Source organism: Streptomyces sp. CBMA156, assembly GCF_014596515.1.
Lineage (GTDB): Bacteria > Actinomycetota > Actinomycetes > Streptomycetales > Streptomycetaceae > Kitasatospora.
The window spans coordinates 1-57,671 of record NZ_MSJQ01000030.1; the positions used below are offsets into that span (position 1 = coordinate 1).

Annotated in this window: 45 protein-coding genes, 1 tRNA gene and 1 pseudogene (1 of these 47 running past the window's edge); 25 read left to right on the forward strand and 22 right to left on the reverse strand. The window is 73.6% G+C overall.

Features of this window, described 5'->3' with window-relative positions; genetic code table 11:
• Positions 1-229: 229 nt before the first annotated feature.
• On the forward strand, positions 230-1,213 hold the full coding sequence (locus tag BU198_RS01950) for a DUF5926 family protein (protein WP_188295056.1): 984 nt from the start codon (positions 230-232) through the stop codon (positions 1,211-1,213).
• Positions 1,214-1,428: 215 nt separating this feature from the next.
• Here the strand turns inward: BU198_RS01950 and BU198_RS01955 are convergent, their stop codons facing one another.
• Complete coding sequence (locus BU198_RS01955) at positions 1,429-2,064, reverse strand: bifunctional DNA primase/polymerase (protein ID WP_188295057.1); 636 nt, start codon at positions 2,062-2,064, stop codon at positions 1,429-1,431.
• Positions 2,065-2,681: 617 nt separating this feature from the next.
• Here BU198_RS01955 and BU198_RS01960 point away from each other — a divergent pair.
• Positions 2,682-4,163, forward strand: coding sequence for a PP2C family protein-serine/threonine phosphatase (locus tag BU198_RS01960; RefSeq protein WP_188295058.1), 1,482 nt, complete (start codon positions 2,682-2,684; stop codon positions 4,161-4,163).
• Positions 4,164-4,343: 180 nt separating this feature from the next.
• Positions 4,344-5,843: an aminopeptidase P family protein gene (locus BU198_RS01965; RefSeq protein WP_188295059.1), complete on the forward strand. Its 1,500-nt coding sequence runs from the start codon at positions 4,344-4,346 to the stop codon at positions 5,841-5,843.
• Between the two features lie 240 nt (positions 5,844-6,083).
• On the opposite strand, the gene BU198_RS01970 is transcribed toward BU198_RS01965, so the two are convergent.
• Together BU198_RS01970 and BU198_RS01975 are read right to left on the reverse strand one after the other, a co-directional pair.
• A complete protein-coding gene (locus BU198_RS01970) occupies positions 6,084-7,532 on the reverse strand; it encodes a hypothetical protein (RefSeq protein ID WP_188295060.1) in 1,449 nt (482 codons plus the stop codon).
• Positions 7,529-8,206 (reverse strand): SigE family RNA polymerase sigma factor, encoded by a 678-nt coding sequence (locus BU198_RS01975; RefSeq protein ID WP_223243802.1) that lies wholly within the window; start codon positions 8,204-8,206, stop codon positions 7,529-7,531. Before BU198_RS01975 ends, BU198_RS01970 begins: the two co-directional genes overlap by 4 nt.
• Before the next feature lie 235 nt (positions 8,207-8,441).
• On the opposite strand from BU198_RS01975, the gene BU198_RS01980 reads away from it, so the two are divergent.
• Entirely contained in the window at positions 8,442-9,575 is a 1,134-nt protein-coding gene (locus BU198_RS01980) for a helix-turn-helix domain-containing protein (protein ID WP_188295061.1), read from the forward strand.
• Between the two features lie 52 nt (positions 9,576-9,627).
• Here BU198_RS01980 and BU198_RS01985 read toward each other — a convergent pair whose 3' ends face one another.
• From BU198_RS01985 to BU198_RS02015, 7 genes are all read right to left on the reverse strand, one after another.
• Positions 9,628-10,401 (reverse strand): MerR family transcriptional regulator, encoded by a 774-nt coding sequence (locus BU198_RS01985; protein ID WP_188295062.1) that lies wholly within the window; start codon positions 10,399-10,401, stop codon positions 9,628-9,630.
• Between the two features lie 143 nt (positions 10,402-10,544).
• Positions 10,545-11,774 (reverse strand): hypothetical protein, encoded by a 1,230-nt coding sequence (locus tag BU198_RS01990; RefSeq protein ID WP_411293125.1) that lies wholly within the window; start codon positions 11,772-11,774, stop codon positions 10,545-10,547.
• A gap of 154 nt (positions 11,775-11,928) precedes the next feature.
• A complete protein-coding gene (locus BU198_RS01995) occupies positions 11,929-13,101 on the reverse strand; it encodes an LPXTG cell wall anchor domain-containing protein (RefSeq protein ID WP_188295063.1) in 1,173 nt (390 codons plus the stop codon).
• A gap of 320 nt (positions 13,102-13,421) precedes the next feature.
• On the reverse strand, positions 13,422-14,000 hold the full coding sequence (locus BU198_RS02000) for a flavodoxin family protein (RefSeq protein ID WP_188295064.1): 579 nt from the start codon (positions 13,998-14,000) through the stop codon (positions 13,422-13,424).
• Between the two features lie 144 nt (positions 14,001-14,144).
• Positions 14,145-15,029, reverse strand: coding sequence for an NAD(P)-dependent oxidoreductase (locus tag BU198_RS02005; RefSeq protein WP_188295065.1), 885 nt, complete (start codon positions 15,027-15,029; stop codon positions 14,145-14,147).
• A gap of 105 nt (positions 15,030-15,134) precedes the next feature.
• Positions 15,135-15,560 carry a hypothetical protein gene (locus BU198_RS02010; protein WP_188295066.1) on the reverse strand — a complete coding sequence of 142 codons (426 nt, stop codon included), beginning with the start codon at positions 15,558-15,560 and terminating at the stop codon, positions 15,135-15,137.
• A gap of 158 nt (positions 15,561-15,718) precedes the next feature.
• Positions 15,719-16,276 (reverse strand): GlcG/HbpS family heme-binding protein, encoded by a 558-nt coding sequence (locus tag BU198_RS02015; protein ID WP_188295067.1) that lies wholly within the window; start codon positions 16,274-16,276, stop codon positions 15,719-15,721.
• A gap of 316 nt (positions 16,277-16,592) precedes the next feature.
• Between BU198_RS02015 and BU198_RS02020 the strand changes: the two genes are divergently transcribed.
• On the forward strand, positions 16,593-17,855 hold the full coding sequence (locus BU198_RS02020; protein WP_411293126.1) for a sensor histidine kinase: 1,263 nt from the start codon (positions 16,593-16,595) through the stop codon (positions 17,853-17,855).
• A gap of 131 nt (positions 17,856-17,986) precedes the next feature.
• Positions 17,987-18,634, forward strand: coding sequence for a response regulator (locus BU198_RS02025; RefSeq protein WP_188295068.1), 648 nt, complete (start codon positions 17,987-17,989; stop codon positions 18,632-18,634).
• 544 nt (positions 18,635-19,178) lie between these two features.
• Here BU198_RS02025 and BU198_RS02030 read toward each other — a convergent pair.
• The gene (locus tag BU198_RS02030; RefSeq protein WP_188295069.1) at positions 19,179-19,658 is read right to left on the reverse strand and encodes a hypothetical protein; all 480 of its coding nucleotides are present in this window, start codon (positions 19,656-19,658) and stop codon (positions 19,179-19,181) included.
• Positions 19,659-20,010: 352 nt separating this feature from the next.
• Between BU198_RS02030 and BU198_RS02035 the strand changes: the two genes are divergently transcribed.
• From BU198_RS02035 to BU198_RS02050, 4 genes are all read left to right on the forward strand, one after another.
• Complete coding sequence (locus tag BU198_RS02035) at positions 20,011-20,793, forward strand: alpha/beta fold hydrolase (RefSeq protein ID WP_188295070.1); 783 nt, start codon at positions 20,011-20,013, stop codon at positions 20,791-20,793.
• 263 nt (positions 20,794-21,056) lie between these two features.
• Complete coding sequence (locus BU198_RS02040; protein WP_188295071.1) at positions 21,057-22,175, forward strand: nucleotide disphospho-sugar-binding domain-containing protein; 1,119 nt, start codon at positions 21,057-21,059, stop codon at positions 22,173-22,175.
• 137 nt (positions 22,176-22,312) lie between these two features.
• On the forward strand, positions 22,313-25,981 hold the full coding sequence (locus BU198_RS02045) for a BTAD domain-containing putative transcriptional regulator (protein WP_188295072.1): 3,669 nt from the start codon (positions 22,313-22,315) through the stop codon (positions 25,979-25,981).
• Between the two features lie 411 nt (positions 25,982-26,392).
• A complete protein-coding gene (locus BU198_RS02050; protein WP_188295073.1) occupies positions 26,393-27,706 on the forward strand; it encodes an MFS transporter in 1,314 nt (437 codons plus the stop codon).
• A 44-nt stretch (positions 27,707-27,750) separates the two neighbouring features.
• On the opposite strand, the gene BU198_RS02055 is transcribed toward BU198_RS02050, so the two are convergent.
• Positions 27,751-28,356 carry a cysteine hydrolase gene (locus tag BU198_RS02055; RefSeq protein WP_188295074.1) on the reverse strand — a complete coding sequence of 202 codons (606 nt, stop codon included), beginning with the start codon at positions 28,354-28,356 and terminating at the stop codon, positions 27,751-27,753.
• A complete protein-coding gene (locus tag BU198_RS02060; protein ID WP_188295101.1) occupies positions 28,353-29,669 on the reverse strand; it encodes an MFS transporter in 1,317 nt (438 codons plus the stop codon). The genes BU198_RS02055 and BU198_RS02060 overlap by 4 nt, the downstream gene beginning before the upstream one ends.
• A gap of 157 nt (positions 29,670-29,826) precedes the next feature.
• Here BU198_RS02060 and BU198_RS02065 point away from each other — a divergent pair, with 157 nt between their 5' ends.
• Complete coding sequence (locus tag BU198_RS02065; RefSeq protein ID WP_188295075.1) at positions 29,827-30,762, forward strand: LysR family transcriptional regulator; 936 nt, start codon at positions 29,827-29,829, stop codon at positions 30,760-30,762.
• A 54-nt stretch (positions 30,763-30,816) separates the two neighbouring features.
• On the opposite strand, the gene BU198_RS02070 is transcribed toward BU198_RS02065, so the two are convergent.
• Positions 30,817-30,890 (reverse strand) — tRNA-Gly (locus tag BU198_RS02070).
• A gap of 274 nt (positions 30,891-31,164) precedes the next feature.
• On the opposite strand from BU198_RS02070, the gene BU198_RS02075 reads away from it, so the two are divergent.
• Together BU198_RS02075 and dcd are read left to right on the forward strand one after the other, a co-directional pair.
• Positions 31,165-31,386: a hypothetical protein gene (locus BU198_RS02075; RefSeq protein WP_188295076.1), complete on the forward strand. Its 222-nt coding sequence runs from the start codon at positions 31,165-31,167 to the stop codon at positions 31,384-31,386.
• A 71-nt stretch (positions 31,387-31,457) separates the two neighbouring features.
• The gene (gene dcd / locus BU198_RS02080; protein WP_188295077.1) at positions 31,458-32,033 is read left to right on the forward strand and encodes a dCTP deaminase; all 576 of its coding nucleotides are present in this window, start codon (positions 31,458-31,460) and stop codon (positions 32,031-32,033) included.
• Positions 32,034-32,123: 90 nt separating this feature from the next.
• On the opposite strand, the gene BU198_RS02085 is transcribed toward dcd, so the two are convergent.
• The 4 genes and pseudogenes from BU198_RS02085 to BU198_RS02100 form a co-directional block, all read right to left on the reverse strand.
• Positions 32,124-33,020, reverse strand: a complete 897-nt coding sequence (locus BU198_RS02085; RefSeq protein WP_188295078.1) for a metal-dependent hydrolase — start codon at positions 33,018-33,020, stop codon at positions 32,124-32,126.
• A gap of 104 nt (positions 33,021-33,124) precedes the next feature.
• Positions 33,125-34,126, reverse strand: a complete 1,002-nt coding sequence (locus BU198_RS43675) for a Yip1 family protein (RefSeq protein ID WP_188295079.1) — start codon at positions 34,124-34,126, stop codon at positions 33,125-33,127.
• Between the two features lie 258 nt (positions 34,127-34,384).
• A pseudogene (locus BU198_RS02095) lies at positions 34,385-35,458 on the reverse strand (sugar phosphate nucleotidyltransferase); the annotation flags it as partial.
• Between the two features lie 341 nt (positions 35,459-35,799).
• Entirely contained in the window at positions 35,800-38,025 is a 2,226-nt protein-coding gene (locus tag BU198_RS02100; RefSeq protein ID WP_188295081.1) for a (Fe-S)-binding protein, read from the reverse strand.
• A gap of 309 nt (positions 38,026-38,334) precedes the next feature.
• Here BU198_RS02100 and dnaK point away from each other — a divergent pair, with 309 nt between their 5' ends.
• The 5 genes from dnaK (at position 38,335) to BU198_RS02125 (ending at position 43,827) form a co-directional block, all read left to right on the forward strand.
• On the forward strand, positions 38,335-40,173 hold the full coding sequence (gene dnaK / locus BU198_RS02105; RefSeq protein WP_188295082.1) for a molecular chaperone DnaK: 1,839 nt from the start codon (positions 38,335-38,337) through the stop codon (positions 40,171-40,173).
• Positions 40,170-40,787 (forward strand): nucleotide exchange factor GrpE, encoded by a 618-nt coding sequence (gene grpE / locus BU198_RS02110; protein ID WP_188295083.1) that lies wholly within the window; start codon positions 40,170-40,172, stop codon positions 40,785-40,787. The genes dnaK and grpE overlap by 4 nt, the downstream gene beginning before the upstream one ends.
• 145 nt (positions 40,788-40,932) lie before the next feature.
• Entirely contained in the window at positions 40,933-42,099 is a 1,167-nt protein-coding gene (dnaJ, locus tag BU198_RS02115) for a molecular chaperone DnaJ (protein WP_188295084.1), read from the forward strand.
• A gap of 7 nt (positions 42,100-42,106) precedes the next feature.
• Positions 42,107-42,634: a heat shock protein transcriptional repressor HspR gene (locus BU198_RS02120; RefSeq protein WP_223243804.1), complete on the forward strand. Its 528-nt coding sequence runs from the start codon at positions 42,107-42,109 to the stop codon at positions 42,632-42,634.
• A gap of 191 nt (positions 42,635-42,825) precedes the next feature.
• Entirely contained in the window at positions 42,826-43,827 is a 1,002-nt protein-coding gene (locus tag BU198_RS02125; RefSeq protein WP_188295085.1) for a helix-turn-helix domain-containing protein, read from the forward strand.
• 132 nt (positions 43,828-43,959) lie between these two features.
• Here BU198_RS02125 and BU198_RS02130 read toward each other — a convergent pair whose 3' ends face one another.
• A complete protein-coding gene (locus BU198_RS02130) occupies positions 43,960-44,253 on the reverse strand; it encodes a hypothetical protein (protein ID WP_188295086.1) in 294 nt (97 codons plus the stop codon).
• Positions 44,254-44,455: 202 nt separating this feature from the next.
• Between BU198_RS02130 and BU198_RS02135 the strand changes: the two genes are divergently transcribed.
• Positions 44,456-45,073 (forward strand): hypothetical protein, encoded by a 618-nt coding sequence (locus BU198_RS02135; RefSeq protein ID WP_188295087.1) that lies wholly within the window; start codon positions 44,456-44,458, stop codon positions 45,071-45,073.
• 190 nt (positions 45,074-45,263) lie between these two features.
• Here BU198_RS02135 and BU198_RS02140 read toward each other — a convergent pair whose 3' ends face one another.
• The 3 genes from BU198_RS02140 to BU198_RS02150 form a co-directional block, all read right to left on the reverse strand.
• Positions 45,264-46,238 carry a helix-turn-helix domain-containing protein gene (locus tag BU198_RS02140; RefSeq protein WP_188295088.1) on the reverse strand — a complete coding sequence of 325 codons (975 nt, stop codon included), beginning with the start codon at positions 46,236-46,238 and terminating at the stop codon, positions 45,264-45,266.
• Positions 46,228-47,220, reverse strand: a complete 993-nt coding sequence (locus BU198_RS02145; protein WP_317619925.1) for a LuxR family transcriptional regulator — start codon at positions 47,218-47,220, stop codon at positions 46,228-46,230. Before BU198_RS02145 ends, BU198_RS02140 begins: the two co-directional genes overlap by 11 nt.
• A gap of 718 nt (positions 47,221-47,938) precedes the next feature.
• Positions 47,939-49,048: a TDT family transporter gene (locus tag BU198_RS02150; RefSeq protein WP_188295089.1), complete on the reverse strand. Its 1,110-nt coding sequence runs from the start codon at positions 49,046-49,048 to the stop codon at positions 47,939-47,941.
• 70 nt (positions 49,049-49,118) lie between these two features.
• Here BU198_RS02150 and BU198_RS02155 point away from each other — a divergent pair, with 70 nt between their 5' ends.
• The 6 genes from BU198_RS02155 to BU198_RS02180 all read left to right on the forward strand — a co-directional run.
• Positions 49,119-50,045: a LysR family transcriptional regulator gene (locus tag BU198_RS02155; protein ID WP_188295090.1), complete on the forward strand. Its 927-nt coding sequence runs from the start codon at positions 49,119-49,121 to the stop codon at positions 50,043-50,045.
• A 163-nt stretch (positions 50,046-50,208) separates the two neighbouring features.
• Complete coding sequence (clpB, locus tag BU198_RS02160; protein WP_188295091.1) at positions 50,209-52,830, forward strand: ATP-dependent chaperone ClpB; 2,622 nt, start codon at positions 50,209-50,211, stop codon at positions 52,828-52,830.
• 435 nt (positions 52,831-53,265) lie between these two features.
• On the forward strand, positions 53,266-53,823 hold the full coding sequence (locus BU198_RS02165) for a YbjN domain-containing protein (RefSeq protein ID WP_188295092.1): 558 nt from the start codon (positions 53,266-53,268) through the stop codon (positions 53,821-53,823).
• 112 nt (positions 53,824-53,935) lie between these two features.
• On the forward strand, positions 53,936-55,096 hold the full coding sequence (locus tag BU198_RS02170; RefSeq protein ID WP_188295093.1) for a pyridoxal phosphate-dependent aminotransferase: 1,161 nt from the start codon (positions 53,936-53,938) through the stop codon (positions 55,094-55,096).
• A gap of 501 nt (positions 55,097-55,597) precedes the next feature.
• Entirely contained in the window at positions 55,598-56,128 is a 531-nt protein-coding gene (locus tag BU198_RS02175; protein ID WP_188295094.1) for a DUF2617 family protein, read from the forward strand.
• A gap of 155 nt (positions 56,129-56,283) precedes the next feature.
• Positions 56,284-57,671, forward strand: partial view of a polyamine aminopropyltransferase gene (locus BU198_RS02180; protein WP_317619926.1) — the 5' portion only. Its footprint extends 259 nt past the window's final position; only the first 1,388 of its 1,647 coding nucleotides appear in the window; its start codon is at positions 56,284-56,286; its stop codon lies beyond the right edge, outside the window.

Genomic DNA, 57,671 nt, shown 5'->3' on the forward strand with positions numbered 1-57,671 from the left:
GTCGCTGACCTCGCGCGGCGGCCGGGGCCTGAGCATCGTCGACCAGCTGGCCGGCGACTGGGGCGTGCGCGACGCGCCCGGCGAGGTCACGGTCTGGGCGGCGCTGCCCGCCAGGGCCCGGCACGCCCGGCGCACCGGAGGCGATGCCCGTAGCGCGTGAGCCGGGCCCGGGGAATGTGTCGTTAGGCTTCCCGGAACACAGGACCACCGTTCCCGGGAGAGCCGCACCATGGGCAAGAAGGCCGCCAAGAAGGCGCCGCAGCGCCAGTCCACCACCGCCGTCACGGGCGAGATCCCCGTGGTCGGGGCCCGGGAGGACTGCCCCTGCGGCTCGGGCCGCCGGTACAAGGCGTGTCACGGCCGGGAGGCCTCCCACGCGGTGCAGGAGCTGGTGCAGCGCCCGTTCGAGGGCCTGCCCGGCGAGGCCGACTGGGTGGCGCTGCGCGAGCTGGTGCCCGCCGCCACGGTGCCGCTGAAGCTGGCCGCCGGGGTGGCCGAGGGCGCGAGCGGCGACGTCCCGTCGGTGACGCTGGCCACCGTGCTGCCGCTGGCCTGGCCGGCCCTGCGCCGCCAGGACGGCTCGGTCCTGCTCGGCCTCCAGACCCAGTCCGCCTCCGGCGACCTCAGCCGCGACCTCGCGGACGCCCTGGAGCTGGCCCTGGCCACCGAGCCCGGCAGCCCGGTGCCGGCCCGCAGGACCGTCCCCGGCGGCCGCCGCCTCCAGGACCTGCTGGACACCACCGCCGGGTTCGAGCCCGTGGTGCACACCGGATTCGAGTTCTGGCTGGAGGACGCCGAGTCCGCCACCGGTGAGGTCGCCGCCTCCCTGGAGCGCGCCAACGCCTCGGCCATCCCGACCGAGAAGCTCGCCGGCGTCGACGCCGCCTACTGGTGCGGCACCCCGGACAAGAACCACCTGCGCTGGGTGATGACCGTGCCGGAGGAGCAGCTGCTGGACGCGCTGGCCCGGCTGAACGCGGCCGGCGAGGCCTCGCTCGGCCAGGACACCCGCCTGGTCGGCTCCTTCCGCGCGCACGGCCTGACCGTCCCGGTGTGGGACCTCCCGCTCACGATGACCGCCGCCGACTGCGAGAAGCCGGCCGCCGAGTTCGCCGAGCGGCTCGTCGCCGTACTCGCCGACGGAACCCCGCTGACCGCCGAGGAGCGGCGCTCCCGCGCGAACCTGGTGAACCGTCAGGTCACCCTGAACTAAAGCGCGCAGGATCCGCGTGATACGCGTCACATTGTCGCGCTGAACGCGCAATTTCCGGGCGTGGAGGGCGTCTTGGAAATTGGCGCGGGCGCGGATCCTTGTTACTGTCTAAAGAGTCCGGCCGCTGGTGCATCCCCCGTCGCCAGCGGCCGGATCTTTTGTTTTCCGGAACACCCCGGTGGACGGCCCCGATGCCGGCCCGGTTCCGGTGATCCTCAGTAGGCCGAACGTCCGTGGTTCAACCGGACCGTCGCCTCCACCAACTCCCCCAGCAGCGGCCCGACCTGCGGCAGCCAGACCCCGCCGCCGGCGCCCGGCCGCGGGGCCAGCACCCAGCGCACCGGCCCGGCCGCGCCGCCGGGCGGCAGCGACAGGAAGCCGCCGGGCCCGTGGTAGCGCAACGACCCGGGCACCCAAGGGAGTTGGGCGAGCATCTCACCGAGCACGTCCAGTGAGTACGGGGCCACCAGCAGTGCGTAGCGGCCCGGCATCGCCAGCACAGGACCGAGCGGCAGCCGCAGCGCGCCCAGGTAGACCAGCGCCCGGGCACCGGCCGCCGCGGGCAGGCTGACCGCCGAGACCGTGGGGCCGGTGGCGACGATCACCGGTGCGTCCGGGCTCTTCCGCTCCCACCACCAGCGCACCATCCGGGCGTCCGTGGTGGCGGCCAGCAGCGAGGGGTCGTGCGGGTGGGCGCCGGGGACGGTGCAGTCCGGGTCGCCGCAGGAGCAGCAGCCGTCGCGCAGCACGGCGCCCGGCACCACGGGCCAGCGGTGGTCGACGGCGGCCGTCAGGGCCGCGGTCAGCCGGGCGGCGCGTTCCTCCGACCGGTCCTTCGGGTTCTCACGCATGGCGCTCGTTCCTTTCCCTGACCGCTCGCTTCGCTCCGACCCGTCGGCGTCCGTCGGGATCCTCCGCGCGGGCCCGCCGCGGCGCGGGCCCCGGGCGGCGCGGGGCGGGGCGGGGCGGCTGGGCGGACGGCGCGGCTACGACGTGGCACAGGTGTGGAGCACGACATGAAGGGCCGCGCACCGGCACAGCCCTTGGAACGAGAATCCCGTACGCGACCGGATGGACGCCGCCCGGGCGCGCTTGGTTCCACCGTACGAGTGAGAGAGTTCCGGCCGGCCCGGCTCGCGGGCGGCACGGACATACGATCCGGACGGCCGCCCGAGCCGTCCTCCCCGTTCTGCCCGCTCGCGGTCCGCTCCATGCCTCCGGGCCCGTGCGGCGCGCACACGACCCCCTCGCGCCCCCGGCCGGGTCACGCTGGACGCGGAACCGGGCACCGGCCTCGTCCTGGATCTGGACATGCCCCGAATGGCCTGTGTAGAAGTGGTGGCATTGCTGTCGATCAATGACGAGTAGTAGCGAATCGAGGCGAAACACGCCCTTTGGCCGTGCTCGCTCCACATCGGCCTATCTGGGGGTCTCGCATGGCACGTAGCACCGCGTCAGGAGTGGCGGCATGAACGAGTCCCACCCGTCGACGGCCCTCCCCTCGACGACGACCGCCGAACCGGGCGAGCCCGGCTGCGCAGGCGGGCTCACCGTCCTCGACCCGCCGGGACGGACCGGCCCCGCCGCCGCCCCCGACGGCACGGCGGGCGACCGCACGACGGACAACGGCACGACGGACGACCGCACGGCGCCGTCCGCCGCGGTGCAGGACCGTTTGGCCGGACGTCTGTCCGATATCACCAGCCTGCACGAGCACACCGAGCGGCTCGCCAGGACCCGCGGTCTGGCCGCCACCCTGGACACCGTCCTCGCCTCCGGCGCGGCCCTGCTCGGCGCCCGCCGCGGCATGCTGGTCACCAGGCTGCCCGGCGGCGGCCCCGGCCAGCCGGTCGGCCACGGCCTCGACCGCGCCAGCCTCGGCGCCCTGGAGACCGTCCCGACCGAGCAGAGCCTGCTGGCCCGGCTGCTGCGCGAACGGGACCGGCCCGCCCAGCTGCACTCCCGCGACCTCGCCGAGGACCCGGCCATCGGCGCCCGGCTGCGCGAACTCGCCGTCCACCTCGGCTTCGGCGGCGCCTTCGGCCTGCCGCTCGCCACCCCAGAGGACGGCCCGCTGGCCGCCGCCCTCTGGTTCTACGACGAGCCCGCCGAGCCGACCGAGTGCCAGCGCGAACTCGCCCGCCACTACTGCGAGATCGCCTCCCCGCTGCTCGCCAAGCAACTGGAGGCGGACCGGATCTCGCGCACCACCGAGGCGCTGCGCCGCGGCCTGCTGCCGGACCGGCTCCCCCAGGCGGCCGGGCTGCGGCTGGCCGCCCGGATCGCCCCGGCCGGGCTGGACCGCTCCAGCGGCAGCGACTGGTACGACGCGATCCCGCTGCCGGACGGCACCATCGGCCTCACCGTCGGCTCCGTCTCCGGCGACGGCCCCGGCGCGGGCCCCGGCTCCGCTCCCGGCGCGGCCGCCGCGATGGGCCGGATCAGGGCCGCGCTGCGGGCGTACGCGGTGCTGGAGGGCGAGGACCCGGTCTCCGTCCTGGGCGACCTGGAGCTGCTGCTCAAGACCACCGAGCCGACCCGCACCGCCACCGCCGTCTACGCCTGGGTGGAGCCCGAGGAGCGCCGGATCACCCTGGCCGGCGCCGGGCACTGCCCGCCGGTCCTGGTCGGCCGGCACGGCGCCGAGTTCGTGGAGACCTCGCTCTCCGCCCCGCTCGGCATGCTGACCTGCTGGGAGGCCCCCGGGGTGGAGTTCACCGCCGAGCGCGGCGACACCCTGCTGCTCTACACCGAGGGGCTGGCCCGTCGCTGCGGCCCGACCCTGCACGCCGGGCAGGCCAACCTGCGCCGGGCCGCCGCCGACGCCCCGCGCGACGTGCGGATCGACCCGGACCGGCTCTGCGCCCACCTGCTGGCCGTCTGCCCGGCCCCGGAAGCCGTCGGCGCGGACACCGACGACCTGATGCTGCTGGCGGCCCGCTTCGACTGAGCCCGGGCCGGGCTCCGGGCGGCCGGAGCCCGCTCCGGGGCGTCCCGCGGACCGCTCCGACCGGGCCCGAACAGACGAGCGGCCGGGCGTCCGTACCATGGACGCACGGCCGCCCGCGCGTGTCGCGATCCGACACCTCCCCCGAGGGGCGGCGGTACCACCCCCAAGGAGGCGTTGCACGTGACCGAGGACCGTACCCCCGCGGTGGCCGAGAACCCCGAGGCCGAGGGCGGCGAGGAGGCTGAGCAGCCCAAGGGCCGCAAGAACGGCCTCTACGGCGAGATCTCCGACGCGCTGGCCGACTCGATGAAGTCCGGCTGGGCCGACACCGAGCTGCACGGCCTCGCCCCGGTCGCCCAGGCCCCGTACGCGGCCGAGCGCCGCTCCAAGCTGTCCGCCGCCTTCCCCGGCGAGCGTCTGGTCGTCCCGGCCGGCAACCTGCGGGTGCGCTCCAACGACTGCGACTACGCCTTCCGCGCCGCCAGCGAGTACGTCCACCTCACCGGTGACCAGACCGAGGACGCCGTGCTGGTCGGCGAGCCGGCCGGCGCGGCCGGCCACGAGTTCACGCTCTACCTGCTGCCCCGCTCGAACCGCGAGGACGGCGAGTTCTGGCTGGACGGCAACGGCGAGCTGTGGGTCGGCCGCCGGCACAGCCTGAACGAGCAGGAGCAGCTGCTCGGCCTGCCCGCCCGCGACGTGCGCAAGGCCGCCGAGGAGCTGGCCGCGAAGGCCGCGGACTCCGCCGTGCCGACCCGGCTCGTCCGCGGCTACGACGCCGGCCTGGAGGACGCGCTCGCCGACGCCCTGGACGCCGACCGGGACGCCGGGCTCAAGGAGTTCCTGAGCGGCCTGCGGCTGGTCAAGGACGAGTGGGAGATCGGCGAGCTGCGCGCCGCCTGCGACGCCACCGTCAAGGGCTTCACCGACGTGGTCCGCGAGCTGGGCCAGGCCGTCAGCACCTCGGAGCGCTGGATCGAGGGCACCTTCTGGCGCCGCGCCCGGGTCGAGGGCAACGACGTCGGCTACGGCACCATCGCCGCGGCCGGCCCGCACGCCACCACCCTGCACTGGGTGCGCAACGACGGCGACGTGCGTCCCGGCGAGCTGCTGCTGCTGGACGCGGGCGTGGAGACCCACACCCTCTACACCGCCGACGTCACCCGCAGCCTGCCGATCAACGGCCGGTTCACCGAGCTCCAGCGCACGATCTACGACGCGGTGTACGAGGCCCAGGAGGCCGGCATCGCCGCGGTGAAGCCCGGCGCCCGGTTCCGCGACTTCCACGAGGCCTCGCAGCGCGTCCTCGCCGAGCGGCTGCTCGCCTGGGGCCTGCTGGACGCCTCGGTGTACGACGTCGAGAAGGTCCTGGAGCTCGGCCTCCAGCGCCGCTGGACCCTGCACGGCACCGGCCACATGCTCGGCCTGGACGTCCACGACTGCGCCCACTCGCGCCGCGAGGAGCACGTCGACGCGCTGCTGGTGCCCGGCATGGTGCTGACCGTCGAGCCCGGCCTGTACTTCCAGCAGGACGACCTGACCGTGCCGGAGGAGTACCGCGGCATCGGCGTCCGGATCGAGGACGACATCCTGGTCACCGCCGACGGCAACGAGAACCTCTCGGCCGGCCTGCCCCGCCGCTCCGAGGACGTCGAGGCCTGGATGGCCTCGCTCGCCTGAGCCCCGGCACCTGACAACCGGCGCCTGACAACCGGCACCCGAGAGGGCCCGGCCTCCCGAGCAGTGGGAGGCCGGGCCCTCGGTCATCGGCGCCGGTCCGCCACCACGTCCGTCCCGCCGTGGGGTTGCGGCCGGCAGCCGGGTCCGGGATGTTCTCCGCGGCCTTCCCCGGAACGCCGAGAGGCGCCGCGACCGGGGAGAACCACAGGTCACGGCGCCTCGACGAGGGCCCGCGGCAGGCTACTTCGCGGTCACCCGCAGCGGGACGCTGCGCTCGCCGAGGACGTCGGGCACGCCCTCGGCCGGGATCAGCAGGGCCTCCGCGACCACCGGCATCACCCCGGCGCCGTCCTCCTTGGTCAGCTTCATCCGGTACTTCAGCGTCACGCTCTGCCCGGCGGGCAGCGCGAAGCTCCCTTCGACGTCCGGCTTGCCCACGGCACGCCGGTTGAGGTCCACCGGGGTCCAGGCCGTGCCGTCCTGGCGTTCCAGGGTGCCGCGCACGGCCGGCTGGCCGCCCGCGTACGACTCGGCGACCACGACCGGGGTCACCTGGGCGTAGTCGGTCCTGCCGGTGTTCCTGAAGGTGACCGAGAAGGTCGTCGGGGTTCCGTCGTTCGGCACCTGCTGGCCCGTGACGAGGCCGTCCACGGTGACGGTGACGGCGTTCGCGTTCGTCTGTGCCGACGCGGGCGGCTGGTGGCCGCTGACGTCCAGGGTGTCCAGGATCGAGACCAGGGCGGGCTGGTACTCGGCCTTCAGCCCGTTCGCCACGACGTACACCTGGTCCGACTTCAGCCCCCACATCTGGGCCGTGAAGGTGTCGCCGGGCCGGCAGGTCACCTGCCACTGCGTCTTGTCGATCGTCTTCCCGGCCACGATGTCCTTGGTCAGCACCGGGGCGCCGACCGAGGAGTAGCCGCCGGCGGGAGTGTACGGGCGGCCCCACACCGGGCAGTTCGGCTGGTGGCCCCAGCCCGATTCGGAGCCCAGGTCGGCCATCGTGGGCCAGGCACCGCCCTCGGTCTCCTCCGCGCTGTTGTAGGCCACGACCAGCACGCCGTACGGCTCGCACTTCGACTGCGACCAGTTCTGCTGCGGGTCCGCCGGCGCGCCGGGGCTCAGCACGCAGACCCGGTCGGCCGCGACCGGCACGGCCCTCCAGCCCGCCGGGACCCTGAACCTGACGCCCCGGAGGGTGTACGAGCTCGCCGCGCCGGTCACCGGGGGGCTGGTGGTCCTGGGGGCGGGGGGCGAGGAGCCCTCCGCGAGCGGGACCTCGGCCAGCGGGACCTCGGCCGGCGGGACCTCGGTGACGGGCTCGCCGCCGGGGGTGCCCGGGTCGGTGGGGGTGGCCGTCGGGCTGGGCGTGCCGGTCGGCTCGGGAGCCGGGCTCGGCGAGCCGGTCAGGGTGGCGGCCGGCGGCGGGACCTCCTTCTGGGCGACCGGCTCGCCGTGGAAGGTGAGCACGCCGATCGCCATGGCGGCGGCCAGGCCGAGCGGCACGGTGACCGCGTACACCGGGCGCAGCCGGCGGATCCGGCTCTTCGGCGGAGCGGCCGGGCGCAGGCTGGTCGCCGTGACCCCGGAGGCCCGGGCGGTCATCGCCTCGCGGAGCAGCCGTTCCGTCGGTGTCTCGGCCGGCCCGTCGCCGTCACCGCCGATGCGGCGGGGGAGTCTGTCGGTCATCGAACCTTCTCCAGGTGCTTTTCCAAGGCGTCCAGAGCGCGGCTGGCGGTGGACTTCACGGCGCCCCGGGACAGTCCCAGGGTCTCGGCGATCTGCGCCTCCGACATGTCGGACCAGTAGCGCAGCACCAGTACCTCACGCTGGCGGGGAGTCAACTCCTGCAGGGCGACCAGCACCCGGCGGTGCTCGTCGTTGAGCACCGCGTGGTCCTCGGCGGACGGGGCGTCGGCCACGTGCGGCGGGACGTACTCGCGGGCGGTCTTGCGGCGGCGCAGCATCGAGCGGGCGCCGTTGACCACCGAGGTGCGCAGGTAGCCGAGCGCGTTGTCGAGGTCGTCCAGCTCCTCGCCGTGGCGCTGGTAGAGCTGGGTGAAGGCCTCCTGGACGACGTCCTCGGCCAGGTCCTGGTGGTCGACCAGCAGGACCGCCATCCGGACCAGGCCGAGCCGGTGGGCGTGGTACAGGTCGGTCAGGGTCGGCCGGTCCTCGGCGGGCCTGCGGCCGCCGCGCAGCAGCCGGAACCCGGACCGGCGCTGCTTCGCCTCCTGCTCGGTGACGACACCGGCGAGCGGCTCGCCGGCCTCCTGCGCGCCGAACAGCGCGGCGGCCATCCCCCGGACGGAGAAGCCGCGGCCCCCTGTCTGTCCGGCAGTCGGCCCGATGGCCATGGACATGTGCGATTCCGCTTTCCCCCGGGACGGTGACGGCGCACGCCGGCCCCGTCAGGTCACCTGATCAAGATCGTGATCGGGGGGATCCTCCCAGCCGCCCCCGGCCCGGTCCTCTCCGCCCCCGTACCCAAGGACGTGTGGCGGAAGTGAAGGTTGCAGGCGGGTTCGAAGAAATTTCCGAAGCGGTCGGGACGGCTACACTCACCGGCATTCCGCCACCCGTGAGCAGGGGGTTCGCATGACCGCGCAGAACGTCGAGGGCCCGGTCGGTGCCGCCCGCGCCCCGGGTACGGCCGGGGCAGCTCCGGGTACGGACGCCGGAGCCCCGGGTACGGCCGGGGGCACCGCCGGGTCGCGGCCGGTGGCCGTCGGCATCGGCCGGCGCCCCGAGCCCGTGCACGACGTCGCGGTGTACGCCTTCCCCGGCATGGCACCGTTCGAACTCGGCGTGGTGGTCGAGGTGTTCGGGCTGGCACGGCCGGAGCTGGCCGGGCTGCTGGCGACGCCCTGGTACGGGCTGAAGGTGTGCGCCGACCGGCCGGGGACGGCGCTGGAGGCGGTCGGCGGCTTCACGCTGACCGCCCGGCACGGGCTGGACGAACTCGCCGCGGCCGACACCGTGGTGGTCCCCGGGGTGCCGAACGCGTTCGGCGGCGAAGTCTCCCCCGGGCTGGTCGAGGCGCTGCGCACCGCGCACGGGCGCGGCGCCCGGATCGTGTCGATCTGCTCGGGCGCCTTCGCGCTGGCCGCCGCCGGACTGCTGGACGGCCGGGAGGCGACCACCCACTGGCGGTACGCCGAACTGCTCCAGCAGCGCCACCCCTCGGTGCTGGTCGACCCCGACGTGCTCTACGTGGACAACGGCGACGTGCTCACCAGCGCGGGCAGCGCGGCCGGCATCGACCTCTGCCTGCACCTGATCCGCCGGGACCACGGCGCCAAGGTGGCCAACACGGTGGCCCGCCGCTTCGTGGTGGCACCGCACCGGGACGGCGGACAGGCCCAGTTCGTCGAGGCGGCGGTCCGCCCGGTCGAGGAGGAGGACGACGGGGTCGCCCGCAGCATGCGGTGGGCGCTGGACCACCTGGCGTCCCCGCTGACCATCTCGCAACTGGCCCGCGCCGCACGGATGTCGGACCGCTCGTACCTCCGGCACTTCACCGCCCGCAACGGGACCAGCCCGATGCGCTGGGTCGTCACCCAGCGCGTCGCGGCCAGTCTGCCGCTGCTGGAGTCACCGGAGGGGACGGTCGAGGAGATCGCCGCGGCGGTCGGCTTCGAGAGCGCCGCGACTCTCCGGCACCACTTCGGCCGGGTGATGCGCACCTCCCCGACCGCCTACCGGCGCTCGTTCGGACGCGGGGCGGCCTGAACGCGGGGCGGCCTGAAGCGGGCCGGCCTGAACGCGGGCCGTCCGGCGGGGCCTACCGCCCCTCGCGCCGGTCCGCGTTGGCGAGCATCGCGTCGTGCAGCCACTGCGCCAGGCCCGGCGCGGTCTTCTCGTAGGCCTCGGTCCAGCGCGGGTCGGAGACGTACAGCCCGGCCAGCCCGCGGTGGATGGTGTACGTGCAGTCGTAGAAGTTCCGGCAGATGTGCTGCCGGTGCTCCTCGGCGAGGTCCGTGGCCACCGTGCCGTCGGCGGGTTCGCCGGCGGCGAGCGCCCCGGCCAGGCGGGCGTCGAGCCCGGTCATCTCCTCCTGGATCCGCTGCCAGTCGGCCTTGGAGTAGCCGCCGGTCCTGCGCTGCGACTCGGCCCAGGCGGCGGTGTCGCCCCAGCGCTGCCCGGCCTCCTGCTCCCAGTCCTCCTGGTAGCCCTCTCCGAAGATCTCGAACTTCTCCTCCGGGGTCAGCTGAATGCCCATTCTCCGTGCCTCCATGGCGTGTTCGACGGCTGCGGCGAGCTCCTGGAGGTGACCGATCCGGTCGGTGAGCAGCCGGTGCTGCCGCCGGAGGTGCTCGGTCGGGCTGACCGAGTCGTCGTCCAGGATCGCCGCGATCTCCTCCAGGGGGAACCCGAGTTCTCGGTAGAAGAGGATCTGCTGCAACCGGTCGAGGTCGGCGTCCACGTACCGGCGGTAGCCGGACCGGGTACGGCCGGCGGGGGACAGCAGGCCGATCTCGTCGTAGTGGTGCAGGGTGCGGACGGTCACCTTGGCGGTCTTCGCCACGGCGCCGACCGAGTAGCCCTCACTGGTCATCGGAGTTCCTCCCTGGTGCTGACCACCACCCTCGGCTCTCACGTCGCGTGAGGGTCAAGCCGTGCGCGGAGCGACCGGTGAGGGCGCGGGACGGCGCGGGACGGCGGTGGAGCGCGGGTGCCGGGCGCGGGTGCGCCCCCTGTTCAGACCCCGGCGCCCGCCGGCTCCCGTTCGCGCCGCCGGCCGCCCCGGCGCCCGGCACCCACGCCGTCGCCCGGTCCGCCTCGGCGGCGCGAACGCTGAGTGGGCCAGAACAGCACGTACACGGCGGAGACCACCACGAAGGCGAGCCGGACGAGGCCGCGGGCCGAGTCGGACGGAAGGAGCAGCGTGCCGCCGTACAGCGCGGCCAGCGCGATCCAGCTCCACCACGGGACGAGCCGCTTCTGCCCGACCGCGTCCCAGAGCAGGGTGCCGAGCAGGATCGAGGCTGTGTAGTAGGTGTAGACGCTCGGGTCGAGCAGGATGCGGGCGTCCGCGCCCAGCAGCACCACGGCCGGCCAGCGGCCGCGCCAGACGGCGAAGCAGCCGAGCCCGATGCCGAGCGCGAACTGGGCCGGGCGGTCCCACCAGGGGGTGGCCGGGTCGGTGACCCCGAACCAGCGCAGCGCGGAGGCGGGCTGGTTCGGGATGGTGAACTTGGCGGCCGCCATGGTGTCCAGGTTGCCCAGGTAGAACGGCAGCCAGGCGATCGCCACCAGGGCGCAGAACCAGAGCGCGGCGCGCAGCCAGGCGGGCCGGGGCAGCGCCAGGATCAGCGGGGCGAAGGCGATCGCCCAGGGCTTGGAGTCCACGGCCAGCGCGAGGAAGACCGCGACCTGGGTGGGCTTGCCGCGGGCCAGGGCGTGCGCGGCGAGGGTGGTGAAGAACAGCGCGAGGACGTCGTCCAGGTGCGCGAAGCGGACCGAGACCTCGACCCACATCGGGATGAACGCCAGCCCGGCGATCAGCAGGCGCTGCTGGAGCCGGCGGTGGTTGATCCCGGTGCCGAGGTAGTACAGGGCGGCCGTGCGGCCGACCACGACCAGCATCACCAGGCCGAGCCCGACGCTCACCGCCTCGGCGATCAGCTCGCCGGTGTGCGGGGCGAACGGGGCGGTGAGCCGGGCCGCCGCCAGGCTGACCGGGCCGATCTGGAGCTCCGGGTGATGGGCGTAGAGCGACAGGCCGCCGTCGGACTGGCCGCTGAAGAGCAGCTGCTCGCCCTGACGCAGGTAGTGCCAGGAGAATCCGCCGCTGGGCTCGACCAGGAAGAACCAGAGCACCGTCCAGCCGGTCAGCAGGACGTGGTGCCTCCGCAGCGGAAGTCCCGCTATTCGCCCGGTCGCCGACTCGTAATCGGTGGTGGCCCGTGCCGTGCGCGCTTCCCGCACCTGTTCTCTCCCCGCCGTTCCGCCCCCTCCGGCCGGACATCCTATGTGACGGAGGCGAACCGCCCGTGCCGCCCGCGGTTCCGTCCGGTGGACGGTGCGGGCGGCACGGGGGGTGCGCTACTGCTCAGCGCGCTTCGGTTCGGCGCGCCTCGGTTCAGCCCTGCGGACCGGCCTTGCGGCGGCGCAGCACCACGAGGGTGCCGACACCGGCCAGCAGGACGGCGCCGCCGGTGGCCGCGATGGCGGTGGTGTGGTCACCGCCACCGGTCGTGGCCAGGGCCTTGTCGCTGCCGTCCGCGGCGGCCTTGGCCTTGTCCACGGCGGCCGGGGTCAGCGGCGGCGGGGTGATGACCGGGGGCTCCACCGGGAAGTCGATCGGGCCGGCGGTGTCGCCGCTGCTCTCGGCCGGGGCCGGGGTGGTGGCGGAGCCGGAGGGCTCACCGGTGGCCGGGGTGGTCGGCTTCTCAGTCGGCTTCTCGGTGGGCTTCTCGGTGGGCTTCTCGGTCGGGGTCTCGGTCGGCTTGCCGGTGGGCGTCTCGGTCGGCTTCTCCGTCGGCGTCGCGGTGGAGGTGGCGGTCGCGGTGGCCGACGGAGAGCTGCTCGCGGTCGGGCTGGGCTTGCCGGTCTGGGTCGGCGTCGGGCTCGGCTTGCCGGTGTTCGTCGCGGTGGGCGTCGGGCTCGGCTTGCCGCCGTGCGCCTTGATGACGAAGCCCACGCCGCCGTCGCAGCTGAGGTGGCCGTTGTCGACCGGCTGGTGGGTGGTGTCGTCGAGCTCGGCGGCGAAGACGACCGGGACGACACCGGCCCGGCCGAGCGGGGCGCCGTCGGCGAAGGAGGCCCGGACCTTGATCGGGACGTTCTTGCCCCGGTTCACCCCGAGCAGGTCGTCGGCGACCGGGTTGCCGGCCGCGTCGAGGGTGCCGAGCATCATCAGGACGGAGTCGTTCTTCTCGCCGCTCTTGTCGGGGGCGACCACCGCGGTCTGCCACTCGCCGCCGGGCAGCCGGTACTGGACCTTGAGGTCCTTCGCCTGGAGCGAGCCCGCCTTGTTCTTGAACTTGAGCAGCGGGATGAAGACGAAGTCGTGCTTCGTCCGGTTGTCGATCTTGAACGTGAACTCGCGGGCGTCGCCGCCGGCGATGAAGGTGCCGGGCACGCCGTTCAGCGAGAGGTCGAGGTTCGCGTGCGACGCCTTGTCGGCCTGCGGCGCGACGGCGGAGGGGGTGCCGGTGGTGCCGACGGCCATGGCGCCCTGGGCGCCGGCCAGCACGAGTGAGGATGCGAGCGCGGCGGCGCCGGCAAGGGCAAGACTGCGACGTATGGACAAGGGAGACCTCACGGAAGTGTCCGGGCGAGGCCCGGGCGCGAGAGGGCGGCCGCAGACGCCGCGTACCCCCCGCGAAGTTGAAAGTGCGACGGAGAGTACCGAACGATCCGACCGGTCCGGAAGGCGGGTGGCACACTGCGGCGAGGATGCCGAAAAGCCCTGTCCGAATCGTCCAACTCTGGCCGATCACAAGGCTTTTGCGTTTTGCCGAAAGATGACCGGCGAGTGACGGGTACACGCCCGTGGGGCGGTGCCGCGCGCCCCCCCGGCGGCGCGCGGCGGATGTACGGTGCCGGGCCTGCCGGGGGCGGCCCGCGGGGTCAGCCCGCGAAGAAGGACTTGGCCGCGACGACCGCCCGCTCGTCGTCCAGCACCTCGCCCGGGCGGGAGCCGTTGCCGAGCAGCACCCCGCCCCAGCGCATCTCCATGTACTCGGCGGTCAGCCGGAGGCTGTCGATCAGCGGCCCGGCCTTGTCGTCGTCGGCGGCGAGGGCGGTGACCCCCCAGAGCGTGCTGCCACCCATCCGGGCGAGGAAGTCCAGCCCGGGCACCCCCATCCACCCCAGCCAGTGGTCGAGGTAGAGCTTGGCGCTGGTCGGCAGCGAGTACCAGTACAGCGGCGCGACGAAGACCAGGTCGGTGGCCGCCAGGGTGGCGTCCAGCAGTGTCCGCCCGTGGCCGGCCGGCTCCGGGTAGCCGCCGTCACCGGTGTGCCGCAGGTCCCGGAAGGGCGGCAGTGGGTGGTCGTCCAGTCGCAGCCAGCGCTGCTCGGCGCCGGCTGGCAGGCTCGACTCGGCGGCCAGCCGGGCGAGTCGGACCGAGTTGCCGTCGGGGCGCGCACTGGCGTCGAGGAACAGGAAACGGCGCGACGCCCGGGCGTCGGTCGACTGATGGATCATCAGAACTCCTTCTTCGTACGTACGGTGCGAGCGCAGGAGTGAGCAGCCGTAGGTCGCCGGGTATTCCGCGCCGGTGCCGACAGCCGGGCCGAGTCGCTCAGGTGCCCGGCAGCCGGATGGTCGGGCAGCCGGGCGACCGGACCGTCAGTCGGGCAGCCCGGCCCGGCGGCGGGCGACGGCGGCGACCGCCGCCCAGTCCTTGTCCCCGTCGCCGTGGGCCAGCGCGTCCAGGAAGGCGTCCCGCAGGATGCTGCCGAACGGCAGCGGGACGTTGCGCGCGGCCCCGGCCTCCAGCGCGAGGCCGACGTCCTTGAGCCCGAGCGGCAGCCGGAACCCGGCCGGCTCGTAGCGGCGCTCTGCCACCATCGAGCCGTAGCCGGTGTGGATCGGCCCCGGGAAGAGCGTGCCGGTGAGCATCTCGACCAGGTCGGTCGGCCGGACGCCGTGCGCCTCGGCCAGGCTGCACGCCTCGGCCATCGACTCGATCGCGCAGGCGATCAGGAAGTTGGTGCTGATCTTGGCCGTGTTGGCCTGCCGGGGGCTCTCGCCGAACTGCCAGGTGCGCTGGCCCATCGCCGCGAACAGCGGCTCGGCCAGGGCCAGCAGCCCGGGCGCGCCCGCGGCCAGGATGTTCAGCTGCCCCGCCGCGGCGACCGGCGGCCGGCCGAGGACGGGCGCGGCGACGTAGCCGACGCCGTGCTCGGCGTGCAGCGCCTCGGCCCGTTCGGCGAGGGCGAGCGAGACGGTGGCCATGTTGACGTGCAGGGCCGCCGTGGCACCGGCCAGCAGGTCCGGGTCGAGCAGCAGCTGCTCCACCGCCGTGTCGTTGGCCAGCATGGAGACCACCGTGTCGGCGGCGAACACCTCGGCGAGCGAGCCGGCCGCCTCGGCGCCCTGGGCCACCATGGCGGCCACCGGCTCGGGCGAGCGGTTCCAGACCCGTACGGCGTGGCCGGCCCGCAGCAGGCTGCCGGCCATGCCCTGCCCCATCGCGCCCAGCCCCACGAAGCCGATCGTCCGCCCGGTCATCCGCGTGTTCCCCTCGCCGCACCCGCTCGTGTACGGCCGACTGTACGTCAGGGGGCCGGCAGGCCGGGCGACAAGCCGGACGACAGGCCCACGGAGGGCCCGCGCCTACGCGCAGGCGCGGGCCGGCATCCGGGTGCGGCCGGCGGCCGCGCCGCGCTCCAGCTCGGCGACCACCCGGCCGCGCAGCAGCTCGTACTGGGCCTGGAGCCGGCCTGGCCGGGCCGGGCGGGCGACCGGGCGGCCGGGGCCGACCAGCTCGTCGGGGCTGAACTGCTCGCGGGTGAGGTCGATCTCGAAGCCGGTGGCGAAGCGGTTCCACCAGTGGAGGTCCGTCCGCACCCCGTCGACGTACACCTCGCCCATCATGAGCTCGCCGCCGAGCAGGTCGTGCAGCACCATCGCCGTCACCCCGCACTGGCCGCGGGCCGGATTGTCGGGACGCCAGTGGGCCAGATCCTCGGGCGCACAGGTGTCGACACCCCAGGAGGAGCGGATCGCACGTTCGATGTCGTTGAGGGTCCACGCCGTCATACCGGGAAGCCTGCCACGCGCCACTGACAGCGGCACCGGCTTTTCGAAGGGTCATCCCGTGTTCTGCGGCGACCCTTCTGGCGTTCACCCGAAGGAGGCAATGACCCGGCCGGCCGGGCCTCCCCGTCCGCGGGGCGGGCCGACCGGCCGGGCCCGCGTCACTTCGCCAGCTCGGCGATGCCCGCCTGCGCGAACTGCTCGTCCAGGTCGCCGCTCGGCGCGCCCGCGACCCCGACGGCCGCGACCGGGGCGCCCTTCGACTGGATCGGGGCGCCGCCGGCCAGGAACAGGGTGCCCGGGATGTCCTTCAGGTTCGGGGCCTGGGCCAGGCGCTTGGCCAGCTCCGAGGTCGGGGCGTTCCAGGACACCGCGGTGAACGCCTTGCGCTCGGCCGAGACCGGGGCCTGCGGGCCGGCGCCGTCGCCCTTCAGCAGCACCCGGGTGACACCGTCACGGTCGACGACCGCGACGGACACGTGCTGGCCGGCCTTGGTGGCGGCGTCCAGGGCGGCCTGGGCGGCGCGGGTGGCGGCGTCGATCGTCAGGCCGCTGCTCGCGGCCAGGTTCTTGTTCTGGGTGTCGGCCTTCGCCGCGGCCGGGACGACCGGGGTCTCGGAGGACTCGGCGCTGGCCGAGACGGCGCCCACGGTGGCGGCGAGCGCGGCGGCGACGACGGTGCCGGTCAGCACCCGGGTGCGCACGGAGGTCTTCTTCATGGTCCAGCTCCTCAGCGGATCTGCGGGGTGGGACGGGGGTTCGGGGGCCGCCGCAGCGTCGGGGGACCGCCCGGCGGCGTGCTTCGATCCTCCGTCCGGGGCCCGGCCCGCGGCATCGGCGGTCCGGCGCGAGCGGCCGGGCATGATGGTGGACGGCGGTGTCAACCGATCGGCTGATGCGGCCCCGGGCCGGACGGGTCACCATCGATGGATCGACGCAGGTCGGCGCAGGTCGACGCGGACCGGGACGGCCGGGACGACCGGTACGGGCCGGCGCCGACCGCGCACGCACCACCCGTCCAGCCAGGAGACACCCGTGCAGCAGCCCCGCCCCGCCGGCCGCCGCGGCGTCCCCGGTGCCGACGTCCCCGGCCCTGGCCCCGGCCCCGACGCCGGCCCCGACGCCGGCGATCCGGACGCGGCCCGGCTGGCCCTGCTGCTGGACTCCGCCTTCCTGCTGCTGCTCGCCGCCTCGCTCAGCCGCTACCTCACCCACCACTCCGGCAGCGCGCAGGCGCCCTGGGTGATCGGGCTGAGCGCCGCCCTCGCGGTCGCCCAGCCGGCCGGCTCCTGGCTGGCCCACCGGCGGCCGCCCGCCCGGGGAAGGCAACGCCGGTGGCCACCGGCCCTGGTGGTGGTGCTCTGGGTGGTGCTGGTGCTGCTCGCGCCGAGCTTCGCCTGGTGCGCCGTCCCGCTGATCTACACCGCGCTGCGGGCCCTGCCGGCGAAGGCGGCCATCCCGCTGGTCGGCGCGCTGACCCTGCTGGTCGTGATCGCCGAGATCCGGCTGCCCGGCGGCGCCGACGCCACCCTCGTGCTGCTGCCGCCCGCGGTGGCCGGGCTCGCCACCGGCGTCTTCCTCTTCATGGCCAGGCAGGCCGCCCGGCAGCGGGCGCTGATCGCGGACCTGGTCCGCACCCGGCGCGAACTCGCCGCCACCGAACGGCGGGAGGGCACCCTGGCCGAGCGCGAGCGGCTGGCGATGGAGATCCACGACACCCTGGCGCAAGGCCTGTCCAGCCAGCAGATGCTGCTCCAGGCCGCCGAGCGCACCTGGGACACCCACCCGGCGACCGCCCGCACCCACGTCCGCACCGCCACCGAGGTGGCCGCCCGGAACCTGGCCGAGGCCCGCCGCTTCGTCCACGACCTCGCCCCGGCGGAGCTCTCCGACGGCCGTGCCCTCGACCAGGCGCTGCGGGCGCTGGCCGAGCGGGAGTCCGCCGAGAGCGGCCTGCCGGTCCGCTTCCACCTGGACGGCACGCCGGTGTCGCTGCCCACCGCCGCGCAGGCCGCGCTGCTGCGGATCGCCCAGGGCGCGCTGGCCAACGTCCGGGAGCACGCCGGGGCTTCGGCCGCCGCCCTCACACTGTCCTTCCTCGGCGACCAGGCGGTGCTGGACATCGCCGACGACGGGCAGGGCTTCGACCAGGACGCGGCCGGCACCGGGGGCGGGCGCGGCTACGGCCTCCCGGCGATGCGGGCCCGGCTGCGGCAGCTGGGTGGCAGGCTGACCGTGGAGAGCACTCCCGGCGAGGGCACCGTGGTCTCCGCCGCGATCCCCCTCGGACACCGGTGAACGCGGAACACGACGAACCCGGAACACCCGTGGTCCGGGGCGGCGATGGGTCCGGAGCGGCAAGGAGCCTGGAGCAGCGATGAGGCTGGAGCGGCCATGAACCTGGAGCACCGAATGCGTCTGGAGCGCCGATGAGCACGACTCCCGTCCGGCCGGTTCCCGTCCGGCTGCTGGTCTGCGACGACCACGCCGTGGTGCGGGCCGGACTGCTGGCGCTGCTGGCGAGCGCCGGCGACATCGAGGTGGTCGGCGAGGCCAGCACCGGGGAGGAGGCCGTCGCGCTGGCCGCCCTGCTGGCACCGCAGGTGGTGCTGATGGACCTCCAACTCGGCGACGGCATCGACGGGGTGGAGGCCACCCGGCGGATCACCGCCGCCCCCGGCGGGCCGCACGTCCTGGTGCTCACCACCTACGACACCGACGCCGACATCACCCGGGCCATCGCCGCGGGCGCCACCGGCTACCTGCTGAAGGCCGAACGGCCGGAGGAGCTGTTCGCCGCCGTGCACGCGGCCGCGCAGGGCCGGACGGTGCTCTCGCCGCCGGTCGCCTCCAGGGTGATGGCGCAGATGCGGACGCCCGCGCCACAGCTCACCGAGCGCGAGCAGGACATCCTCGGACAGCTGGCCCGGGGACTGGGCAACCGGGAGATCGCCAGGGCCCTGTTCATCAGCGAGGCCACCGTGAAGACCCACCTCGGCCGGATCTACGACAAGTTGGGCGTGGACACCAGGGCGGGCGCGGTGGCGGTGGCGAAGGAGCGCCGGCTGCTGCGCTGAGCCCGTCGGAGCGCCTGTCGCCCGGTCCTGCCCGGTCTCGCTCTCTTCGGCCCGTTCCCGCCCGTTCCCGGCCTTTCCCCGTCGCGCCTCCGGCTGCGCTGGGCGCTCGACCGGTGTCACTGCGTGCTGCCATGATGCTCGGAATGTCGGATTCCAGAGTGTCGCCCGCCGCCGTCCGGGCGGGGCGTTCAGCACCCCGATCATCCTGGCGGGGCCACAACTCCCAGGTCCAGGGCCTTTCGGACCAGTCCGAAGCGTTCACCACATTGTGGATGTTTCATGGATTTCACTATTGACAAACCAACCACGCGGTTTGTTAGCGTGAGATCAACGACGTCCCCGGGGGTGGGGGCTCGCCGGGGCCTGTGCGGACCGCTCTCGCCGGAGGGTGTTGCCAGGGGGGAAACGGCGGGTGTGCCGGGGTGTCGGGGGGAGCGGCAGCGCCGACGCCGCGCGACGAGGCGGCGTGGAGCGAGTCCGGGGGGACTCGCTCCACGCCTCCCCCGGTCCCCCTCGCCGGCCCGTCAGCTCGCCCGACCGTCCGCTACAGCAGCGCGCTCCAGTACGAACAGCACACGTACGGCAGCGGCGGCGCGCCGTGGCCGGCGTTCCCGGACAGCACCGGGCCCCGCTCCGAGCGGGCCACCGCGGGCGACCCCGCGGTCAGCCCGGCCTCGCCCGCCTCGCCGAAGCGCAGTGCCAGCCGGTAGCCGTCCGGGGTGGCCGCGGCGACGCCCGGGCGCTCCCGGCTCGCGTTCAGCGAGGTGATCGTCCAGCCGCGCCGACGCCAGTGCCGCTCCACCACGTTCACCAGCACCGCCCGGCGGGGCAGTGAGACGACGGTGAGGACGTCCCGGCCCCGGGTGACGTACCAGAGCGCCTCCGACCCGCGCCCCGGCAGCGGCAGCCGCGCCCCCGCCCGCGGGACCGATCCCTGCCAGACCGGCGCCGGACGGACGGCGTCCAGGGTGTCCTGGAGCAGCGTCTCGCAGCGCTCGGCGGCGTCGAGTTGATCGATCGCCACCCCCGGCTCCGCTCCCGGCCGCCGGACCGGCGCGACCCGCGCGCCCCAGGGGCCGCCGCCCGGGCATCCGACGTTCAGTTCGGCACCACCTGACTGCACAGCGCCCCTCCGCACTCCTCCCGGCGTTCAACCCGGGCAGGCATTCCGTCACTGCTTGGACGGCGGGCGGGCACGGGCAGTTGCGTTCCCCGTTCCTTCCCTCACCGTTCCCACACTTCCGAAGTGAACTGCACGGTGCAGTTGAATCACTGCTCTGCACTGTGTAGTTTACTTTTTGTGCCGCCAGCCGGCCCGGATCCGCCGACCGGCCCTTCCCGCCACGCCTTCTGACCCGCCATCGAGAGGACCCGCCATGCCCGTGATCACCATCGGCACCGCCCGCATCCCCTACCGCGTGGTCGGCGACGGCCCCGACACCCTCGTCCTGGTGCACGGCACCGGCCCCGGCTCCGCCATGTGGGACGGCCTGCTGGACGCCTTCACCGACCGCTACACGGTGCTGCTGCCCGACCTCTCCGGCAGCGAGTCCGCCGAGGACGACGGCGCGCCGCTCACCCTGGAGGCGCTCGCCGCCCAGGTCGCCGCCGTGATCGCGGACGCCGGCCGCGGCCCCGCCGACGTCCTCGGCTTCTCCCTGGGTGCCGTCGTCGCCACCGCGACCGCCGCCCTGCACCCCGGGCGGGTCCGCCGCCTGGTCGCCGCCGCCGGCTGGATCAGCGCGGAACAGGACGAGTACCTGCGGCTCTCCATGGCCACCTGGCTCTCGCTCGCCGGCCACCCCGCCGCGTTCGGCGGCTACGCCACCCTCACCGCCTTCAGCCGCGGCTTCCTCGACCGGATCGGGCGCACCGCCGTCGAGGCCAACACCGCCTACATGCGGCCGACTTCCGGCACCCTGCGGCACATCGCCCTCAACCTCGGCCTGGACCTCTCGCCACTGCTCCCGCGCGTCCAGGCCCCCGCGCTGGTGATCGGCTGCACCCAGGACGCCACCGTCCCGGTGGAGAACGCCCGGCGGCTGCACGACGCCCTGCCGGGCAGCGCCTACGCCGAGTTCGACACCGGCCACATCGTGCTCGCCGAGGAGACCGCGGCGTTCACCGGGACCGTCCGGGACTTCCTCGCCGCCGCCTGACCGCCTGCCGCCTACCGCCCGACCGGCCGCCGTCCGACCGGCCGTTGCCCGACCGCCGGAAGGGCGCGGACGGGGGCGCGGGCGTGGCCCCGAGGAGGGCGCGCACGGCCCGGACGACCGGCGCGTGGAGCACACCGGAGCCCGGGAAACAAGCCTCACACCAGAAAGGCCGATTACCGCGCATAGTGATCGGAATCAAATTGACTGAACGTCAACTTCAAAGGTGAGACTGCCTTGTTGACGACGTTCGCAAGGAGACGACCATGCGCATACTCTTCACCGGCCCCGCCTCGGCCGGTCACCTCTTCCCCATGGTGCCCACCGCCCAGGCGCTGCGCGCCGCCGGGCACGAGGTCCTGTTCGCCAGCGGACAGCCGCTCGACACGATCCGGGCCGCGGGCTTCCCCGTCGTCGAGATCGGCGACGGCCGGGAGCTGCCGGAGATCTTCGAGGAGCAGCTGGGCGGCAAGATCGAGTACATCAACCGGGACAAGACCCAGGACGAGATCTTCGACATGGCGGCCGCGAGCTTCGCGTACGCCTCCCGTCCCGGCGTGGACGGCCTGCTGGCCGCCGCCACCGACTGGGGCGCCGACCTGATCGTCCACGACTCCTTCCACGCCGCTCCCCCGCTGGTCGCCGCCCGGCTCAAGCTCCCGGTGGTGGTGCACAACTTCGGTGCCAGCCCCGGCCTTCCGATGATCGACCGGCTGGCCTCGCACGTACCCGACCTGTACGAGGCCTGGGGCCTGACCGGCCCTGCCGTCACCGCGGCGCTCAACGTCGGCCCGCTCGGCGGCGACCCGGACGGCCTGCCGATGCGCTACGTCCCGTACAACGGCGGCGGCATCGTCCCGGCCGAGTTCCTCCGCGAGGCCGAGCGCCCGCGGGTGGTCGTCACCCTGGGCACCGTGCTCGCCAAGCTCGACGGCGTCCGGTCGGTGGTCCGCCTGGTGGAGGCGGCGGCCGAGGTCGACGCCGACTTCCTGCTCGCGGTCAACGGCGCCGACCTCGCCCCGTTCGGCACGCTGCCCTCGAACGTCCGCGGCCTGCCCTGGGTCCCGCTCAACGAACTGCTCGGCCGCGCCGACGCGCTGATCCACCACGGCGGCTCCGGCACCATGCTGACCGCCCTCCAGGCCGGTCTGCCCCAGCTGCTGCTCCCGCAGGGCGCCGACCACTTCATCAACACGGAGGCCATCACCGCCACCGGCGCCGCCCTGCGCTCCACCTCCGACGCCGTCGACACCACGCTGCTCACCCGCCTGCTCACCGACGCCGCGCTCCGCGACGCCGCCCACCGCCTCCAGGCCGACAACGCCGCCCTGCCCACCCCGTCCGCCCTGGTCACCGCCCTGGAGGAGCTCGCCGCCCGCCGCTGACACCCGGACGCGGCACGGCTGCCGCAGGCCGGGTGGCCTGCGGTGGCCGGCTGTGGGGCGGGCGGTGGCAGGCGTCCCTTTCTTCGACGCATCGGTCTGGTCCAGACTGATCGCGGGCGACGGACGAGGGGGATGCCATGGCGGAGCGGACGTCGGCCCCGGAGCTTCCCCCCGACGGTCCCCCGGGCCGCCCGCCGGGCGATCCCGCGGACGGTCCCACCGGCGATCCGGTCCCGTTCGGCCCCCGGCTGCGGGCGTTCCGCAACCGGGCGGGGCTGAGCCAGGAGACGGCCGCGGCCCGGGCCGGGATCAGCACCAGGGCCCTGCGCGACATCGAACAGGACCGGGTCCGCCGCCCCCGGCCCGGCACCCTCCGACGGCTGGCCGGAGCACTGGACCTGACCGGCGGCGAGCTGGCCGACCTGTCGGACACCGTGCGCACCGGGCCGCCGCGCGGGGCCGGCCGACCGCGTCTGCTGGTCCTCGGTCCGCTCGCCCTCCAGCACGGCGGGACGCCCGTCCCGGTCACCAGTCCGACGCTGCGCCGCCTGCTCGGGCTGCTGGCGCTCAAGCACCCCGCGCCCGCCACCCGGCAGGAGATCACCGACACCCTCTGGCCGGCCGGTCCGCCCGACTCCCACCAGAGCCTGGTCCACACCTACGTCAGCCAGGTCCGCCGACTGCTGGAACCACCCGGACTGCGGACCGGCCCGCCGCCGCCGGCCGTCGTACGGACCCCCACCGGGTACCGGCTGGAGACGCCCCCGAACCAGATCGACCTCGGCCGGTTCGACGACCTGCTGACCCGGGCCCGACGCGCCCACCGCGTACCGGACCCGCAGGCCGCGTACGAATCGCTGACGCGGGCCCTGCTGTGGTGGCGGGGCCCGGTGCTCGCGGACGGGGACCCGGTGCTGCGCCGGCATCCCGCCGCGGTGGCCGCCGACGAGCGGCGGATCGCGGCGGCACTGCTGCACGCCGACACCGCGCTGCTACTGGGCCGCCCCGCGGAGGCCGTCCCGGTGCTGTCGGACCTGGTCAACGCCGAACCACTGCACGAGGGCCTGCACGCCCGGCTGATCCTCACCCTCGCCGGCGGCGGCGAACAGGCCGCCGCCCTCGACGTGTTCGGCCGTCTGCGCGACCGGCTCGACGAGGAACTGGGCATCACCCCCGGCGCGGAGGTCCGCGAGGCCCACCTCCGGGTGCTGCGCCGCCACCTGCCCCTCGGCGGACGGCCCGACCAGCCCGCCCCCACCGCGTCCGCCGTACCCGCCCCGGCCCGACCGCCGGCACCTGCCCCGGCCCAACTGCCCGCCAGGACCGGTTCCCACGTCGGACGGCTGCGGCAGCTGCGGGAACTGGACGCCCTGGTCTCGCCCGACCCGGCGCTGCGCCCTCAGGTGGTGGCGGTGGTCGGCGCGCCCGGGATCGGCAAGACCGCCCTCGCCACCCACTGGGCGCACGCGCGGCGCGAGCACTTCACGGACGGGCAGCTCTTCGTCGACCTGCGCGCCCACTCCCCGCTGCCGGCGCTGCGCCCCGGCGACGTCCTCGCGCAGTTCCTCCGGGCCCTGGGCACCGCGCCCGGCCGACTGCCCGCGGACGAGGGCGAGGCCGCCGCGCTCTACCGCACGCTGCTGGCCGACCGGCGGATGCTGATCGTGCTGGACGACGCGCGCGACGCCGAGCAGGTCAGGCCGCTCATCCCCGGCGCCCAGGGCTGCGCGGTGGTGGTCACCAGCCGCAGCCGGCTCGCCGGGCTGGTCGCGAGCGACGGCGCCCGGCGGACCGCCCTGGACGTCCTCGACCCGGACGAGGCCCGCCTGCTGCTGGGCGGCGTCGTCGGCGAGTGCCGGGCCGCGGCCGAGGAGGAGGCCGCCCGCCGGCTCGTCAGGGCGTGCGGCGGCCTGCCGCTGGCGATCCGGATCGCCGGCGCCAACCTGGTCGCCCGCGACGCCGGAATCGCCGACTACTGCGCCGAGTTGACGGGCGACGACCTGCTCAGCCGGCTGCACGTCGAAGGGGACCGGCGCTCGACGGTGCGGGCTGCCTTCGACCTCTCGTACCGCGCGCTCCCGGCCGACGCCCGGCGGATGTTCCGGCTGCTCGGCCTGATGCCCGGCCCGGACCTCACCGCGGACGGCGCCGCGGCCCTGGCGGGATCGGCCCCCGCCGGATCGGCCGGACTGCTGGCGCGCCTGACGGACGCCCATCTGGTGCAGGAACGCGCGGCGGGCCGCTTCGGGCTGCCCGAGCTGCTGCGCTCCTACGCCCGCGAGCTGGTCGGCACGGAGGAGGCGCACGCCGCCCGGCAGCGGCTCTTCGGCTGGTACCTCCACCGCACCGAAGCGGCCAACCGGCTGCTCTACCCCGCCGGACCGGCGGCGGGGCCGACGGGGCGCACGGGTACGACGGAGCGCGCGGGTACGGCGGCGGGGCGCGCGGGTACGGCGGGAGCCGGAGCGGGAACCGGAGCGGACTTCGCCGCCGTGGCGCTCTTCCACGACCACGCCCGGGCCTCGGCCTGGCTGGACGACGAGCGGGAGAGCCTGTCCGGGGCCGTCCTCCAGGCGTGCGCGGCAGGCCTCACCCCGATCGCCCGGCAGCTGGCGGAAAGCCTGCACGGCTACCTCTCCGCCGGGCGGTACACGGGCGACTGCCTCAAGGTCGCGACCGCCGGCCTGTCCGCCGCCGTCGCCGACGGCGAGCTGCGCGCCCAGGCCGCCGCCCAGCTGCGGCTCGCCGAATGCCACGGGGCACTGGCCGACGGCGCCCGGGCCCTGAACCTGACCGGCCGGGCACTGGAGCTCGCCCGGCAGGCCGACTGGCGCGACGGCCAGGCCCTGGCGCTGCGCCGCATCGGCGCCGCGCACGAGGGCACCGGCGCCGTACGGCTGGCGTACGACCACCTCGCCCAGGCCCTCGGCCTCACCGGGCGAGGCGCCGGGACGGAGAACCCCGACGACCTCACCAGGCTCGGGCTGATCTGCTGGAAGCTCGGGCGGCTGCACGAGGCCACCGGGCACTTCTCGCAGGTGGCCCAGCTCTTCCGCACCCTCGACCAGGCCGACGGGGAGGCGGTCGCGCACACCAACGTGGCGATCGTCCACCGCACGCTGGGCCGCCCCGGGGACGCGATCCGGGTGCTCGGCGAGACCCTGCCGATCCATCTGAGGAGCGGCAACAGGTTCAGCGAGTCGGTGGCGCTGAGCTGCCTCGCCGGCGCGCACACCGACGTCGGCGACCACGCCACGGGCCGGGTGCTGGCCCACACCGCGCTCGCCGCCGCGCAGGCGCTGCGCAACCGGGCCCTGGAGGCCAACGCCCTCCTCGCCCTCGGGGCCGCCCAGGAGCACGCTCCCGATCCGACCGACGCGGCCGACAGCTACCGGGAGGCGATCCGCCTCGCCGAGGCCGCGAACGACCGCTTCCCGCTGGTCGCCGCACTCGTCGGGCTCGCGACGGTCCAGGCGGGCCCGGACCCGCGGGCCGCCCTGCGCACTGCGGAGCGCGCCGTCGCGCTCGCCCGCGAGGCGGAGTTCCGGGTGCTCGAAGGCCGCGCCCTCGACGCCCTGGCCTGCGTCCGGGTACGGCTGGGCGAGGCGCGGACCGCCCTCGAACTCGGGCAGGACGCCCTCGACCTGCACCGCGCCACCGGGCACCGGCCGGGCGAGGCCCGCAGCCGGCTGACGCTCGGCTACGCGCAGTCGGCCCTGGGCGCGCGCGGCGAGGCGACCGGGCACTGGCGCGCGGCGGTGCGGCTCTCCCGGGCGATGGGCCGGAGAGGCATCCGGGTCCGCTGACGGCGGGCCCCGGCCCCCGTTGGCGGCAGGACAGCGGGACCGGCAGTTCCCCCGGTCCTGCCGGTTCCCGTGAGCCGGTCCTCGGCGATCGGCATGACCGCAGGTCAGCGGGGGTGGGCGCGGCCACAGCCGGCCTGCCCCGGGGCCGCCGTCGCTCTGGTCCGGCTGTGGGGGCCCGACCAGCCCGGCTCCGTACGGTGATCGCACCGCCGAGCCCTTCCCCACCGTCCACCGCCCGCCGCCGAGGTGACCCGTTGTCAGCGCCCGAATCCGAGTCCGAACCCGCGTACGCGCAGGTCCTCAAGGACCCCCGCATGAGCCGGTACGACCGCATCCCGCCGCGGCCGCCGCCCGTCCGGTGACCCGCACGATCCCCCACCCCCGCCCCCACCCCCGAAGGGTTGCAGCGTCATGGCCGAATGCCTGGCCGACCACACCGTGACGGCGACGTCCGTACCGATCGAGGACCGTCCCGCCGGAGACCGTCCCACCGAGGACCGTCCCGCCGAGGCACCACCGGCCGACACACCGGCGATCTGGTCCCGCAACTTCCGCTCCTACTTCACCGCCCGCAGCGCCGGCCTGCTCAGCTGGGCGATGCTGCCGGTCGCGGTCTCCGCCGGACTGCTCAGCGGCGGCTACGGCCTGGACACCGCGGGCTACGCGATGGCCTTCCTGGTCGGCCCGTTCGCCGGACTGGTGCTGTTCGGCGGGGTGCTCGCCGACCGCTTCACCGCCCGCCGGATGATGATCGGCGCCGACCTGGCCAACCTCGCCGCCCACGTACTGCTCGCCGTCCTGTTCATCCACGGCATCGACCACCTCTGGCAGCTGTACGCGCTGCTGGTGGTGGCGGGCACCGCCAACGCGATGTTCCAGCCCGGCGCCACCTCGACCGTCCCGCTGGTCGCCCGGGACGTCCAGGGCGCCAACGGGGTGCTGCGCACCGCCGAGGCGCTCACCGGGCTCGGCGGCCCCGCGCTGGCCGGCGCCCTGGTCGGGCTCGGAGCCACCGGCTGGGTGATGGTGATCTCCGCCGTGGCCTACGGGACCAGCGCGGTCTGCCTGTTCACGCTCCGGCTCGGCGCGGTGCCCGCCCCGCCGGCCGGCGAGAGCCTGTGGCGCAACCTGGTGGTCGGCTGGCAGGAGTTCCGTGCCCGCAGCTGGCTCTGGGGCGTGATCGTGATCTGGATGGTCTTCGCGGTGCTCTCCTGGGGGCCTCAGCTGTCGGTGGCCGCCGGCGTGATCGTGCCCGAGCACGGCGCGACCGCCTTCGGCCTGCTCAACTGCGCCCTGGGCGCCGGCACCGTGGCCGGCGGCCTGCTGGCGATCCGCTACAAGCCCGCCCACCCGCTGGCCGCCGGCGCCGTGGCGATGCTGGCCTTCCCGCTCTACCCGCTCGGCATCGTGCTGGACTGGCCGGTCTGGCTGCTCGCCGCCGCCCAGCTCGCGGTCGGCGCCGGGGTCGGCGTCTGGGGCGTCATGTGGGCGACCAGCGTGCAGACCCAGGTGCCGGGCGAGGTGCTCAACCGCGTCCACGCCTACGAGGTCGCCGGCTCCGTCGGGATGTACCCCATCGGCAGCGCCCTGGCCGGCCCGGCCGTCGGCGCCTTCGGCACCGACCGGGTCCTCCTGGTCGGCGTCGCGGTCGCCCTCCTCACCGCCATCGCCCTCCTCGCCACCCGCCCCATCCGCACCCTGCGCCGCGCCCCCGGCGCCACCTGAGGCCCGGTGCGACCTGAGCCCCGGTGCGACGGCCGCGGCCCGGGTCAGGCACCACCGAGGAGGGCGCCCAACTCCCCGACGCCGATGACGTGGGCCCGGGAGGGGAGGACCCGGCGGAGCAGGACCTCGTGGGCTTCGGCGTCCGGGTCCGCGACGCCGTCGGACAGGACGTAGAGCAGGTAGTCGCGGTCGGCCGCGTCGAGGACGGTGGACAGGACGGCACCGCCGGTACTGAGGCCGGCCACGACCAGCGTGGTGATCCCGCGCTCGCGCAGCTGCCGGTCGAGGCCGGTGGTGGACATGCCGCCGTGGCGGGTCTTGCGCACGACGATGTCACCGTCCCTGGGGGCCAGGCGCTCGTGGACGGCGGCGGCGGGGTCCCCGTCACGCATCACCCGGTGCCGGGCCAGCGGGGCGAAGGACCTGTTGGCGGCCGGGACCGCGTCCCAGTCGGCCTCGGTGAAGCCGAGGCGTACGTGGGCGACGGTGCCGCCCAGGGCCCGAACGTCGGCGATGGCGCCTTCCACCCGGCCGAGCAGGGCCTCGCGGTCGGCGGCCTCGGGCAGCGCGGCCAGGATCGCGGGCTGGCAGTCCAGGACGAGGAGCGCGGTGCGCGCGGGGTCGGGTGCGGGGGCGGGTGCGGTGCTCACGTGGTCGTCCTCCGTGCTGGTGGTGTGTCCGCCGCGGCGGCCGGCCGCGTGCCGTCCCGTCCTACGGCGCCCTGCGCGACCGCGCCCCGCCCGACGGCATCCCCTCCGGCCGAATCCCCTCGGGGAAGCAGGAGCGGGGTGGCCAGGATCAGCAGCCCCGCGACCGTGAGGGCGGTGCGCGGGCCGGTGGCGCCGGCGAGCAGGCCGCAGAGCGCGGTGCAGACCGCGATGGACGCCTGCTGGCCGATCGACCAGGCCGACAGGGTGCGGGCGACGAGGTGCTTCGGCGTGCGTTCGAGCCGGTAGGTGGCGAGCACCGGGGTGAACAGGCTCATGTTGATGATGATCGCCAGCTCGACGGCCATCACGGTGACGAGCCCGACCACGCCGGGGCCGACGAAGGCCAGGCCGATCAGCCAGACGGCGCGCAGGGTGCCGACGGTCCGGAAGACCCGGTCCCTGCCGTACCGGGCCACGACCCGCCGGGCCAGCCGGGATCCGATCAGTCCGCCGAGGCAGGGGACGGCGAAGGCGAGGCCGTACTGCCATGGGGCGAAGTCGAGTTGGCGCAGCAGGAGCACGGCGAGCACCGGCTCGGTGGCCATGATCAGACCGGAGACGAGCATGTTGTTGAGGTAGAGCGCCCGCAGGGCGCGGTCGCCCGTGATGTGCCGCCAGCCGTCGAGTACCGCACCCGCCCTGACCGGCTCCTTGCCGGCCGTCGGCGGCGCCTCCTCCCGGCCGCGGATCGCGGTGACGCCCAGCGCGGAGAGCAGGTAGCTGAGCGCGTCGGCCACCACGGTGGCGACCGGCCCGAACACGCCGATCGCCGCCCCGCCCAGCGGCGGCCCGACCGCGATGGAGCTCCAGTTCGTGGACTCGAAGCGCGCGTTGGCCACCAGCAGGTCATCCGGCCGGACGACGGCCTTGAGGTAGGCGCCACTGGCCGCGCCGAACGCGATCTTGGACGCCGCGACCACGATCGAGACCACCAGCAGCTGGACGAGGCCGAGCCGCCCGAAGGCGTAGGCGACCGGGATCGTCGCCATGGCCGCGAACCGGGTCAGGTCCATCGCGATCATCACCGGACGCTTGCGCCGGAACTCCACCCACGGCGCGAGCGGCACCGCGACCAGCGCGCCCACCGCGGGCCCCATCGCGGACAGCGCCGACACCTCGGCGGGGCCGGCGTGCAGCACCAGGACCGCGATCAGCGGCAGCGCCCCGAACCCCAGCCCGGAGCCGTACGCGCTCACCGCGTACGCCGCCCACAGCCAGCCGAACCGCCGGCCCAGCCGTCTCCTGCCCATCATGCCCGTCATGCCCATCACGCCCGATGCGCTCCCCTCGACGTCCGGCCGGACAAACCGGCGTTGACCGGTGGGAGCCAATCGGACGCCACGACAACGGGTCAAACAACCGCTCCACCTGCTCCGCACAACCAGGGGTTGTTCCCTAAGGTGGGTCGGCGTGGACCTCGAAGCAGTGCGCACCTTCGCCGCCATCGCGGAAGCCGGCCAGTTCCAGAAGGCCGCCGTCGACCTGTCCGTCACCCAGCAGGCCGTCTCCAAGCGCGTCGCCGCACTGGAGCGCGACCTCGGCGTGCGGCTGTTCACCCGTACCCCGCGCGGCGCCGAACTCACCATCGACGGACAGGCGTTCCTGCCGCACGCCCGCGAACTCCTGCGGGTCGCCGAGCGCGCGGTCGCGTCCGTACGCAGCGGCCGCCGCCCGCTGCGCGTCGACGTGATCGCCTCGCGCGGCGCGGCCTCGGGCCTGATGCGCGGCTTCCACGACGCGTACCCGGAGATCGACCTCGACGTGCTGATGCTGGTCGAGATCGACACCGCCATCGCCGCCATCCGCTCCGGCACGGTCGACGCCTCCTTCCGCGCCGTCGCCGCGCCCGGCCGGCCGCTGCCCGAGGACATCGCGTCGGTCCGCGTCCTCGACGAACCGCTCCAGCTCCTCACCGGCCCGGCCCACGCGCTGGCGGACGCCAAGTCGGTGACCGTCGCCGAGCTGGCCGGCCACCGGATCTGGATGCCCGGCATCGCCCCCGGCACCGAGTGGGGCGCCTACTACGCCGACCTCGTCGCCGAGTTCGGCCTCACCATCGAGGCGACCGGCCCCAACTTCGGCTCCGACGCACTCCTCGACACCATCGCCGACACCCCGGCCCTGGCCACCTTCATGAGCGAGCGGACCCGCCTCGTCTGGCCCACCGGCCACGGCCTGCGCCGCATCCCGGTCACCGACCCCACGCTCCTCTACCCCCACTCACTGCTCTGGCACCGCGACAACCCCCACCCGGCCCTCCCCACCCTCCGCACCCACCTCACCTCCACCCCCGACACCACCCCCACCCCCGACACCTGGACCCCCACCTGGGCCCTCCCCCACTGACCGGCCCCCGGACAACACAAAAGCCGCAGGTCATGTGACCTGCGGCTTTCGGTATGGAGCGGGCGACGAGAATCGAACTCGCGCTATAAGCTTGGGAAGCTCATGTTCTACCATTAAACTACGCCCGCCTGATGAGCCGTCAGAGACCGCTCGATCCAGTGTCACTGTACCCCATTCGGGACGGTGGATGCACAGGGGGTCGGCGGACGTGGCGGAGCAGGGTGGGGCGGGTGTGGGGGCGTACTGTTTGGGCCGCGTGCGAGTGCTCCGGCGGGTGGGGCCGGAGCGGCGAGCCATGGTGAGGATTGTCCGGAACATCCCCTAACGTGACGCTGCCCCGGGGCTCGGCCGCCGGGTGCGTGAGTACGGGTGAGTACCGGGTTAGGGATGGGAAGGGGATCGATGGAGCAGCGCGCCGTCGTTCGTTGTGCCGAGGGGCACCTGTTCAGCACCACCACGTTCCCGATGCAGAACCTCGGTCCTGGCCGGCTCGGGCCCGGGAGGTTGATCCGCTGTCCGCAGTGCGGGCGGCTGCGGAGTTCGGTACTGGCCGACGTGCGGGAGCTGTCCGGGCCGCAACTGGCGCGGGCGATGCGGTTGGAGGCCGCCGAGTTCCTGGCCTGACGGCCGGCGGGAGGACTGAGCGGCCCCGGACGGATTCGTCCGGGGCCGCGTCGTGCACGTAACCTCGAAGCGTGCTGCTCTCTGACAAGGACATCCGGACCGAAATCGAGCTGGGCCGGGTCGGCATCGCCCCGTTCGACCCGGCGATGATCCAGCCGTCGAGTATCGACGTGCGCCTCGACCGCTTCTTCCGCGTGTTCGAGAACCACAAGTACCCGCACATCGACCCCTCCGAGGAGCAGCCGGACCTGACCCGGCTGGTCGAGCCGGAGGGCGACGAGGCGTTCATCCTGCACCCCGGCGAGTTCGTGCTGGCCTCGACATACGAGGTCATCACTCTGCCCGACGACGTCGCGTCCCGGCTGGAGGGCAAGTCGAGCCTGGGCCGACTGGGCCTGCTGACCCACTCCACGGCCGGCTTCATCGACCCCGGCTTCAGCGGCCACGTGACGCTGGAGCTGTCGAACGTCGCCACGCTGCCGATCAAGCTGTACCCGGGCATGAAGATCGGGCAGCTGTGCCTGTTCCGGCTCTCCTCGCCCTCGGAGCACCCTTACGGCTCGGCGCGCTACGGCTCGCGCTACCAGGGCCAGCGCGGCCCGACGCCGTCCCGCTCGTACCTGAACTTCCACCGCAGCGAGATCTGACCGCAGCCACGCGGACCAGCGGGCACGACGGAGCGCACGCACGACGGGCGGCCGATCCCTCATGTGAGGGATCGGCCGCCCGCGGCGTTCTCAGGCCCGCTCGGGGCTGGTGACGGCGACCAGCTCGGTGCCGTCCTCGGACAGCCGCAGCTCGGTGCGCAGCCCGGTCAGCTCGCCGAGGTGGTGCAGGTGGGTGCCGCCGCAGAAGATCTGCGCGCCGCCCTCGGGCAGTTCGCAGTGCCACTGGCGGCGGGCGGTGAGCTCGGGGCCCGGCACCTCGATGCGGACCGGGGCGTCGGCGGCGACCCAGGCGGCGAGGCGGGCGTTGACGGCCTCGGTGAGGGCGGGCAGCGCGTCGGCCAGGGCCGGGAACTCCTCGGTGGCGTCCACCGTGAAGCCCTTCTTCTTCAGCGACTTGCCGAGCCGGTAGGTGTCGGTGCTGGCCGCGGTGTCCATCACCGAACTCGCCATCGCGAGGCTGTCGAAGTCCGGGTTGCCGAAGGCGTCCGAGCGGCCCGGGTCCTTGCGCCAGCGCGGGGCGAGCGCGGCGTTCAGGGCGAGGGCCAGCAGGTGGCAGCCGCTGTGCGAGGCGCTGAGGGCACCCCGGCGCTCCGCGTCGACGGCCAGTACGGCGGTGCGGCCGACCAGCTCGCCCGGGTCGCCGGAGTCGCCCAGGACGTGCAGGACCAGCCAGGACCACTCCTCGTCGCCGCGCCGGACCGGGATGTCGGCTCCGACCAGCAGTTCCCCGCCCTCCGGGCCGACGGCGCCGGTCAGGCAGTCGACCACGGCCAGCTCGGTGCCGTCCACGGTCAGGGTGCCGTGGTCGGCCGGCTGGTCGGGCCAGGTGTGGTCGAGCGGGTGGAACGGGGTCGCCTCGGTGACGACGGCGTACCGGCCGTCGGCCAGCCGGTGCACCGCGAGCACCGGGGACTCGCCGGTCACCGCCCCGGCCGGGAAGCTGACGTGGGTGGTGGGGAGGGTCATGCCTGGCTCCGGTGAGGGTGGGACGACGAGGGTGGGGCGGGCCCGGCGCTCGACCGCGGCCCGCCCCCATTCTGCCCTTCGCCCGGCGCCGGCCCGCGGGCGCCTCAGCCCAGCGTCGGCAGCTTGATCAGCACCAGCAGCGCGACCAGCTGAACGGCCGAGGCGCCCGCGGCCTTGCCCCAGGGCAGGTCGTGCAGCCGCCGGACCATGCTGGTCAGCAGGTACGCGCAGAGCATCCAGGTGGCCCAGCCGACGACCTGGACGACGACGCTGCCGGAGGGGAGCACCAGGTCGAGCAGCAGCCGGGGCGCGTCGGTGAGCCAGCCGATCAGGGCGGCCAGGCCGACGGTCGCCTTCCACGGGCCGTCGCCGCCCAGCTGACGGGCCAGCGCGTAGGTGACCCCGCCGAAGACCGCGCCGGCCACGGTGAACCCGATGGCGGCGGCGAGGATGCCGGTCAGCGCCACGGTGAAGGTCGAGTTGACGATGTCGTCGTGGGTCAGCCCGATGCCGAGCACCGCGAGCGCGCCGTACAGCAGCGAGACGGTGACGGCGGGCAGCCAGACCTGGTGGTCCCGGGTGCGGTCGAAGATCGCGGTCGGCGTGCGGAACAGGCCGGTGAACAGCTCGCGCCAGTGCGGCCTCGGCCCGGCGACGTGCGGGGCGGACTGGCCGCCGGCCCGGTAGACGGCGACGTTGTCCTCGCCGTATCCCTGGTCCTGGCCGTACCCCTGGTCCTCGCCGTACCCCTGCTCCTGGCCGTACGGCTGCCCGCCCTGCTCCGGCCCGGGCCCGTACGGGTACCCCCCGTCCTGCCCGTACCCCTGCCCGGAGCCGTACGGCTGCTGCCCGTACGGGCCGCCGGCCGCGTACGGGTCGCCGGCCGGGAAGGCCCTGGTGTTGCCGGGCCGGTCCGCCGCGTACGGGTCCTGCCCGTCCCCCGTCCGGTGCCCGGGCCCGCCGGGCGCCCCCTGGTGCGGGCCCGTGAAGTACTCCGGCCCGTCCGTCGCCCCGTGCCCCCCGGGCGCCCCCGGCGGCGGCGGAGCCGACCATCCGCCGTGCGGACGGTCCGCGCCCTGACCGCTGTCGTATCGATTACCAGCCACGGTCCGAAGGTACCCGTCCGGCCCGGCCCGCGTCCGCCCCGGACGGAGCCGGGGCCGGTTTGCAGCGAGGCTGAGACGAACGGGGCCGAAAACCCGTGGGAACGGGCCCGTCAGCGGCTCCCGGAAACCCGGCGGCTCCCGGAAATCCCGGAACCCCGGGGCTCCTCCGGAACCCCGGCGGCGCTACCGCTGCGCGCCGACCGAGGGCCCGTGCACCGCCGCGGCCGCGCTGGTGCCGGCCGGGCAGCCGCCCGGGCCGGCCGAGGTGCGCACCGCGCCGACCGGCAGCAGGGTGCCGCAGGCGATCCGGACGCCGTTCGGCAGCTCGTTGTCCGACTCCACGATCGCGCCGTCGCCGATCACCGCGCCGTCCAGCGCCGAACGGTCGCCGATGGTGGCGAAGGCGCCCACGATCGAGTCCTTGACCAGGCTGTCGGAGCCGATCACCGCGCCCGGCAGGATCACGCTGCCCTCGACGATCGCACCGGCCTCGACCACCGCGTCCTCGGAGATCACGGTGCCGCCGCTGAGCACCGCGCCCGGGTGGACGGTGGCGCCGGGCAGCAGCAGGGCGTCACCGGTCGGGCCGGGGACGGCCGGGGAGTCGACCTTGCCGAGCACCAGGTCGGCCGAGCCGCGGACGAAGGCCGCCGGGGTGCCCAGGTCCAGCCAGTACGAGGTGTCGACGACGCCGCGCAGCAGCGCGCCGGTGGCCAGCAGCTCGGGGAAGGTCTCGCGCTCGACGGACACCTCCCGGCCGGCCGGGATGCGGTCGATCACGGACCGGGTGAAGACGTAGCAGCCGGCGTTGATCTGGTCGGTGACGATCTGCTCCGGGGTCTCCGGCTTCTCCAGGAACTCCAGCACCCGTCCGTTCCCGTCGGTCGGGACGAGGCCGAAGGCCCGCGGGTCCTCGACCCGGGTCAGGTGCAGGGTGACGTCGGCCCCGGCGGCCACGTGGCCGTCGCGCAGGGCGGCGATGTCGAGACCGGAGAGGATGTCCCCGTTGAAGACCAGGACCGGTTCGTCCGGGCCGCAGGTCAGGCCCGAGGCGGCGTTGCGGATCGCCCCGCCGGTGCCCAGCGGCTCGCGCTCGGTCAGGTAGACCAGCTCGATGCCGTACGGGGTGCCGTCCTGGAAGTGGTCCTCGAACACCTCGGCCAGGTACGAGGTCGCCAGCACGACGCGGGTGACGCCGGCGGCGGCCGCGCGGGCCAACTGGTGCGCGATGAACGGGACGCCTGCCACCGGCAGCATCGGCTTGGGGGTGTGGGTGGTCAGCGGACGCAGTCGCGTGCCCTTACCACCGACCAGCATGATCGCCTCGGTCATGGTCTGCGCTGTTCCCCTTGTGGTCTCTGCGGCCCGGCCCTGCGGGCCGATACCTCCGTCGTCGGTCTGGACCCGGCCGTCCGGCCTGCGCGGGTCGCCACCCGCCCGGGCTTCCGTCCGGACGGGTCGACCGGCACCGAGCCGGTCCGGGCCTACTGTATTTGCTTCCGACCGAATGCCCGTCCGGCGCCTGTGCGATTGCCGTCGCTCGCCGTACGCCCGCCGTACCGGCGCAGGCCGTCCGGGTCGTCCGAAAGCCCGGCCCGGCGGGCGCGTTCGCGGCGTCCACCGGGCCGGGCAGTTGTAGCAGAACTGTCGAACAGCGGGCTCCGCGGCGGTCGTTACGCGTCCACCGTCGCGGGCTGCTCCTCGTTCCCGGCCGGCGGCAGGGCCTTCACCGAGTCGAGCAACAGCTGGGCCACGTCGACCACCTTCAGGTGTTCCTTGGCCGCGCCCTCGTTCTTCTTGCCGTTGACCGAGTCGGAGAGCATCACCAGGCAGAACGGGCAGGCGGTGGAGACGATGTCCGGGTCGAGCGACAGCGCCTCGTCCACGCGCTCGGTGTTGATCCGCTTGCCGATGCGCTCCTCCATCCACATCCGGGCACCGCCGGCGCCGCAGCAGAAGCCGCGCTCCTTGTGCCGGTGCATCTCCTGCTGGCGCAGACCGGGGACCTTGTCCATGATCTCGCGCGGCGGGCTGTAGACCTTGTTGTGGCGGCCCAGGTAGCAGGGGTCGTGGTAGGTGATCAGGCCCTCGACCGGGTTGACCGGGACGAGCTTGCCCTCGTCGATGAGGTGCTGGAGCAGCTGGGTGTGGTGGATGACCTCGAAGTGGCCGCCCAGCTGCGGGTACTCGTTGGCGATGGTGTTGAAGCAGTGCGGGCAGGTGGCCACGATCCGCTTGACCGGCGCGTCCTCCAGGGCCGCGTTCAGCGTCTCCACGTTCTGGGCGCCGAGCATCTGGAAGAGGAACTCGTTGCCCAGGCGGCGGGCGGAGTCACCGGTGCAGGACTCCTCCTTGCCGAGGATCGCGAACTTCACGCCCGCGGTGTGCAGCAGCTCGGCGAAGGCCTTGGTGGTCTTCTTGGCGCGGTCCTCCAGGGCGCCGGCGCAGCCGACCCAGTAGAGGTACTCGACCTCGGCGGGGTCGATGTCCTCACCGATCACCGGCACCTCGATGCCGGTCTCCTTCTGGAGCTCCTTGACCCAGGCCAGGCGGGCCTTGGTGGCCATGCCCCACGGGTTGCCCTTGTTCTCCAGGTTCTTGAGCATCGTCCCGGCCTCGGTCGGGAACGAGGACTCGATCATCACCTGGTAGCGGCGCATGTCGACGATGTGGTCGATGTGCTCGATGTCCACCGGGCACTGCTCGACGCAGGCGCCGCAGGTGGTGCAGGACCACAGCACGTCCGGGTCGATGACGCCGCCCTCCTCGGCGGTGCCGATCAGCGGGCGCTCGGCCTCGGCCAGGGCGGCCGCCGGAACGTCCTTGAGCTGCTCGGGGCTCGCCTGCTCCTCCCCTTCGGCGGACTTGCCGCCGCCGGCCAGCAGGTACGGCGCCTTGCCGTAGGCGTGCTCGCGCAGGCTCATGATCAGCAGCTTCGGCGAGAGCGGCTTGCCGGTGTTCCAGGCCGGGCACTGCGACTGGCAGCGGCCGCACTCGGTGCAGGTGGAGAAGTCGAGGATGCCCTTCCAGGAGAAGTGCTCGACCTGGGAGACGCCGAACACGGCGTCCTCGGCCGGGTCCTCGAAGTCGATCGGCTGACCGTTGCTGGTCATCGGACGCAGGGCGCCGAGCGCGGTGCCGCCGTCCTCCTCGCGCTTGAAGTAGATGTTGAAGAAGCCGAGGAAGCGGTGCCAGGCCACGCCCATCGAGGGGTTGAGGCCGATGGTGGTCGCCCACGCGAACGAGATGCAGATCTTCAGCATCGCGAACAGGTAGATCAGGTTCTCCAGCGTGCCGTGCGACAGGCCGCTCAGCGCGGAGACCAGCGGGTACGAGACCAGGTGCTCGGGGCCGTACGAGTCGACGCCGTTGAGGGCGCCCTCCAGGGCGCGCAGCATCAGGATGCACAGGCCGATGCCGAGGATCGTGTACTCGACGTAGAAGGCCTGCCAGGCGATCGAGCCGGCGAACCGGGACTTGCGGCCGGACCTGGACGGCAGGCTCATCAGCCGGATCACGATCAGGACCAGGATCCCGAGCGTGGTCAGGGTGCCGATCAGCTCGACGAAGAGCTGCCAGATCATCCAGTGGCCGATGACCGGCAGCGCGAAGTCCGCGTCGAAGAGCTGGCCGAAGGCGTTGACGATGGTCAGCACCAGGCTGAAGAAGCCGACCGCGACGAACCAGTGGGCGATGCCGACGATCCCCCAGCGGTTCATCCTGGTGTGGCCGAAGAACTCGGTCGCGAGGGTCTTCGCCCGCTGGGCGGGCTGCCCGAAGCGGGTGGCGTCGTCCGCACCCGTGCGGACCACCTTGTAGATGTACAGCGCCGCACGGGCGGCGAGCGCGGTGCCGATCACGAACGTGACCAGCGAGATGACGATCGCTGCTAGCTGCATCGGCTCTCCGTCTCCTGCGGCTTTGCTGTTGAACAGGCCCTGCGGCCCTACGGTCTTCGGGCTGATTGTACTGGTCGGTAACTTGCCGGGCCGACGGCCCGGACATTACCGGTGGACAACGGTTCCCCAGAAGATTCCCAAGCTATGGCGACAGTCACGTGGGCGCACCCCGCCACGGCGTGGCGCAGGTCTCCGGAGCGATTCCGCTCAGCAAAGTTGAGCGCCGGACACTCAGGCCTGTTGACGCCGCCCGCCGGGTCGTGCATCCTTGAGCCTGTAAAGCTCAACTCTTCCGTGGAGGTATTTACGATGGCACGCGCGGTCGGCATCGACCTCGGTACGACGAACTCGGTCGTCAGCGTTCTGGAGGGTGGCGAGCCCACCGTCATCACGAACGCAGAGGGTGCGCGGACCACGCCGTCCGTCGTCGCCTTCGCCAAGAACGGCGAGGTGCTCGTCGGCGAGGTGGCCAAGCGCCAGGCGGTCACCAACGTCGACCGCACCATCCGCTCGGTCAAGCGCCACATGGGCACCGGGTGGAAGATCAACATCGATGGCAAGGACTTCAACCCCCAGCAGATCTCGGCCTTCGTGCTCCAGAAGCTGAAGCGCGACGCCGAGGCGTACCTGGGCGAGACCGTCACCGACGCCGTCATCACCGTCCCGGCGTACTTCAACGACTCGGAGCGCCAGGCGACCAAGGAGGCCGGCGAGATCGCGGGCCTCAACGTCCTGCGCATCGTCAACGAGCCGACCGCGGCCGCCCTCGCGTACGGCCTCGACAAGGACGACCAGACCATCCTGGTCTTCGACCTCGGCGGCGGCACCTTCGACGTCTCCCTGCTGGAGATCGGCGACGGGGTCGTCGAGGTGAAGGCCACCAACGGTGACAACCACCTCGGTGGCGACGACTGGGACCAGCGCGTCGTCGACCACCTGGTCAAGGTCTTCCAGGCCGGCCACGGCGTCGACCTGTCCAAGGACAAGATGGCCCTCCAGCGTCTGCGCGAGGCGTCCGAGAAGGCCAAGATCGAGCTGTCCTCGTCCTCCGAGACCTCGATCAACCTGCCGTACATCACGGCCTCTGCCGAGGGCCCGCTGCACCTGGACGAGAAGCTCACCCGGGCCCAGTTCCAGCAGCTGACCTCGGACCTGCTGGAGCGCTGCAAGGTCCCGTTCCACAACGTGATCAAGGACGCCGGCATCTCGCTCTCCGAGATCGACCACGTCGTCCTGGTCGGTGGCTCGACCCGCATGCCGGCCGTCGCCGAGCTCGTCAAGGAGCTGACCGGCGGTCAGGACGCCAACAAGGGCGTCAACCCGGACGAGGTCGTCGCCATCGGCGCCGCGCTCCAGGCCGGTGTCCTCAAGGGCGAGGTCAAGGACGTCCTCCTGCTGGACGTCACCCCGCTGTCCCTCGGCATCGAGACCAAGGGCGGCATCATGACCAAGCTGATCGAGCGCAACACCACGATCCCGACCAAGCGCTCCGAGATCTTCACCACGGCCGAGGACAACCAGCCGTCCGTGCAGATCCAGGTCTACCAGGGCGAGCGCGAGATCGCGGCGTACAACAAGAAGCTCGGGATGTTCGAGCTGACCGGCCTGCCGCCGGCCCCGCGTGGCCTGCCGCAGATCGAGGTCACCTTCGACATCGACGCCAACGGCATCATGCACGTCGGTGCCAAGGACCTCGGCACCGGCAAGGAGCAGAAGATGACCGTCACCGGCGGCTCCTCGCTGCCGAAGGACGAGGTCGACCGGATGCGCCGCGAGGCCGAGCAGTACGCCGAGGACGACCACAAGCGCCGCGAGTCCGTGGAGACCCGCAACTCCGCCGAGCAGCTCGTCTACTCGACCGAGAAGTTCATCGCCGACAACGCCGACAAGCTGCCGGGCGACGTCAAGGCCGAGGTCGAGACCGCCATCGGCGAGCTCAAGGAGGCCCTGAAGGGCGAGGACATCGCGAAGATCCGCGAAGCCTCGGAGAAGGTCTCCACCACCGCGCAGAAGCTCGGCCAGGCGCTGTACGCCAACGCCGACGCCGCCGGTGCCGCCCCCGCCGGTGACTCCGCCCAGGCCAAGGACGACGACGTCGTCGACGCCGAGATCGTGGACGACGAGAAGCCCAAGGGCGGTGCGGCATGACGGACAAGCCGCAGGGCGGCAAGCCCGGCGACGACTCCGCCGCCGAAGAGGCCGTGATCAAGGCTGCCGAGGAGGCCGCCGCCGGCGGCTCCGGGGAGTCCGGTTCGGATGACCTCGCCGCCGCCAAGCGCGAGCTCTCCGAGCGCACCGGTGACCTCCAGCGCCTCCAGGCCGAGTACCAGAACTACCGCAAGCGGGTCGAGCGCGACCGGCTGACCGTCCGCGAGATCGCCGTCTCCAACATCCTGGAGTCGCTGATCCCGGTCCTGGACGACATCGGCCGCGCCCGTGAGCACGGCGAGGTGACGGGCGGCTTCAAGTCCGTCGCCGAGTCGCTGGAGACGGTCGTCGCCAAGCTGGGCCTCCAGCAGTTCGGCAAGGAGGGCGAGCCCTTCGACCCGACCATGCACGAGGCGCTGATGCACAGCTACTCCTCGGACGTCACCGAGGACACCTGCGTGCAGGTCCTCCAGCCCGGCTACCGCATCGGCGAGCGGATCATCCGCCCGGCGATGGTGGCCGTCGCGGAACCGCAGCCCGGCAGCCAGGCGTCCTCGGACGCCGAGGCCAAGTCCGCCGACCCGGACAAGTCCGACGGTGGCTCGGACAGCTGACAACCTGTGACAGCTGACACCCAGTGCGCTGCGGAGTCGTACGCCGGCAAGGACGGCGGCCGGCTCCGCAGCGCACTGTCGATGGCTCTTCTTTCCGTCGCTGTTGACAGCACAGTGACGATGGACTCGGGAGGTGGCGCAAGCCGTGAGTGGCAAGGACTACGTGGAGAAGGACTACTACAAGGTCCTCGGCGTGCCCAAGGACGCCACCGCCACCGAGATCAAGAAGACCTACCGCAAGCTCGCGCGTGAGTTCCACCCCGACGCCAACAAGGGTGACACCACGGCCGAGGAGCGGTTCAAGGACATCTCCGAGGCGTACGACGTCCTCTCCGACGAGAAGCGCCGCAAGGAGTACGACGAGGCCCGCAGCCTCTTCGCCAACGGCGGCTTCCGGGCCGGCGGCGGCCCCGGCGGCACCGGCAGCTACAGCTTCGACTTCGGCGACCTCTTCAGCGGCCAGCAGGGCGGCGGCGGGGGCGGCGGAGGCGGGCTCGGCGACGTCTTCGGCGGCCTCTTCAACCGCGGCGGCACCCGGCAGGCCCCGCCCAGGCGCGGCGCCGACGTCGAGACCGAGGTGACGCTCTCCTTCGAGGAGGCGGTCGACGGCGCGACCGTCCCGCTGCGGATGACCAGCCAGGCCCCGTGCCGCCACTGCAACGGCAGCGGCGCCAAGTCCGGCACCACCCCGCGGGTCTGCCCGACCTGTGTCGGCGCCGGCACCGTCAGCCGCGGCCAGGGCGCCTTCGCGCTCTCCGAGCCGTGCAAGGACTGCCGCGGCCGGGGCATGATCGTCGACGACCCGTGCCCCGACTGCCACGGCAGCGGCCGGGCCAGCTCGGCCCGCACCATGCAGGTCCGCATCCCGGCCGGCGTCCAGGCCGACCAGCGCATCCGGCTCAAGGGCAAGGGCGCCCAGGGCGAGCGCGGCGGACAGCCCGGCGACCTCTACGTCACCGTGCACGTCGACCCGCACCCGGTCTTCGGGCGCAAGGGCGACAACCTCACGGTCACCGTCCCGGTCACCTTCCCCGAGGCGGCGCTCGGCGCCACCATCGAGGTGCCCACCCTGAACGGCCCCGCAGTGAAGCTCAAGCTCCCCCCGGGCAGCGCCAACGGCCTCACCATGCGCGCCCGCGGCAAGGGTGCCACCCGCAAGGACGGCACCCGCGGCGACCTCCTCGTCACCGTCGAGGTCGTGGTGCCCCAGCAGGTCGCCGGCGACGCGCTGAACGCCCTGGAGCAGTACCGCGAGGCCACCGCCTCCGACGATCCGCGAGCCGCCCTGTTCCGGGCGGCGAAGGGAGCGTGACGACCAGATGTCCCCGATGAACCCGATCGATCCCGACACCCCGATCGGCCCCGGCGTCGGCGAGGGCCTGCCCGGTGCCGGCCCGCGTCGCACCCGCCGGGCCGCGGCCCCGCCGCAGTACGTCCTCACCGAGGACACCCCGGTGTACGTCATCTCCGTGGCCGCCGAACTGTCCGGGCTGCATCCGCAGACCCTGCGCCAGTACGACCGCCTCGGCCTGGTCTGCCCCGACCGCACCGCGGGCCGCGGCCGCCGCTACTCCGCGCGCGACATCCAGCAGCTGCGCGAGGTCCAGCGGCTCTCCCAGGACGAGGGCATCAACCTGGCGGGCATCAAGCGGATCATCGAGCTGGAGAACCAGGTCTCCGCCCTCCAGTCCCGCGTCGCGGAACTGGTCGACTCCCTGGAGGGCGCCGCCAGCGCCCTGCGGCAGCGCGAGGCCGCCGTCCACGCCTCCTACCGCCGTGACCTCGTCCCGTACCAGCCCCCCACCCCGCAGTCCAGCGCCCTCGTCGTCTGGCGCCCCAGGCGCTGACCGGGCCACCCACCGAGCCGCCGGCCCCTCCTCTCGGGGGGTGCCGGCGGCTCGGTGTTGGTGAGAGAGTGTCGATCTGGCGATCGGCCAAGCTCGGGAGAGACCGGCGATCTCATCATCAGCAATGGTCACGCGCCCTAGGATCTGCTGGGACGGGTCACGGCGGGTTGGGTCAACGGCAAGGAGCCGGCATGAGTGGACGAGCTCAATTCGGCCCCATCACGAGTGGGGGGCCGATACTTTCCGCGGAAGCTCGTGCGCTTTTCCTGCACATCATCAGGACCGGCGGGAGTACGTCGAAAGAGGTCGCGGCTCCGGGTGAATCGAGTCCGCTGGACGAATTGATCAGAATAGGCCTTCTGGTCCCTGACCTCGATGCGCCGGACAGCCTGATCGCCATCGACCCGACCCAGCTTTCGGAGAGCCTCAGCAGCACCTGGCAGCGACAGGCACTCGACCTTCTCACCCGGGCCGTCACCCTGCCGACCGAACTGAGCGAACTCGCCCAGGAGTTTCACACGCCCGGACAGGTCGGCGGCTCGATCGAGTATGTCCATGGCAAAGTGCTGATAAATCAGAAGATGCAGCAGTACGCCGATGCGGGCGCCGAGGAGGCGCTGGCACTCCAGCCAGGGGGTCCACGGCCTCCCGAGCTACTGGCCTCGGTGATCGACCGGGACCTCGCCATGCTGGGCAACGGCACGAAGATCCGGACGATCTACCACGCCAGCACGCGATACCACCAGCCCACCCGGGACTACGTCACACGCCTGGCCAAGGCCGGCGGCCAGTACAGAACCCTTGACGAGCCCTATACCCGGCTCATCGTCATAGACCGGAAGATGGCCGTCATCCCGGTCGCGCACGACTTGAACATGGCGGCCTTCATCCACGAACCCGCGGTGGCCACCTACCTCGCCGAGCAGGTCTTCGAGCCGAGCTGGAGCCGCGCCCTCGACTTCGACGGGGACCGCACCGTCCCCCAGCAGGTCGTCTCGCGGCTTCGCCAGACGATCATCGATCTCCTGCTGGCGGGAACCAATCACAGAGTCATCGCGAGACGCCTGGGAATCAGCGAACGCACCCTGGCCCGCCATATCGCCGAGATGCGCGAGGAGCACAATGTGGACTCCTTGTTCCAACTCGGATACGCGCTCGCGCGGGCTGAATCCACAAACGGGAACCATCCGTAGAGACATGCCCGCGCCAGCAGCGCGTCGGATCAGTGGCGGGTAAAAGCGCGCCGGCCGTCCACATGCGAATACGTTTCCCGCGGACGAGGAAGTCCGGGGAAGTTTCGCATCAGTGCCGATCGGCACACGCGGTCAGCCCCAGCTGATGTCGTCGAGGACGGAGACAGCGGCAACGGCCGACGAGTCGGGCGCCGCCTGCCCGTGGTCGACCGCGAGATACCCGCCGAGCAATGCAGCCGCACCGACAACCAGAGGCAGGACCGCGTTACGGACGAAACGGCACAAGTGAGACATGCCCACCCCTTCTGTCATCTGCGTCGAACGCAGCGCCAAGACAAACTTACCGACCACATGTTGCCGCAGGGTGCACGAGCCTGCCAATAGCTGCACGCCTGAGAACGCGTCATCTCCCTGCCAGGCATCCATATGACACCGGGAAGCCCTGGACGGGGCAGGTGCCACAGATGGACGATCAGTTCGCCCCCGATAGTCCAGCACCAGTTGACAATTCTGTTGCTGTACTGTCAATTCTCCCAACAATCGGGGCATCGGACTACTTGAAGCAGCAACCACTCTCCACGCCTGCCGACGCACTTTTCAACCCGGTCGGCCTTTCCCCGGAGTCGACATGACCGAGCCCTACCTGCGTCACCACGACAGCCAGGCCCCTGAGGGTCGGCGTGCACGTGTGTTCCTGGCCGCGCCGCTGATGCGGCTGACCGGGCCGGCCGACAGCGTGGTGACGCTCGCCAGCCGGACGCGGCTGACGACGCTCCGCACCACCCTCCTCCGCAGCGGTGCCGCCGTGTACAGCGCGCACCACAGCGACGCCTGGACCATCTCCGGCCGCGCGCCGGAGCCGCGCGTTCCGTCCGACTTCCGCGCCCTCCAGTCCGCCGACCTGGTGTTCGCCTACGTCGGTGCCCCCCTCTCGGCCGGTGTGAGCCTGGAGCTCGGCTGGGCGTCGGCGCTGCGCAAGCCGATCGTCCTCCTGGTCGACGAGGCCATCACCCACAACCCGCTGATCGCCACCATCGAGCAGGTCGCCCCCGTCCTGCCGCTGGTCTTCGACGACACCTGGTCGCAGGAGGCCCTCAACCACACGGTCGAGACCGCGCTCGACTGGGCCGGCATGGCGCTCTCCCTGCGCGAGGGCTTCTGGACCGCCCCCGGCGAGCAGTTCAGCGTCCCCCGGCAGCAGCCCCCGGTCCCCGGCTACTGGCCGACCGGCGCCGCCACCGGCTGAACGGCGGCTGCCCACCGGGCTCTCCCGCCCGGGCTCCCCGCGGCTGCCGGCCCGGCCGGAACAGCGTCGCCGCGTCGTACGACTCCCGCGGCCGGGCGAACCGGCCCGCCACCGCACGCTCCCCGAGGCACCGGCCGCTCGCGCCGGCACGCCGGGTGAGGCGCTGGACGAAGAGCGGGGTGGCGGAGTGTCAGTCATGGCGCTCGCCCCGCAACTGCCAGCCGAGGTGGAAGAGGGTCCGGGCGCCGTAGCGGTCGCGCAGCCGGGAGATGTGGGCCGCGACGGTACGTTCGCTCACGCCCAGCCGGGTCGCGACGGCACGCTGGGTGAGACCGCGGGCGAGCAGCCGGCCGATCCGGACGGTGGTGGCGGGCGGCGGGTCGAGGTGACGGCCGACGGGTGCGGCGCGGGCCCAGTCGCGTTCGAACTGGGCGACCAGGTAGGCCACGGTGGTGGGGTCGGTGAGGAAGGCGGCACGGCTGCGGTCCTCGGCGGCGGGGATGACCGCCACCGCACGGTCGAAGACCAGCACCCGCTCGTACGGTTCGGCGAGGACCCGGACCTGGGCGCCCTGCCCGGCGCGCAGCGCGATCTGGCTCTGCACGGTGGGATCCGCGACGGTGGCCGGCTGGTAGACGGTGCGCAGCGAACAGCCCCGGCGGAGCAGCGAGAGGTCCTGGGCGAGGGCCATCCTGAGGGCTTCGAGCGGACGCGGGCCGGGCTGGGCGGCCAGGACCTCCTCCCGGCACTCCGAGACGAGTTCGGTGACCCGTCGGCGGACGTCGGCGGCGTCGTCGACGGTGTCGGCCGGACCGGTAGTGCCGGCCGTACCGGCGGTGCCGGGGTCGACGGCCGGCGCACACCGGTCCGGGCGGCGGGCCGTGTCGTAGGCGCGGGCGAGCGGCCCGAGGGTGCCGGGGAGCCGCTCGGCGTGCAGCAGCAGGCGGACGGCGCGGGAGCGCAGTTCGAAGCCGATGCGGTCGACCTGGGCCCGCGGGTTGGCGGCGGTCCAGCCGGTGGCGGTGGGGGCGAGCAGGCCGCGCGCGACGAGGGCGGCCAGGGTGGGACGGTCGGCGGGGGCGAGGTCCTCGGGGCGCAGCCGCCCTCCGCCGCGGACCGCGGCGAGGTAGAGGGCCCGTTCGGCCTGGCCCGGCTCATCGGTCATCGCGGGCGCCCCGCATCAGCCAGCCGAGCTGGAAGAGGGTCTGGGCGCCGTAGCGGTCGCGCAGCCGGGAGATGTGGCCGGCGACGGTGCGTTCGCTCAGGCCGAGCCTGGTGGCGACGGCGCGCTGGGTGAGACCGCGGGCGAGGAGCCGGCCGACCCGGTCGGGGATGGTCCTGGCGGGTCCCTGGCCGGGGGCGGCGGTCTCGGTGGTCTCGGCGCGCGCCCAGTCGCGTTCGAAGGTGCCGACCAGGTAGGTGATGGTGGCCGGGTCGCTGATGAAGGCGGCGGTGCTGTTGTCGTCGTTGGCGGAGATCACGGCGACGGACCGGTCGAAGACGATCAGCCGCTGGAAGGGCTCGTCGAGCACGCGGATGAGCGAGCCGTGCCGGGTGACCTCCTCGGCGTAGGCGCGGGCGGGCGGGTCGGCGAGGGCGACCGGCTGGTAGACGGTGCGCAGCGAGCAGCCGCGCCTGAGCAGTTGGACGTCCTGGCGGAGCGCGACCTGGAGGGTGTCGGCGGGACGGTGTCCCGGCTGCGCGGTGAGGACCTCGGAGCGGCAGTCGGAGACGAGCTGGGAGATCCGCTGGCGGATGTGGACGTGCCCCTCGACGTGGACGGCGCCGCCGGCCGGGCCGGACGGGCGGGGCATCGCGTCGTAGGCGCGGGTCAGACCGTCCAGGGCGCCGGGGAGGTTCTCCGCGCGGACCAGCAGGCGGGTGGCCTCGCTGCGCAGTTCGGCGCCGAGGCGGTCGCTGACCGAGCGCGGGCTGACCGCGGTGTAGCAGCGGTCCATCGGGTTGACCATCAACAGGCCGATGTCGATGAGCTGTTGCAGCGCACCCTGGTCGATGTCGGTGACCTCGCCGGCCGGGACGCGGCCGCCCTCGGCGATGACGGCCAGGTAGAGCTGCCGGGCGGCCTCGTCAGGCTCCTCGCCCACGTGCCCCGCCTGGTCCGGTGTGACCGCCGGTTCCGCCGTCACGTCGTGCCCTCCCTGCCGGACGCCTCTCCCCTGGTGTTGCCCCGTGTTCCCCGCCGCGCGGGCCGTGGTCCCGGTGGGCCGGCCGGGCCCACGGATCCGGATGCCGGTACGGCGTGGTCCCGGGCGTGGCGGTCACGGTACCGGGTGGGACGGCGGACCCCCGGCCCGGGTGCCGTCGCACGCCGGGTCCCCGGGGGCCGCCATCGGTACGCCAATGCCAAGGCGCTCCCGTCGAGGCGGAGCAGCAACGCCTCGACGGGTCCGGCAGCGGGGGCCATCACCACACATGGCCCCCAGCCGGTGCTCTTCGTTCCCCCGTTCCCGCCGGCGCCGACTGTGGCGCCCGCGGTCTTCTCGAAGAGCAAGTCGCCACCATCGGGCTGCGGTTGCCCGGACGACTTGGCGTGTCTCCACCCTCACAGCGTGACGTCCGGTGAACAAGTGCCGCCCGAGTGCATGTTCGCGCAATTGCAGCAATCTGCATCCCGGTGCTGGTGGGGAGGGCCGGGCGGCGGGTCGGATTCCGGTGAAGTCCGAGGCGGGGAAGGGGTGTCGGCGGTGTCCGGCGCCACCGTCGATTGGCCGTGCACGGTCATAGCGGACGTGCGCATTCCTGCACCGCCGGCATGCTCCTGAGCTGCCCGTCCGCCCCCGGTGACCAGCCCCGACGCGTTCCGGTACCCGCCGGCCCGCGCCGAGCCCGCGACCGGCCGTGCGCTCAGCGGGCCAGCAACCGCCCCCGCGCCAGCCCGGCCGCGGTACCGCCCGCCGCGAGCACCCAGGCGAGCGCCAGCAGCAGGTACAGCCCGACGGCCAGCCCGCTGAAGCCCCCGAAGCCGGTGTGCCGGGCGAGCGCGGAGGCGCCGGTGACGCAGGTGCCGACCGGGAAGGTGTACGCCCACCAGGTCATCGCGAACGGCATCCCGGCCCGGCGGGCGCGCAGGTTGGCGGTCAGCGCGACGGCCAGCCAGAGCATCGCGACGCCGATCACCGCCACGCCGTACAGCTCGGCCAGGTCGGTCATGGCGGGCGCCAGCGCGGGCAGCACCGGGCGGGCGGCGTCGGCGAGCTGGTGGACCGCGGTGACGGACTGGCCGAGCGGGCCGAGCACCAGGAACAGCGTGGGGGTGAGCGCCAGGGCGGGCAGCCTGCTGTGGAACAGCCCGGTGAAGACCACCGGCAGCAGCACCAGGGTGGCGAGCAGGCCGATCCCGAACAGCGCCCAGCAGCCGTACAGCATGGCCTGCTGCGCCGTCCCGGCCGGCAGGTGCGGGACCAGCGCCGGGCCGCAGGCGGAGGCGACCAGCGGGGCGACCACCGGCAGCAGCCAGGTCGGGTTGGCCTCCAGGGCGGAGACCCGGTGCCGGGTGATCATCAGGTACGGGATACCACCCGCCACGGCCAGCGCGTACAGGGTGCCGAGGCTCCACAGCACGGCGTCCAGGGCGACCGCGGGGCCGGTGCCGATGACCCGGGAGCCGAGCAGCAGGGTGCCCAGACCGACCGCCAGCAGCGCCATCGGCGGGCAGCCGTAGAAGACCGCGGTGGCCGGGTTGTCCAGCAGCTGGGCGCGGGCCGCCTCGCGGTGCCGGGTGAGGTGGACCAGCCGGGCGGCGGCCAGCACCAGCAGGGCGGCCAGGCCGAGCGCCCACATCACCTCGCCGAAGCCGGTCAGCCCGGGCAGCCGCACCGGCAGCACGGCGGCGCCGTTCGCCAGGATCGCGGTGCCCATCACTGCGGCGTACCAGTTGGGGCCGAGCTGGGCGAGGTCGAACCTGGAGCGGACGGCGGGACGGGCGAGGGGGCCGATACCGGCCAGAGTGGACATGCTCCCACCGTCGCCCGGGGGCCCGGCCGCCGGTAGCGCCCCGACCTCTATGGGGGCATAGCCTGAATCTATGGCCCTCTCCCCGCACGTCCCCGAACTCGGCGCCCTGGAACTGCTGCTCGCGGTGGCCCGGCTGGGCAGCGTCGGACGGGCGGCGGCCGAGCTGGGCGTCAGCCAGCCGACCGCCAGCGCCCGGATCAAGGGCATGGAGCGGCAGATCGGCGTCCCGCTGCTGGACCGCTCGCCCCGGGGCAGCACGCCGACCGAGGCGGGCCGGCTGGTGGTCGAGTGGGCCCGGCAGGTGGTGGAGGCGGCGCAGGCGATGGACGCCGGGATCGACGCGCTGCGCGAGCGGCGGGACGCCAAGCTGCGGGTGGTGGCCAGCCTGACCGTCGCCGAGTACCTGATGCCCGGCTGGCTGCTGGGCCTGTCCGAGGCCAGCCCGGGGACGGCGGTGACGCTGCGGACGGCGAACTCGGCGGACGTCGCCGGACACGTCCTGGCCGGGGACGCCGACCTCGGCTTCGTCGAGGGCCCCTCCACCCCGCCCGGACTGTCCGGCGCGGTGGTGGCGGCGGACCGGCTGGTGGTCGTGGTGGCGCCCGGCCACCCCTGGGCCCGGCGCCGGACCCCGCTGACCGGGGCCGAGCTGGCGGCCACCCCGCTGGTGCTGCGCGAGCCCGGCTCGGGCACCCGGGAGGTGCTGGAGACGGCCCTGCGGCCGTACGGGGGCGCGGCGCGGCCCTGGATGGAGCTGGCCTCGTCCACCGCGCTGAAGGGGGCCGCGATGACCGGGGCGGGGCCGGTCTGCCTGAGCGAGCTGGCGGTGGTGGAGGAGCTGGCCACCCGGCGGCTGGTCGAGGTGCCGCTGGCCCGGGAGCTGGACCTGCGGCGGCCGCTGCGCGCGGTGTGGCCGGCCGGGCAGCGGCCCGGCGGCCCCGCCAGGGCGCTGCTGGGGCTGACCCGGGGGTCCGCCGAACGTTCACCGAGAAGGTGAGCCGGAAAAGAGTTGAGCGGAGTAGACTCAACTTAGTGCATGCTGCTCGTGGCAGTGCGCTCCGGGTGTGCCATCTGCCCGGCAGTGCGGCACGCAGCAGTAGCGGTAGTACGAGCAGTAGCAGCAGCAGTAGTGCAGGACGACGAGGGAGGACCCCCCAGCAGTGGACGCCAGCAAGTTCACCACCAAGACGCAGGACGCCCTGGCCGCCGCCATCCGGCAGGCGGGCACGGCCGGCAACCCGGACGTCAGGCCGGTGCACATCCTGATCGCCCTGCTGGAGCAGCCCGAGGGCATCGCCAGGCCCCTGCTGGAGGCGGTCGGGGCGGACCTCTCCCGCGTCGACGCCGAGGCGCGCCGCCAGGCGGCCGCGCTGCCCAGCGCGATGGGTTCGACGGTCGCCGCGCCGCAGCTCGCCAGGGACACCATCGCGGTGCTCACCGAGGCCGGCCGGCGCGCGGACGACCTGGACGACCAGTACGTCTCCACCGAGCACCTGATGGTCGGCCTGGCCGCCGAGGGCGGGGCGGTGGCCGAGCTGCTGGCGCAGCAGGGCGCGACGGCGAAGGCGCTGCTCGCCGCGTTCAAGGACGTCCGGGGCAGCGGCCGGGTCACCTCGCCGGACCCGGAGGGCACCTACAAGGCGCTGGAGAAGTACGGCACCGACCTCACCCAGGCCGCCAGGGACGGCAAGCTCGACCCGGTGATCGGCCGCGACCACGAGATCCGCCGGGTGGTCCAGGTGCTCTCCCGCCGGACCAAGAACAACCCGGTGCTGATCGGCGAGCCGGGCGTCGGCAAGACCGCCGTGGTCGAGGGCCTGGCCCAGCGCATCGTGGCCGGCGACGTGCCGGAGTCGCTGCGCGGCAAGCGGCTGGTCTCGCTGGACCTCAGCGCGATGGTCGCGGGCGCCAAGTTCCGCGGCGAGTTCGAGGAGCGGCTGAAGGCCGTCCTGAACGACATCAAGTCCTCCGACGGCCAGGTCGTCACCTTCATCGACGAGCTGCACACCATGGTCGGCGCGGGCGCCGGCGGCGACTCCGCGATGGACGCGGGCAACATGCTCAAGCCGATGCTGGCCCGCGGCGAGCTGCGGATGGTCGGCGCCACCACGCTGGACGAGTACCGCGAGCGGATCGAGAAGGACCCGGCCCTGGAGCGCCGCTTCCAGCAGGTGCTGGTCGGCGAGCCCAGCGTGGAGGACTCGATCGCCATCCTGCGCGGCCTCAAGGGCCGGTACGAGGCGCACCACAAGGTGCAGATCTCGGACGCCGCCCTGGTCGCCGCGGCCACCCTGTCCAACCGCTACATCACCTCCCGCTTCCTGCCCGACAAGGCGATCGACCTGGTCGACGAGGCGGCCTCCCGGCTGCGGATGGAGATCGACTCCTCCCCGGTCGAGATCGACGAACTCCAGCGCTCCGTGGACCGGTTGCGGATGGAGGAGCTGGCCCTGGAGAAGGAGTCGGACCCGGCCTCGGTGGACCGGCTGGCCCGGCTGCGGCGCGACCTCGCCGACAAGAGCGAGCAGTTGAGCGTGCTGACGGCGCGCTGGGAGCAGGAGAAGAAGAGCCTCAACCGGGTCGGCGAGCTCAAGGAGCGGCTGGACGACCTGCACGGCGCGCTCGAACGCGCCCAGCGCGACGGGGACTTCGAGCGGGCGTCCAAGCTGATGTACGCCGAGGTCCCGGCCGCCGAGAAGGAGCTCACCGACGCCCAGGAGCGGGCCGCCGGCCAGGACGCCTCCGCCTCGATGGTCAAGGAGGAGGTCGGCCCGGACGACGTGGCCGACGTGGTCGCCTCCTGGACGGGCATCCCGGCGGGCCGGCTGCTGGAGGGCGAGAGCGCCAAGCTCCTGCGCATGGAGGACGAGCTGGGCCGGCGCCTGATCGGCCAGCAGGAGGCCGTGCAGGCCGTCTCGGACGCGGTGCGGCGCACCCGCTCCGGCATCGCCGACCCGGACCGCCCGACCGGCTCCTTCCTCTTCCTCGGCCCGACCGGTGTCGGCAAGACCGAACTCGCCAAGGCCCTGGCCGACTTCCTGTTCGACGACCAGCGGGCGATGGTCAGGATCGACATGAGCGAGTACGGCGAGAAGCACTCGGTCTCCCGCCTGGTCGGCGCCCCGCCCGGGTACATCGGCTACGAGGAGGGCGGCCAGCTCACCGAGGCGGTCCGCCGCCGCCCGTACAGCGTGGTGCTGCTGGACGAGGTGGAGAAGGCGCACCCGGAGGTCTTCGACGTCCTGCTCCAGGTGCTGGACGACGGGCGGCTCACCGACGGCCAGGGCCGCACGGTGGACTTCCGCAACGCGATCCTGATCCTCACCTCCAACCTGGGCTCGCACGCGTTTGTCGAACCGAGCCTGGTGGACCCGGCCACCCCGGAGGCGGAGAAGCGGGAGCTGGTGCTGGGCGCCGTCCGGTCGGCGTTCAAGCCGGAGTTCCTCAACCGGCTGGACGACATCGTGGTCTTCGAGCCGCTGGGCACCGCCGAGCTGAGCCGGATCGTCGACCTCCAGGTGGCCCGCCTGGGCGAGCGGCTGCGCGAGCGGCGGCTCACCCTGGACGTCTCCGCGGCCGCCCGCGACTGGCTGGCGCTCACCGGCTACGACCCGGCGTACGGCGCCCGCCCGCTGCGCCGGCTGGTGCAGTCCGCGATCGGCGACCAGCTGGCCAGGGCGATCCTGTCCGGCACGGTGCACGACGGGGACACCGTCCTGGTCGAACGGGACGAGGAGGAGGACCGCCTCACCGTCCGCAGCCGGGGGCCGCTGGAGAAGTGACGCCGCCGGGCGTCCGGCACCCGGGCCGCTCCCTCCGCTCCGGCGGCGGGGGCGGCCCGTTCCGCGCCCCTGTTCACCACTCAGCTCCATCGAGCCTCAACTCGCCCGGAGCGATCCGGCGTTGCACGCGCCCAGGCCCCGCGGGCGCGCCCACCGCCTCTGGCCGGCCCGCCCGGCCGAACCGTGCGCCGGGCGCGTGACGCGGCTCCCGCACGCCCCTCGGCACAGCCGGCGCCCGCACCCCGCGCACCCTCGGTGACCACCGTCCGCCGCACCGCCGCCGGGGCCTGCGACGACACCGGGGAGAACGCCGGACGAAGATCGGCACCGCCCTCGGACGCCCCTGTGAGCGGAGCCCCGAATGAGGCAGGATGGGAGGTGGAAAGGGCGGCCTCTCATTGCCGGCCACCACGTGCACTGAGGAAGAGGACCCCCATGAGCATCGACCCGTCGTCCATCCCGTCCTTCGGCGCGCCCCAGGGCGGCCAGCCCGGCGGCCAGGGCGGGGGGCCGGCCGGCCCGCCGCCGATCATCGTCCCGGACCAGGGCCTGGTCACCCAGCTGCTGGACCAGATGCAGCTCAAGCACGTCGTGGACGAGGAGGGCGACCTCACCGCCCCCTGGGAGGGCTTCCGCGTCTACTACATGTTCCGCGGCGAGCAGAAGGAGCTCTTCGCGGTGCGCGCCTTCTACGACCGCGCGTACCCGCTGGAGAAGAAGGGCGAGATCCTCGACCTGATCGACGAGTGGAACCGCGAGACCCTCTGGCCGAAGGTCTACACCCACACCCACGAGGACGGCGTGGTCCGCCTGATCGGCGAGGCCCAGATGATCGTCGGCACCGGCGTCAACCTGGACTACTTCGTCACCACCACCGCCAACTGGACCCAGGCCGCGGTCGGCTTCGAGCAGTGGATCGTCGAGCGCCTCGGCCTCCAGAACGAGATCGAGGGCGAGGACGGCGAGGCCCCCGAGGGCACCGACGAGGCCTGATCCCGCCCCGGCACTCCGGTACGGCCCGCCACCGCCCGGTGGCGGGCCGTCCTTGTCCCGGACTCCCGGCTGTCCCAGGATGGGCCTGACGACAAGCCGTGAGGAGTCACCGATGGGTACCAGGCCGCTGCTGAACCGCCGACTGGCCGGGATGGGCACGACGATCTTCGCCGAGATGTCCGCCCTGGCCACGGCCACCGGATCGATCAACCTCGGCCAGGGATTCCCCGACACCGACGGGCCCGAGGAGGTCCGCGAGGCGGCCGTACGGGCGCTGCGCGAGGGCCACGGCAACCAGTACCCGCCAGGGCCCGGCGTCCCCGAGCTGCGGGCCGCGATCGCCGAGCACCAGCAGCGCTTCCACGGCCTGTCCTACGACCCGGACACCGAGGTGCTGGTCACCGCCGGCGCCACCGAGGCCATCGCGGCCACCCTGCTGGCCCTGCTGGAGCCCGGCGACGAGGTGATCGCGTTCGAGCCGTTCTACGACTCGTACGCCGCCTGCATCGCGATGGCCGGCGCGACCCGTGTCCCGCTGACCCTGCGGGCCCCGTCCTTCCGCCCCGACCTCGACGAACTGCGCACCCTGATCACCCCGCGCACCCGGCTGCTGCTGATCAACACCCCGCACAACCCGACCGGCACCGTGCTGACCGCCGAGGAGCTGCGCGGCATCGCGGAACTCGCCGTCGAGCACGACCTGTTGGTGGTCACCGACGAGGTCTACGAGCACCTGGTCTTCGGTGCCGCCCACCACCCGGTCGCCGCCCTGCCCGGCATGCGCGAACGTACGGTCTCGATCTCCTCGGCCGGCAAGACCTTCTCCTTCACCGGCTGGAAGGTCGGCTGGGTCACCGCGAGCCCGGCGCTGGTCGCGGCCGTGCGCACGGCGAAGCAGTACCTCACCTACGTCAGCGCCGGCCCCTTCCAGTACGCCGTCGCCGAGGCCCTGCGGCTGCCCGACACGTACTTCGACACCCTGCGCGCCGACCTGCTGCGCAAGCGCGACCTGCTGGTCGACGGCCTCACCGCGGCCGGCTTCCGGGCCTTCACCCCCGAGGGCACCTACTTCGTCACCACCGACATCACCCCGCTCGGCGAGAAGGACGGCATCGAGTTCTGCCGTTCCCTGCCCGGCCGTTGCGGCGTCGTCGCCATCCCGAACGCGGTGTTCTACGACGACGTGGACGCGGGCCGTAGCCTGGTCCGCTTCACTTTCTGCAAAAAGGACGAGGTCCTCCAGGAGGCCGTCGCCCGCCTGCGGCGCCTGTGAGGGGCTGCACGCCCCCTTTCACACCCTTCGAACAGACGGGCCTGTGACCCGACACCAGTTCTGATTGATCATCAACTTCCTTGATCCGTAAGCGTATTCACTACTCTGGAGGAGTTCCGACCGGTCCGTGAGGCACTCCCCCGCCGCCCTCCACGCCCCGTGCGCGGAGGGCGGCGGAGTGTGATGCACCCGAACAGTGCACACCCGGCGCGCACGGCGCACAATCCGGTGATAGGGGCGCGCGCTGTGCAGTCTCGTACACGGGCTCGATCAGACCCGGGAAGCAGGTGTGCCCGAAACGGTGAATGCTTGACAAAGTTGGGTAAATCACCGGCGGACCCGGCGTATTCGTGCTTCTCTGCTGCTGAATCTCCAGCCGGAATCCTTCCTTCCACGGTCGGCCGCGCCCAGGGCCGCACAGCCACGAACAGCCTCGCCATCGCCTAGGCCTACTCGGTGCTGCTCGGCGGGCGCGCACGGAGCTGAAACGCGGAGCCGAGCATGCTCACCACACTGCAAACCTCCTACACGGACACCCGGGCCGGTGACCTCGCCTGGTGCCTCGGCGGCGACCCGCTGCCCGCTCTCGCCGTCCGCGACCTGAGACTCGGCGGAGGCGGCCGCCCGGGCCCGTCCGGCACCCTCCAGCTGCGCCTGCTGGGCGCCTCCCACCAGGTGGTGATCGACGCGGGCCCCGGCCGGTGTCTGGAGACCGTCGCCTGCCTGCCCGGCCGCCGCACCCCGCTGCCGGCCAGGGTGGCCAAGCAGGTCGGCGGCTGGGAGTACGAGTTCGCCGCCCGGATCGAGGTGCTGCCGCCGCACGACTTCGCGGCCCGCGCCCAGGAACTGCTGGCCCTGGTCGAGGGGCACCCGCGGGGCCTGGCCGGGGTCTTCCCCGGCGACCCGAGCGCCTTCACCGCGCTGGTGACCCAGGGCCGCGAGGACCGGCTACTCTGGCGGACCTGGCACGCCTACCCGCAGGAGGGGCAGCTGGTGTGCACCCGCTCCTCGCTGGTGGTGTCCGGGGCATGACCCTCCGAAGCCCGGACCGGGACCCCGATCCGGCCGTAGGCCGCCCGGGTGCGGGCCTACGAATCGTACGCAGGAACGGTTCGTCAATCCGACGTTGCTCACTGTCCGTCGAATGGGCGCAGCCATCCATCCCGCACGTCCCCTAGCGTTTGTTCGTGATCAACCATCCGGCCGGTCCGCCCGCACGTCCGCGAGTGGACCTCGACGACGGCACCCCGCCCCGGCCCGGGCGAGGCCTCGCCCCGCTCCCGCCCACCCGCCGTCGGTCCCGGCTGCGCTCCAGCCCCCGGCTCGCCCGCCTGACCGTCCTGCTGGCCGCGTTCGTCTGCGCGGCCTGCGGACTGGTCTACGAGCTCGAACTCGTGGCGCTCGGCGACTACCTGCTCGGGGACACCGTCACCCAGACCTCCGTCGTGCTCTCCGTCATGGTGTTCGCGATGGGCCTCGGCTCGCTGCTCGCCAAACGGTTCACCAGCAGGCCCGCCACCGCCTTCGCCCTGGTCGAGTGCGCACTCGCCCTCACCGGCGGGCTCTCCGTCCTCGCGCTCTACTCCTGCTGGGCCTGGATCGGCCGCTACCAGGCCGCCATGGTCGGCCTCACCTGCCTGATCGGCATCCTGATCGGCGCCGAGATCCCGCTGCTGATGACCCTCATCCAGCGCATCCGCCGCGAGGACGCCGGACGGGCCGTCGCCGACCTGTTCGCCGCCGACTACGTCGGCGCGCTGATCGGCGGCCTCGCCTTCCCGTTCCTGATCCTGCCCACCCTCGGCCCCGGCGACGGCGCGCTGCTCACCGGTGCCGTCAACGCCGTCGCCGGGGCGGCCGTGGTGCTCTGGCTGTTCCGCGAGGAGCCGGCCCCCCGGATACGACGGCTGCTCTGGGGCTGCTGCCTGCTCGTCCTCGCCCTGCTCGCCGCGGCCGCGGCCGGCTCCGACGCGATCGAGCGCACCGCCCGGCACGCCCTGTACGGCGACCAGGTCCGCTACGCGACCCGCAGCCGGCACCAGGAGATCGTGCTCACCGGCCCCGCCGAGGGCCCGCTCCGGCTCTACCTGGACGGCCGGCTCGCGGTCTGCGGGCCCGACGAGTACCGGGGCAGCGAGGGCCTGGTGCACCCCGCCATGGCGGCCGGCCCCGACACCCGGGTCCTGCTGCTGGGCGGCGGCGACGGGCTCGCCCTGCGGGAGGTGCTGCGGCACCGGGGCGTCCGCTCCGTGCGACTGGTCGACGCCGACCCCGCCCTCCCCCGGCTCGCCCGCACCGACCCCGCGCTCTCCGCGCTCGGCGGCCGCTCGCTGGACGACCCCAGGGTCGGCACCACCGCGGCCGACCCGATGGCCTGGCTGCGCGGCGCCGGCGCCTCCGGCGGGGACGGACCGTACGACGTGGTGCTCGCCGACCTCCCGGCACCGGCCGACGGCGGGCCGGTCAAGTTCCACTCCCAGGAGTTCTACGGCCTCGCCACCCGGCTGCTCTCCCCCGGCGGCCGGATCGCCGTCCGCGCCGGGAGCGACCTGGACGGCCTCTGGCAGATCGACTC

Coding starts and splice junctions, on each gene's coding strand:
- BU198_RS01970 (WP_188295060.1), bottom strand. CDS start 7,532: ATGACCGACAGACTCCCCCGCCGCATCGGCGGTGACGGCGACGGGCCG.
- BU198_RS02135 (WP_188295087.1), top strand. CDS start 44,456: ATGACCGAGCCCTACCTGCGTCACCACGACAGCCAGGCCCCTGAGGGT.
- BU198_RS02125 (WP_188295085.1), top strand. CDS start 42,826: ATGAGTGGACGAGCTCAATTCGGCCCCATCACGAGTGGGGGGCCGATA.
- BU198_RS02155 (WP_188295090.1), top strand. CDS start 49,119: ATGGCCCTCTCCCCGCACGTCCCCGAACTCGGCGCCCTGGAACTGCTG.
- BU198_RS01960 (WP_188295058.1), top strand. CDS start 2,682: ATGAACGAGTCCCACCCGTCGACGGCCCTCCCCTCGACGACGACCGCC.
- BU198_RS01950 (WP_188295056.1), top strand. CDS start 230: ATGGGCAAGAAGGCCGCCAAGAAGGCGCCGCAGCGCCAGTCCACCACC.
- BU198_RS02140 (WP_188295088.1), bottom strand. CDS start 46,238: ATGACCGATGAGCCGGGCCAGGCCGAACGGGCCCTCTACCTCGCCGCG.
- BU198_RS02010 (WP_188295066.1), bottom strand. CDS start 15,560: ATGACGGCGTGGACCCTCAACGACATCGAACGTGCGATCCGCTCCTCC.
- BU198_RS02130 (WP_188295086.1), bottom strand. CDS start 44,253: ATGGATGCCTGGCAGGGAGATGACGCGTTCTCAGGCGTGCAGCTATTG.
- BU198_RS02170 (WP_188295093.1), top strand. CDS start 53,936: ATGGGTACCAGGCCGCTGCTGAACCGCCGACTGGCCGGGATGGGCACG.
- BU198_RS02165 (WP_188295092.1), top strand. CDS start 53,266: ATGAGCATCGACCCGTCGTCCATCCCGTCCTTCGGCGCGCCCCAGGGC.
- BU198_RS01955 (WP_188295057.1), bottom strand. CDS start 2,064: ATGCGTGAGAACCCGAAGGACCGGTCGGAGGAACGCGCCGCCCGGCTG.
- BU198_RS01980 (WP_188295061.1), top strand. CDS start 8,442: ATGACCGCGCAGAACGTCGAGGGCCCGGTCGGTGCCGCCCGCGCCCCG.
- BU198_RS02100 (WP_188295081.1), bottom strand. CDS start 38,025: ATGCAGCTAGCAGCGATCGTCATCTCGCTGGTCACGTTCGTGATCGGC.
- BU198_RS02005 (WP_188295065.1), bottom strand. CDS start 15,029: ATGACCGGGCGGACGATCGGCTTCGTGGGGCTGGGCGCGATGGGGCAG.
- BU198_RS01985 (WP_188295062.1), bottom strand. CDS start 10,401: ATGACCAGTGAGGGCTACTCGGTCGGCGCCGTGGCGAAGACCGCCAAG.
- BU198_RS02035 (WP_188295070.1), top strand. CDS start 20,011: ATGCCCGTGATCACCATCGGCACCGCCCGCATCCCCTACCGCGTGGTC.
- BU198_RS02015 (WP_188295067.1), bottom strand. CDS start 16,276: ATGAAGAAGACCTCCGTGCGCACCCGGGTGCTGACCGGCACCGTCGTC.
- BU198_RS02075 (WP_188295076.1), top strand. CDS start 31,165: ATGGAGCAGCGCGCCGTCGTTCGTTGTGCCGAGGGGCACCTGTTCAGC.
- grpE (WP_188295083.1), top strand. CDS start 40,170: ATGACGGACAAGCCGCAGGGCGGCAAGCCCGGCGACGACTCCGCCGCC.
- BU198_RS01975 (WP_223243802.1), bottom strand. CDS start 8,206: ATGTCCATGGCCATCGGGCCGACTGCCGGACAGACAGGGGGCCGCGGC.
- BU198_RS02150 (WP_188295089.1), bottom strand. CDS start 49,048: ATGTCCACTCTGGCCGGTATCGGCCCCCTCGCCCGTCCCGCCGTCCGC.
- BU198_RS02045 (WP_188295072.1), top strand. CDS start 22,313: ATGGCGGAGCGGACGTCGGCCCCGGAGCTTCCCCCCGACGGTCCCCCG.
- dnaK (WP_188295082.1), top strand. CDS start 38,335: ATGGCACGCGCGGTCGGCATCGACCTCGGTACGACGAACTCGGTCGTC.
- BU198_RS02120 (WP_223243804.1), top strand. CDS start 42,107: ATGTCCCCGATGAACCCGATCGATCCCGACACCCCGATCGGCCCCGGC.
- BU198_RS02060 (WP_188295101.1), bottom strand. CDS start 29,669: ATGATGGGCAGGAGACGGCTGGGCCGGCGGTTCGGCTGGCTGTGGGCG.
- BU198_RS02085 (WP_188295078.1), bottom strand. CDS start 33,020: ATGACCCTCCCCACCACCCACGTCAGCTTCCCGGCCGGGGCGGTGACC.
- BU198_RS02050 (WP_188295073.1), top strand. CDS start 26,393: ATGGCCGAATGCCTGGCCGACCACACCGTGACGGCGACGTCCGTACCG.
- BU198_RS02040 (WP_188295071.1), top strand. CDS start 21,057: ATGCGCATACTCTTCACCGGCCCCGCCTCGGCCGGTCACCTCTTCCCC.
- BU198_RS02175 (WP_188295094.1), top strand. CDS start 55,598: ATGCTCACCACACTGCAAACCTCCTACACGGACACCCGGGCCGGTGAC.
- BU198_RS02000 (WP_188295064.1), bottom strand. CDS start 14,000: ATGATCCATCAGTCGACCGACGCCCGGGCGTCGCGCCGTTTCCTGTTC.
- BU198_RS02025 (WP_188295068.1), top strand. CDS start 17,987: ATGAGCACGACTCCCGTCCGGCCGGTTCCCGTCCGGCTGCTGGTCTGC.